Annotated in this window: 54 protein-coding genes (2 of these 54 cut by a window edge); 27 read left to right on the top strand and 27 right to left on the bottom strand. The window is 65.2% G+C overall.

All coding sequences use genetic code 11. The annotated features are described in order from the left end of the window. Window positions 1-1,121: the 3' portion of an acetate--CoA ligase family protein gene (locus JYK05_RS15045; protein ID WP_241269970.1), read on the top strand. 1,087 nt of this gene lie to the left of the window's left edge; the window shows 1,121 of its 2,208 coding nt (coding positions 1,088-2,208); its start codon lies off the left edge, out of view; it ends in the stop codon at window positions 1,119-1,121. A gap of 52 nt (window positions 1,122-1,173) precedes the next feature. Further along, complete coding sequence (locus JYK05_RS15050; RefSeq protein ID WP_206469232.1) at window positions 1,174-1,953, top strand: fumarylacetoacetate hydrolase family protein; 780 nt, start codon at window positions 1,174-1,176, stop codon at window positions 1,951-1,953. A 102-nt stretch (window positions 1,954-2,055) separates the two neighbouring features. Here the strand turns inward: JYK05_RS15050 and JYK05_RS15055 are convergent, their stop codons facing one another. The 3 genes from JYK05_RS15055 to JYK05_RS15065 form a co-directional block, all read right to left on the bottom strand. Beyond that, entirely contained in the window at window positions 2,056-2,310 is a 255-nt protein-coding gene (locus JYK05_RS15055; RefSeq protein WP_175941047.1) for a CsbD family protein, read from the bottom strand. A gap of 118 nt (window positions 2,311-2,428) precedes the next feature. Further along, on the bottom strand, window positions 2,429-2,785 hold the full coding sequence (locus tag JYK05_RS15060) for a response regulator (RefSeq protein ID WP_206469233.1): 357 nt from the start codon (window positions 2,783-2,785) through the stop codon (window positions 2,429-2,431). Continuing rightward, the gene (locus JYK05_RS15065) at window positions 2,782-4,293 is read right to left on the bottom strand and encodes an ATPase domain-containing protein (protein ID WP_175941049.1); all 1,512 of its coding nucleotides are present in this window, start codon (window positions 4,291-4,293) and stop codon (window positions 2,782-2,784) included. The genes JYK05_RS15060 and JYK05_RS15065 overlap by 4 nt, the downstream gene beginning before the upstream one ends. A 357-nt stretch (window positions 4,294-4,650) precedes the next feature. Here JYK05_RS15065 and JYK05_RS15070 point away from each other — a divergent pair, with 357 nt between their 5' ends. The 3 genes from JYK05_RS15070 (at window position 4,651) to JYK05_RS15080 (ending at window position 6,551) form a co-directional block, all read left to right on the top strand. After that, on the top strand, window positions 4,651-4,929 hold the full coding sequence (locus JYK05_RS15070) for a hypothetical protein (RefSeq protein ID WP_206469235.1): 279 nt from the start codon (window positions 4,651-4,653) through the stop codon (window positions 4,927-4,929). Between the two features lie 86 nt (window positions 4,930-5,015). Next, window positions 5,016-5,657 carry a DUF2968 domain-containing protein gene (locus tag JYK05_RS15075; protein ID WP_206469237.1) on the top strand — a complete coding sequence of 214 codons (642 nt, stop codon included), beginning with the start codon at window positions 5,016-5,018 and terminating at the stop codon, window positions 5,655-5,657. A gap of 354 nt (window positions 5,658-6,011) precedes the next feature. Further along, window positions 6,012-6,551, top strand: a complete 540-nt coding sequence (locus JYK05_RS15080) for an OmpA family protein (protein ID WP_206469239.1) — start codon at window positions 6,012-6,014, stop codon at window positions 6,549-6,551. A gap of 75 nt (window positions 6,552-6,626) precedes the next feature. Here JYK05_RS15080 and JYK05_RS15085 read toward each other — a convergent pair whose 3' ends face one another. Genes JYK05_RS15085 through JYK05_RS15095 form a run of 3 tightly spaced genes read right to left on the bottom strand, consistent with a single transcriptional unit; the run spans window position 6,627 to window position 8,185 of the window. Next, entirely contained in the window at window positions 6,627-7,145 is a 519-nt protein-coding gene (locus JYK05_RS15085; RefSeq protein ID WP_206469240.1) for a methylated-DNA--[protein]-cysteine S-methyltransferase, read from the bottom strand. Window positions 7,146-7,173: 28 nt separating this feature from the next. Continuing rightward, window positions 7,174-7,434: a hypothetical protein gene (locus JYK05_RS15090; protein ID WP_175941054.1), complete on the bottom strand. Its 261-nt coding sequence runs from the start codon at window positions 7,432-7,434 to the stop codon at window positions 7,174-7,176. Then, window positions 7,427-8,185, bottom strand: coding sequence for a DNA/RNA non-specific endonuclease (locus JYK05_RS15095; RefSeq protein WP_175941055.1), 759 nt, complete (start codon window positions 8,183-8,185; stop codon window positions 7,427-7,429). The genes JYK05_RS15090 and JYK05_RS15095 overlap by 8 nt, the downstream gene beginning before the upstream one ends. 207 nt (window positions 8,186-8,392) lie before the next feature. On the opposite strand from JYK05_RS15095, the gene JYK05_RS15100 reads away from it, so the two are divergent. Next, the gene (locus tag JYK05_RS15100; protein ID WP_241269971.1) at window positions 8,393-9,370 is read left to right on the top strand and encodes an alpha/beta fold hydrolase; all 978 of its coding nucleotides are present in this window, start codon (window positions 8,393-8,395) and stop codon (window positions 9,368-9,370) included. Window positions 9,371-9,374: 4 nt separating this feature from the next. Here JYK05_RS15100 and JYK05_RS15105 read toward each other — a convergent pair whose 3' ends face one another. Next, on the bottom strand, window positions 9,375-10,769 hold the full coding sequence (locus JYK05_RS15105) for an MATE family efflux transporter (protein WP_175941056.1): 1,395 nt from the start codon (window positions 10,767-10,769) through the stop codon (window positions 9,375-9,377). A gap of 79 nt (window positions 10,770-10,848) precedes the next feature. On the opposite strand from JYK05_RS15105, the gene JYK05_RS15110 reads away from it, so the two are divergent. Continuing rightward, entirely contained in the window at window positions 10,849-11,166 is a 318-nt protein-coding gene (locus JYK05_RS15110) for a YnfA family protein (RefSeq protein WP_175941057.1), read from the top strand. A gap of 57 nt (window positions 11,167-11,223) precedes the next feature. On the opposite strand, the gene JYK05_RS15115 is transcribed toward JYK05_RS15110, so the two are convergent. Then, complete coding sequence (locus JYK05_RS15115) at window positions 11,224-12,246, bottom strand: DUF2891 domain-containing protein (protein ID WP_206469242.1); 1,023 nt, start codon at window positions 12,244-12,246, stop codon at window positions 11,224-11,226. Between the two features lie 309 nt (window positions 12,247-12,555). Here JYK05_RS15115 and JYK05_RS15120 point away from each other — a divergent pair, with 309 nt between their 5' ends. Together JYK05_RS15120 and JYK05_RS15125 are read left to right on the top strand one after the other, a co-directional pair. Continuing rightward, window positions 12,556-13,851: an MFS family transporter gene (locus JYK05_RS15120; protein ID WP_175941059.1), complete on the top strand. Its 1,296-nt coding sequence runs from the start codon at window positions 12,556-12,558 to the stop codon at window positions 13,849-13,851. Between the two features lie 240 nt (window positions 13,852-14,091). Beyond that, on the top strand, window positions 14,092-14,766 hold the full coding sequence (locus JYK05_RS15125; protein ID WP_175941060.1) for a hypothetical protein: 675 nt from the start codon (window positions 14,092-14,094) through the stop codon (window positions 14,764-14,766). A 1-nt stretch (window position 14,767) separates the two neighbouring features. On the opposite strand, the gene JYK05_RS15130 is transcribed toward JYK05_RS15125, so the two are convergent. After that, window positions 14,768-14,929 carry a hypothetical protein gene (locus JYK05_RS15130; protein WP_175941061.1) on the bottom strand — a complete coding sequence of 54 codons (162 nt, stop codon included), beginning with the start codon at window positions 14,927-14,929 and terminating at the stop codon, window positions 14,768-14,770. Window positions 14,930-14,978: 49 nt separating this feature from the next. Beyond that, window positions 14,979-16,043, bottom strand: a complete 1,065-nt coding sequence (locus JYK05_RS15135) for an AraC family transcriptional regulator (RefSeq protein WP_206469244.1) — start codon at window positions 16,041-16,043, stop codon at window positions 14,979-14,981. A gap of 103 nt (window positions 16,044-16,146) precedes the next feature. On the opposite strand from JYK05_RS15135, the gene JYK05_RS15140 reads away from it, so the two are divergent. The 3 genes from JYK05_RS15140 (at window position 16,147) to JYK05_RS15150 (ending at window position 19,861) form a co-directional block, all read left to right on the top strand. Next, window positions 16,147-17,280, top strand: a complete 1,134-nt coding sequence (locus JYK05_RS15140; RefSeq protein ID WP_305870254.1) for an acyl-CoA dehydrogenase — start codon at window positions 16,147-16,149, stop codon at window positions 17,278-17,280. A gap of 21 nt (window positions 17,281-17,301) precedes the next feature. Further along, window positions 17,302-19,017 carry an AMP-binding protein gene (locus JYK05_RS15145; protein WP_206469249.1) on the top strand — a complete coding sequence of 572 codons (1,716 nt, stop codon included), beginning with the start codon at window positions 17,302-17,304 and terminating at the stop codon, window positions 19,015-19,017. 136 nt (window positions 19,018-19,153) lie between these two features. Then, on the top strand, window positions 19,154-19,861 hold the full coding sequence (locus tag JYK05_RS15150) for a hypothetical protein (RefSeq protein ID WP_206469250.1): 708 nt from the start codon (window positions 19,154-19,156) through the stop codon (window positions 19,859-19,861). A gap of 77 nt (window positions 19,862-19,938) precedes the next feature. Here JYK05_RS15150 and JYK05_RS15155 read toward each other — a convergent pair whose 3' ends face one another. From JYK05_RS15155 to JYK05_RS15165, 3 genes are all read right to left on the bottom strand, one after another. After that, on the bottom strand, window positions 19,939-20,499 hold the full coding sequence (locus JYK05_RS15155) for a DUF6572 domain-containing protein (protein ID WP_241269974.1): 561 nt from the start codon (window positions 20,497-20,499) through the stop codon (window positions 19,939-19,941). 184 nt (window positions 20,500-20,683) lie between these two features. Further along, window positions 20,684-21,856: an AI-2E family transporter YdiK gene (gene ydiK / locus JYK05_RS15160; RefSeq protein WP_206469252.1), complete on the bottom strand. Its 1,173-nt coding sequence runs from the start codon at window positions 21,854-21,856 to the stop codon at window positions 20,684-20,686. A gap of 146 nt (window positions 21,857-22,002) precedes the next feature. After that, window positions 22,003-22,854: a 3-hydroxybutyryl-CoA dehydrogenase gene (locus JYK05_RS15165; protein WP_175941066.1), complete on the bottom strand. Its 852-nt coding sequence runs from the start codon at window positions 22,852-22,854 to the stop codon at window positions 22,003-22,005. Between the two features lie 327 nt (window positions 22,855-23,181). On the opposite strand from JYK05_RS15165, the gene JYK05_RS15170 reads away from it, so the two are divergent. Together JYK05_RS15170 and JYK05_RS15175 are read left to right on the top strand one after the other, a co-directional pair. Continuing rightward, window positions 23,182-24,318, top strand: coding sequence for a DUF2827 domain-containing protein (locus JYK05_RS15170; protein WP_206469253.1), 1,137 nt, complete (start codon window positions 23,182-23,184; stop codon window positions 24,316-24,318). After that, complete coding sequence (locus JYK05_RS15175) at window positions 24,315-25,469, top strand: DUF2827 domain-containing protein (protein WP_175941067.1); 1,155 nt, start codon at window positions 24,315-24,317, stop codon at window positions 25,467-25,469. Before JYK05_RS15170 ends, JYK05_RS15175 begins: the two co-directional genes overlap by 4 nt. Window positions 25,470-25,485: 16 nt before the next feature. Here JYK05_RS15175 and JYK05_RS15180 read toward each other — a convergent pair whose 3' ends face one another. After that, entirely contained in the window at window positions 25,486-25,965 is a 480-nt protein-coding gene (locus JYK05_RS15180; RefSeq protein WP_175941068.1) for a 2,4'-dihydroxyacetophenone dioxygenase family protein, read from the bottom strand. Window positions 25,966-26,083: 118 nt separating this feature from the next. Here JYK05_RS15180 and JYK05_RS15185 point away from each other — a divergent pair, with 118 nt between their 5' ends. The 3 genes from JYK05_RS15185 to msrB are packed head-to-tail and all read left to right on the top strand — an operon-like array spanning window position 26,084 to window position 28,320. Further along, entirely contained in the window at window positions 26,084-27,010 is a 927-nt protein-coding gene (locus JYK05_RS15185) for an ABC transporter ATP-binding protein (protein ID WP_175941069.1), read from the top strand. Beyond that, entirely contained in the window at window positions 27,007-27,768 is a 762-nt protein-coding gene (locus JYK05_RS15190; protein ID WP_175941070.1) for an ABC transporter permease, read from the top strand. Before JYK05_RS15185 ends, JYK05_RS15190 begins: the two co-directional genes overlap by 4 nt. A gap of 45 nt (window positions 27,769-27,813) precedes the next feature. Then, on the top strand, window positions 27,814-28,320 hold the full coding sequence (gene msrB, locus JYK05_RS15195) for a peptide-methionine (R)-S-oxide reductase MsrB (protein WP_175941071.1): 507 nt from the start codon (window positions 27,814-27,816) through the stop codon (window positions 28,318-28,320). A 292-nt stretch (window positions 28,321-28,612) separates the two neighbouring features. On the opposite strand, the gene JYK05_RS15200 is transcribed toward msrB, so the two are convergent. Further along, a complete protein-coding gene (locus JYK05_RS15200; RefSeq protein ID WP_175941072.1) occupies window positions 28,613-29,773 on the bottom strand; it encodes a metallophosphoesterase in 1,161 nt (386 codons plus the stop codon). Window positions 29,774-29,838: 65 nt separating this feature from the next. Here JYK05_RS15200 and JYK05_RS15205 point away from each other — a divergent pair, with 65 nt between their 5' ends. Further along, window positions 29,839-30,054 carry a hypothetical protein gene (locus JYK05_RS15205; RefSeq protein WP_175941073.1) on the top strand — a complete coding sequence of 72 codons (216 nt, stop codon included), beginning with the start codon at window positions 29,839-29,841 and terminating at the stop codon, window positions 30,052-30,054. 25 nt (window positions 30,055-30,079) lie between these two features. Continuing rightward, window positions 30,080-30,715, top strand: coding sequence for a hypothetical protein (locus JYK05_RS15210; RefSeq protein ID WP_241269975.1), 636 nt, complete (start codon window positions 30,080-30,082; stop codon window positions 30,713-30,715). A gap of 106 nt (window positions 30,716-30,821) precedes the next feature. On the opposite strand, the gene JYK05_RS15215 is transcribed toward JYK05_RS15210, so the two are convergent. Continuing rightward, entirely contained in the window at window positions 30,822-31,037 is a 216-nt protein-coding gene (locus JYK05_RS15215) for a hypothetical protein (protein WP_206469255.1), read from the bottom strand. Window positions 31,038-31,057: 20 nt separating this feature from the next. On the opposite strand from JYK05_RS15215, the gene JYK05_RS15220 reads away from it, so the two are divergent. Then, window positions 31,058-32,257: a M20 aminoacylase family protein gene (locus JYK05_RS15220; protein ID WP_206469257.1), complete on the top strand. Its 1,200-nt coding sequence runs from the start codon at window positions 31,058-31,060 to the stop codon at window positions 32,255-32,257. Between the two features lie 20 nt (window positions 32,258-32,277). Here the strand turns inward: JYK05_RS15220 and JYK05_RS15225 are convergent, their stop codons facing one another. The 9 genes from JYK05_RS15225 to JYK05_RS15265 form a co-directional block, all read right to left on the bottom strand. Next, window positions 32,278-33,819, bottom strand: coding sequence for a methyl-accepting chemotaxis protein (locus tag JYK05_RS15225; RefSeq protein ID WP_206469571.1), 1,542 nt, complete (start codon window positions 33,817-33,819; stop codon window positions 32,278-32,280). Between the two features lie 148 nt (window positions 33,820-33,967). Further along, window positions 33,968-34,129, bottom strand: a complete 162-nt coding sequence (locus JYK05_RS15230) for a hypothetical protein (protein WP_175941075.1) — start codon at window positions 34,127-34,129, stop codon at window positions 33,968-33,970. Between the two features lie 19 nt (window positions 34,130-34,148). Continuing rightward, entirely contained in the window at window positions 34,149-34,748 is a 600-nt protein-coding gene (locus tag JYK05_RS15235) for a glycosyltransferase family 9 protein (protein WP_206469259.1), read from the bottom strand. Between the two features lie 163 nt (window positions 34,749-34,911). Next, complete coding sequence (locus tag JYK05_RS15240; RefSeq protein ID WP_206469261.1) at window positions 34,912-35,406, bottom strand: hypothetical protein; 495 nt, start codon at window positions 35,404-35,406, stop codon at window positions 34,912-34,914. Between the two features lie 117 nt (window positions 35,407-35,523). Beyond that, window positions 35,524-37,032, bottom strand: coding sequence for a UdgX family uracil-DNA binding protein (locus JYK05_RS15245; protein WP_206469263.1), 1,509 nt, complete (start codon window positions 37,030-37,032; stop codon window positions 35,524-35,526). A 127-nt stretch (window positions 37,033-37,159) separates the two neighbouring features. Continuing rightward, entirely contained in the window at window positions 37,160-37,747 is a 588-nt protein-coding gene (locus tag JYK05_RS15250; RefSeq protein WP_206469265.1) for an NTP transferase domain-containing protein, read from the bottom strand. 99 nt (window positions 37,748-37,846) lie between these two features. After that, on the bottom strand, window positions 37,847-40,066 hold the full coding sequence (locus tag JYK05_RS15255; RefSeq protein WP_206469267.1) for a xanthine dehydrogenase family protein molybdopterin-binding subunit: 2,220 nt from the start codon (window positions 40,064-40,066) through the stop codon (window positions 37,847-37,849). Then, window positions 40,063-41,064: a xanthine dehydrogenase family protein subunit M gene (locus JYK05_RS15260; RefSeq protein ID WP_206469269.1), complete on the bottom strand. Its 1,002-nt coding sequence runs from the start codon at window positions 41,062-41,064 to the stop codon at window positions 40,063-40,065. Before JYK05_RS15260 ends, JYK05_RS15255 begins: the two co-directional genes overlap by 4 nt. A 9-nt stretch (window positions 41,065-41,073) precedes the next feature. Further along, window positions 41,074-41,778: a 2Fe-2S iron-sulfur cluster-binding protein gene (locus JYK05_RS15265; RefSeq protein ID WP_206469271.1), complete on the bottom strand. Its 705-nt coding sequence runs from the start codon at window positions 41,776-41,778 to the stop codon at window positions 41,074-41,076. Between the two features lie 404 nt (window positions 41,779-42,182). Between JYK05_RS15265 and JYK05_RS15270 the strand changes: the two genes are divergently transcribed. Beyond that, entirely contained in the window at window positions 42,183-44,225 is a 2,043-nt protein-coding gene (locus tag JYK05_RS15270; RefSeq protein ID WP_241269976.1) for a tetratricopeptide repeat protein, read from the top strand. Here the strand turns inward: JYK05_RS15270 and JYK05_RS15275 are convergent. Continuing rightward, window positions 44,206-45,516, bottom strand: coding sequence for an inositol monophosphatase (locus JYK05_RS15275; protein WP_206469273.1), 1,311 nt, complete (start codon window positions 45,514-45,516; stop codon window positions 44,206-44,208). The two genes, JYK05_RS15270 and JYK05_RS15275, sit on opposite strands and share 20 nt — an antisense overlap. A gap of 112 nt (window positions 45,517-45,628) precedes the next feature. Between JYK05_RS15275 and JYK05_RS15280 the strand changes: the two genes are divergently transcribed. The 6 genes from JYK05_RS15280 (at window position 45,629) to JYK05_RS15305 (ending at window position 54,805) form a co-directional block, all read left to right on the top strand. After that, on the top strand, window positions 45,629-46,027 hold the full coding sequence (locus JYK05_RS15280; protein WP_206469275.1) for a GFA family protein: 399 nt from the start codon (window positions 45,629-45,631) through the stop codon (window positions 46,025-46,027). Between the two features lie 40 nt (window positions 46,028-46,067). Continuing rightward, the gene (locus JYK05_RS15285) at window positions 46,068-46,970 is read left to right on the top strand and encodes a DUF72 domain-containing protein (RefSeq protein WP_241269977.1); all 903 of its coding nucleotides are present in this window, start codon (window positions 46,068-46,070) and stop codon (window positions 46,968-46,970) included. 268 nt (window positions 46,971-47,238) lie between these two features. Beyond that, the gene (locus JYK05_RS15290) at window positions 47,239-48,840 is read left to right on the top strand and encodes a protease pro-enzyme activation domain-containing protein (RefSeq protein WP_206469278.1); all 1,602 of its coding nucleotides are present in this window, start codon (window positions 47,239-47,241) and stop codon (window positions 48,838-48,840) included. A 48-nt stretch (window positions 48,841-48,888) separates the two neighbouring features. Next, the gene (locus JYK05_RS15295; protein WP_241269978.1) at window positions 48,889-50,658 is read left to right on the top strand and encodes a peptidase S1; all 1,770 of its coding nucleotides are present in this window, start codon (window positions 48,889-48,891) and stop codon (window positions 50,656-50,658) included. Window positions 50,659-50,785: 127 nt separating this feature from the next. Next, the gene (locus JYK05_RS15300; protein ID WP_241269979.1) at window positions 50,786-54,169 is read left to right on the top strand and encodes an ATP-binding protein; all 3,384 of its coding nucleotides are present in this window, start codon (window positions 50,786-50,788) and stop codon (window positions 54,167-54,169) included. 108 nt (window positions 54,170-54,277) lie between these two features. Next, entirely contained in the window at window positions 54,278-54,805 is a 528-nt protein-coding gene (locus JYK05_RS15305) for a hypothetical protein (protein ID WP_206469282.1), read from the top strand. Here the strand turns inward: JYK05_RS15305 and JYK05_RS15310 are convergent. Then, a protein-coding gene (locus tag JYK05_RS15310) for a hypothetical protein (protein WP_206469284.1) crosses the window boundary here: on the bottom strand, window positions 54,793-55,651 show its 3' portion. 413 nt of this gene lie beyond the right edge of the window; 859 of the gene's 1,272 nt are visible here — the last part of the coding sequence; its start codon lies off the right edge, out of view — the gene reads right to left on this strand; it ends in the stop codon at window positions 54,793-54,795. The genes JYK05_RS15305 and JYK05_RS15310 overlap by 13 nt on opposite strands.

Genomic DNA, 55,651 nt, shown 5'->3' on the forward strand with positions numbered 1-55,651 from the left:
TGGGCGAAAAGCAGATTCCCGGCGCGGTGCTGATTCCGTCCGGCTTCGCCGAAACGGGCAATCAGGAGGGACAGGAAGAACTCGTGCGCATCGCGCGTCAGTACGATATCCGCATGATGGGCCCGAACATCTACGGCTTCTACTACACGCCGAAGAATCTGTGCGCGACGTTCTGCACGCCGTATGACGTGAAGGGCAAGGCCGCGCTCTCGTCGCAATCGGGCGGCATCGGCATGGCGATCATCGGCTTTTCGCGCTCGGCGAAGATGGGCGTGTCGGCCATCGTCGGCCTCGGCAACAAGAGCGATATCGATGAAGACGATCTGCTCACGTTCTTCGAGCAGGACGACAACACGGAAATCATCGCGCAGCACTGCGAAGATCTGAAGGACGGTCGCTCTTTCGCCGAAGCCGCGCGGCGCGTGTCGAGGAAGAAGCCGGTCGTCGTACTGAAGGCGGGCAGAACGAGCCTCGGGGCGCGCGCGGCGAGTTCGCACACGGGCGCGCTCGCGGGCAACGACAAGATCTACGAGGACGTGTTCGCGCAATGCGGCGTGATCCGCGCGCGGTCGCTGCGCGATCTGCTCGAATTCGCGCGCGGCATTCCGAAGCTGCCGACGCCGAAGGGCGAGAACACCGTCATCATCACGGGCGCGGGCGGCTCGGGCGTGCTGCTCTCGGACGCCTGCGTGGACAACGGCCTTTCGCTGATGACCATGCCCGACGATCTCGACGCCGCGTTCCGCAAGTTCATTCCGCCGTTCGGCGCGGCGGGCAATCCCGTCGATATCACGGGCGGCGAGCCGCCGACCACGTACAAGAACACGATCAAGCTCGGGCTGGAAGACGACCGCATCCATTCGATCATTCTCGGCTACTGGCACACGATCATCACGCCGCCGATGGTCTTCGCCAAGCTCGTGATCGAGGTGAAGGAGGAGATGAAGGCGCGCGGCATCGAAAAGCCGATCGTCGCGTCGCTGGCCGGCGACGTGCAGGTGGAGGAGGCCGCCGAGTATCTGTACGAACACGGCGTGCCGGCCTACGCGTATTCGACCGAGTTGCCCGTCGCGGTGCTCGGCGCGAAATACAAGTGGGCGCGCGGCGCGGGCCTGATCTGAGCCAAGAAAACGGGCGCGGGCCGCGGCTCGCGCCAATTAGAAAAGGACTCCCGTGACCACCTGGATACGTTTTCGCGATGCCGACGGGCATATCGGCTTCGGCACGCTCGACGAGCGCTCGGGCCGCGTGGTGCAGCACGACGGCGCGCTGTTCGATCAGCCGCGCCCGACCGACATCTCCTTTCCCGTGGACGACCTCACGCTGCTCGCGCCGTGCGAGCCGAGCAAGGTCATCGCGCTGTGGAACAACTACTACGCGCTCTCGCAGAAGCTCGACAAGGCGCCGCCGCAGCATCCGCTCTTTCTGATCAAGCCGCCGATGTCGGTCATCGGGCCGAACGAGTCGATTCGCCGGCCGAAGAATTATCACGGCAAGATTGCCTACGAGGGCGAGCTAGGTATCGTGATCGGCAAGGCGGTGTCGTGCGCGTCGGTGGAAGAAGCCGAGGATGCGATTTTCGGTTTTACCTGCGTGAACGACGTCACCGCCATCGAACTGCTTCAGGAAGATCCCAACTTCGCGCAGTGGTGCCGCTCGAAGGGCTTCGACACGTTCACGTGCCTTGGGCCGGGAATCGTCAGCGGTTTCGACTGGCGCAACGCGAATGTCGTGACCACGGTGGAAGGCGTCGAGCGCCAGAACTACCCGCTCGACGACATGATTTTCTCGCCCGCCGAGCAGGTCAGCCTGATCTCACACGACATGTCGCTCGCGCCAGGCGACGTGATCGCGTGCGGAACGTCCATCGGCGTCGGGTCGATCAAGGACGGCGCGCGTGTCGATGTGTCGATCGCGGGGATCGGCACCTTGTCGAATGTGCTCGCCGCGTAGCGTATAAGACCGCCAAAAACGACAAAGCCGGCGCGCGAGACGCCGGCTTTGTCGCTCAAACGCGTGCGCGCCGCCGTGACAGGCAGCGCGTCGCCCCTTCCTTTACCGATCGCGATTCCACAACGCGCCCAGCAGGAACCCGACGGCCGCGGCGATCAGAACGCCGTTGATCGGCTGATCCGAGACGGCACTGCGAACGTTGTCGAGCGTCTGCCCGTACGTCTGCTGCAGCGAGCCGAGCGCCTGACGCGCCTTGCCCTCGACCTGCGTGCCCGAATCGCCCGTCAGCGCGCCGACCGCGTCTTGCACCTTGCCGACCACGTTTTGAGCCGTGCCTTCCACTTGATCTTGCACCATGGTGCCTCCCATTCTCGTTGAAGCGGTTTGCGTTGGTATTGCCCCGTTACTGCTTCGATTCAACCGGCAGCGCCGGAACGGACGATAGAGCACGCTTCGTGCCCACCGCGCCGCTGAGTCATCTGCGATTCACCAGATCCGCCACCAGCACGAGCAAATCGTCGATGGAAAGCGGCTTTCTGCGAAACCGCGCGTCGGGATGATCGAGTTGCGGCGCGTTCGCGGCGGCGCTCATCAGAATGACCGGCACCTTGTTGAGCGTATCGCTTGCCGCGAGGCTGCGGATCAGCTCGACGCCGTCCATGTGCGGCATCATCCAGTCGGTGATGATGACGTCCGGCGCGTTCATGTTAGCGGCATCGAGCGCTGTGCGCCCGTTGGAGGCCGTCGTCACCTCGTAGCCTTCCATCTCCAGCACGAGCCGCCAGGTGGTCAGAATGTCGAATTCGTCGTCGACGACAAGGATTTTTTTCATGTGCGCGGGCCGGGATCCGTCACGGACAGCGCAGGCGAGAGCGACGGATGCCCGGACAGGATGCCTGTCGGCCCGATGAAGCTCTCCGTGATATGCAGGCCGCGCGCATCGATGGTCAGGCGGCGAATGCCGGAATCGTGCGCGCTTTCACGCTGCTTGACGACGGACACCATGCGGTAGAGCGCGGAATTCGCCTCAACGTAGCGCATGAGGACGATGTTTTCGGTCATCGCCGACGCGCGCATGGTGCTGGGCGGCGCGGATTCGCCGTAGAGCGGCAGTTCCTCCGTGACGATCGTCGTGACGCCGGCGTCGCGCAGGCGCAGCGTGAGCGCGTTCAGAAAGAGTCCGAAACGCTCCGCGCGGTTGGCCGACTGCTGAAAGCCGTCGATGCCGTCCACCACGAGCCGCGAAGCATCCGTGCGCGCGACAACGGCCATCAGTTGCGCGGCGAGTTCGTCGATGGACAGTTCGACCGCCGAATGCCACTCGATCGTGAGCCGCCCGTCGTTCACCGCGTCGGTCAGATCGATATTCACCGACCGCGCCTTCGCGATCAGCCGGTCCGGCGATTCGTACAGGCCGAAATAAACGCAACGCTCGCCCCGTTCGACGCCCGCCTGCAGAAACTTGAGCCCGAGCAGCGTCTTGCCGACGCCCGACGGCCCGACGAGCGTCGTCGTCGAGCCGCGCGCCACGCCGCCGCCCATCATGCGGTCGAATTCGGGGAAACCGAACGCCAGCTTGGAGTCGTAGTGGCGCGGCGCGTTCTGATTCGCGCGCGAAGCCTCCAGACGCGGATACGCGATGAGGCCGCTATTCGAGATGCTGAAGAAATGCTTGCCGAGCAGATGATCGCGGGCGCGCAGCTTATGCACCTCTATCTCGCGGGCGCGGCGCATGCCCGTGCTGAAGCGGTTCAGTTCGATCAGTCCGTCGACGAGCGTGTGCTCCGGATGCGGCTCGTTGCCCGAGAGCGGCGCGAGAATCAGCGTGGTGCAACGCGCCGCGCTCACGAACGCCGAAAGCTCGTGGATGAACTGCGAGAGTTCCAGCTCCGTCGAGCTAAACTCGCGCGCGCTGCGAAAGCCGTCGATCACCATGAAGCGCGGGCGGCTCGACTTGATCGTGGACGCGATCAGCGCGAGAAAGCCGGAAAGGCCGTCGCGCATGAGTTCGTGGTAGCCGCTCACAAAGAGCATGCGGCCGGAAATGGCGTTCGCGTCGTAGAAGGACAGGGCGCGCAAATGCGAGAGCAGCTTGGTGTGCGATTCCGCGATGAGCGTGATGTACAGCACCTTGTCGCCCTGCGCGACGCGATGAAAGCCGATTTGCGACGAGAGAATCGTTTTGCCCGCGCCCGCCATGCCTTCGATCATGTAGAGCCCGCCACCGACAAAGCCGCCGCCGAGTATTTCGTCCAGGCCCGGGACGCCGGTGGTAACGTTGTCGTCGTTCGCGGCGCGCTCGGGTGAAGGTTCGGAGGGGAGATTGTCGTCTTGGCTCATGAAATTTTCGTTTTTACCCGGCGGCCGGCTCGTAAGAACGCGAATTATGGCTGACTATCGGCAACGTGTCGCCGTTTGAATCGCTCGCATTCCTGCGCGGGCCTTGAGCGGGAGGCTCAGTGAAGCGTCCGCGCCGCTGCCGCGAGCGGTCTCGCCAGGGCGTTGGCGTTTCGGCCCTTGCATAATCCGAGCCTATGTCGCTCGGCTGCCGATTTGTCGCGGACAACGGCAGTTTGAGAACTGTCTCATGGGCGGCGGACTTCGTCGCTGGTCAAATACGCTCCTCGATGTCGTGGAGCCGCGCGTTCTCCGGCTCCGCTTCCCGGCGCGTCGCGCCAGCCTCTGCTTTCTCTCGCCATGAACCGTTCGCACTCGGTCTGGAGCGCCGTCGCGCTCGCCGCTTGTTTGACTTCTTATCTGATTTCCTTGGCTACACCTTCGCGAGCCGCCGAGCCGTTGCCCGACGCGCATATTCTTTCCGCCGCGCCGTTTGCGTTCAGCTCGGATCGCGGCATTTTCTCGCGGATGCCCGCCTCACCGACGGACTCGCGCATATTTTCTCCGCTCCAAACGCCGGTTGGCCGCGATGCGGTGGAATTATCGGAAGGGCGATTGAAGCATCGGAAAATCGCATAACGCCGGTTCAAAACCGGCTCGCATTAATCGCGGCGTCTCGTCATAATCCGGGCTAATCTCAATGTCGATGGCCCGGGAATATTGCAATGAAACGCATGGCTGTTTCGAAAGTGGCGCTGATCGCGGGCTTCTGCGCGCTGTCGATGAGCGTTTGCGCTGCGCCCGGCGAAGTGCAATCCGCCCGCGCGCCCGATACGCCGGGCAATGCGTCATCCTCAAACGGCGACGTCGCGGAATTAGAAGCGTTGGCCCGCGACGGCAAGATCATCATCTTGCGAAAAACCGTGAACGGCAGTTATGGCGCGAGCCTTGCGTCTTATCGCGAGCAAATGACGTATTACGCGGCGTTGTTTCAACTCGACAAATTCTGGCGCGTATTGAAGACGCAAAACGAGGCGCGCGCCGAATCGGCATATTCGGATTTCGCCAAATCATCGGTGACGCTGGCCGATGCGGAGATTCGCCGCATCAAGCTCGAAGCGGAAACGGCTTACGCCCAGCGGCAGATCGCCGCGCAACAGGAACGGGCCAATCGCTTGCAGGCTGATCTCGATGTCGCACACACGCAGCAGAGCGAAGTGGCGAGTCATCAGCAAGCGGAGCAGGACGCCATTCGCCAATTGCGCACCGAGCAGGCGGCGGCGCAGGCGCAGCTTCGCGCGCTGCAACTGCGCGTGCAGGAGTTGCAGAAGCAGGCCGACGGCGATCTTCCCGCAACGGGAAAATAAGCGCCTCAATCGCGGCATCGGAAAAGTTCGAGAAATTGGGATTTATCTCTGCGGGAGAGGCAAAACGCGTTGCTAGAATCGCAACGCTTCAAAACGCCCGCTTCCATCCAAGCCGGGAAAAATCAGGCGTCATGCCGTATTGCACGGCGTGCCTGAATCCAGATCTCGCGTTTTCCAATCGAATTAAAGATGCTTAGAAAAACCGTTGCCGCCGTTATCGCTGCCGCCGCTGTGCTCGCCGGTTGCTCCACAACATCCGGGCCCACGTTCAATGTCAATGAAATCCAGACATCGAGCGGGCAGAAGGCGTTCCGCTCCGAATGCTACGGCGTATTCCAAAACGGAAGTGCGTGCATGCAAGCCGCGCAGAAAATCTGCGGGAATCAGCCTGTGAATGTGCTGCAAAACGTCGAAGGCACGAATGCGCCGGGCAATGCGGGCGAAGTCGTCTTCACATGCGGCATGCCGCAGCAAGCACCGGTTGCGCAGACGCCCGTTCAGCAAGCCGAACCGCAGCCTGTGGTCGCCGCGACGCCGGTTATCGCGCCGGTGCGCAAGCTCACGCTCGACGAGAAGACCAACTTCGCGTTCGATAGCGCGCAACTCACGCCGAAAGCCCGCGCCATTCTCGACAAGCTCATCGCCGATGGTCGCGGCGTGACGTTCTCGTCGGTCGTGGTGCAGGGTTATACGGACTCCATCGGTTCGGCGTCGTACAACGTCGCATTGTCCCAGCGCCGCGCGCGCGCCGTGCTCGAATACCTCAAGACCCACGGCCTGCAAGCGCAGGACTTCGCGACGAAGGCTTACGGCGAGTCGCATCCCATCGCATCTAACGCGACGAGCGTCGGCCGCGCCGAGAATCGTCGCGTGGAAGTCGTGCTGACGCAATAACGCGCTTAGGCGTCGTAGTCAGAAAAAAGCTCGCGGACCGCACGGTCCGCGAGTTTTTTTTCGTCGTCGCGACGCTCAGAAGAGGGCGAGTTGCGCGCGTCCGCGGCCGCCTTCGAGCGTCAGGAGCGATCGTTTCCGGTCTACGCCGCCGGCATAGCCCGTCAGCTCGCCGTCGCCGCCGATCACGCGATGACACGGCACGATGATCGCCACCGGATTGCGCCCGTTCGCGCCGCCCACGGCCCGCGATGCGCCGGGCGGCAAGCCGAGCCGCCGCGCGAGATCGCCGTAAGTCCACGCATCGCCGAAAGGAATCTGACGCAAAAGGTCCCAGACCTGCTGCTGAAACGGCGTGCCGCGCAGCCTGACCGGCACTGAAAACGTCAGCCGCTCCCCGGCAAAATATTGGGCGATCTCATCGCATGCGGCTTCGATCACGCGCGGCGCGGGCCGGCCGTCGTGGACAATTGCGTGCGGCGGCAGCCCGGCGGGGAAGTGCTTTTGCCCGACGAAAAAGAGGCCGGTCAGACACGCGTCCTCGGCGCGATACAGGATCGGGCCGAGCGGACTCGGGCCGACGTGGCATTCGATCACGCTGCGCTCGCGAGACGCGCCGTTGCCGTCAGATGAACGGATTGTCGGCCGTGCCGGTGGGAGCGGGCGGCTCGTCCGGCAGTTTTGCCGGCAGATGCGCGTCCTTCGCGAGCGACTCGACGATTGCGCCGAGCGCGTCGTGCAGCGCCTTCGCGGCGGCGAGGCCGGCCTGGTCCCGCGCAATCGTCAGATCGCCGCTGATCGTCACGCGCGTCTTGCCGTTGACGATGTTTATGGCGTCGCCCGCGATGTTCAGGGCGTCGGTATCGTTGGCAAAGGGCTTAAACACCTCTCAATCCTCCAATTCGTTTGTCCTTGAGCGCGTCCGGAATGCCGGGAAACGCGAGACCGCTCATGGCTTCGAGTTCGCGCACGGTCTTCATCGTATAGGTATTCGTCGGCGTGTTCTCGACGACCACCGCGAACGCAATCTGGCGCTGCGGCAAATACACGACCTTGTACAACTGCGTCGGCACGAACACGCGCGACTCGCCGATCGTTTGCAACTGCCGGCCCGAGAACAGCGGCCCGGTGACGACGTACGCCTCGCCCGATTCCTCCGTGAGCCGGCGCACCGCCTGCTCGATGCGCGACCAGATGCGCCGGTTGTTCGACGGGTCCTGCGGCACGATGTTCGCGAGCGAGAACGATTCGGCCATGCCCTGCTTGCTCGCGCGGTCGCCCGCCGGGCTCATGTGGCCGCGGTCGTAACCGCTGCGCTTGTAGTCGTCGAGTTGCGCGCTGTCGCCGCGCGGCAGCCGCTTGTCGACGAAAAAGCGATTGGTGCGCGTGTTGTCCTTCGCCTCATCGACGCTCTGCGCCGTGAGATGTTCCGCCGACCACAGCGGCCCGTGCGTGACGCCCGAGTGCAGGAGCGCGAAATCCGAGTAGCAGATTTCCTGCGTGGACGCGCGCATCTTCGCGTTCGTCACGACGGGTTCGCGCCCGGACGGGCTGAACTGCGGGCAGTCGTTCGCGACCGCGCTGATGCACGCGGCGCCGAGAAGCGCGGCGACGAGTGCCTTGAACCTTGCTTGCATGCTTTGAAAATCCCGACTGATTGCGATGCCCTGAAACGCCCCCGGCTGCGCTCGATTCGACGCGCGGCCAGCGAGGGCGGCACAGTATAAGGGCTTGCCGCGCGCTAGAATCGCTCGGGCCATTCATCTCGATAAAAACAGCCCATGAAATCGATGCCTCTCTTCGCGCGGTCTTTGCTGCTTGCTTTCGCTTGCTGTGTTTCGTCGATGACTGCAGCGCCCGCATCCGCCGATGAACCCGCGTACGGTCCCGAGTTGCAGGGCTTCGACTATCCGTATCCGGTCGCCCGCTTTGCGTTTACGTCGCAGCGGCAGGTGCTGCGCATGGCGTATATGGACGTGCATCCGGCGCACCCCAACGGACGCACTGCGGTGCTGCTGCACGGCAAGAACTTCTGCGCGGCGACGTGGAAACAGACCATCGAAACGTTGTCCGATGCGGGCTATCGCGTGATTGCGCCGGATCAGATCGGCTTTTGCAAGTCGACGAAGCCCGAGCGGTATCAGTACAGCTTCCAGCAACTGGCGCGCAACACGCACGCGCTGCTCGGCGCGCTCGGCGTGAATCGCGCGACGCTGATTGCGCATTCGACGGGCGGCATGATCGCCGTTCGGTACGCGCTCATGTATCCGCAGGAGACCGAGCAACTCGCGCTCGTCAATCCGATCGGGCTGGAGGACTGGAAGGCGAAGGGCGTGCCGTCCATTTCCATCGACGACTGGTATGCGCGCGAGCTCAAGACGAGCGCCGAGGGCATTCGCAATTACGAGAAAAACACGTATTACGCGGGTCAGTGGCGCGACGACTACGAGCCGTGGGTGCAGATGCTCGCGGGCATGTATCGCGGGCCGGGGAAGGATATCGTCGCGTGGAATTCGGCGCTGCTGTACGACATGATTTATACGCAACCCGTCGTCTACGAATTCGACCACATCAAGACGCCGACGCTGCTCCTGATCGGCGACAAAGACACGACGGCCATCGGCAAGGACTTCGCGCCGCCCGAGATTCGCCCGACGCTCGGGCGTTATCCCGAATTGGCGAAACTGGCGAAGGAGCGGATTCCGAACGCAACGCTCGTCGAGTTTCCGGACGCCGGGCACGCGCCGCAGATGCAGGAGCCGGCGGTGTTTCATAAGGCGCTACTCGATGGCCTCGCGGCGCTGCATCCGAAAGCCGAATGACGCTTCAGCGCGAATCGCCCGCGCACGACGCCCGCTCGATCGACGGCAGCTGAACCAGCAGCGTGACGCCTCGCGCGACCATGAAAACGGTGAGCGCGAGCCATAGCCCGTGATTGCCGAGCGCCCCCGTGAAGAGCCAAGCAGCGAGCAGAAAGATCGCGGCCGATGCGGCCATCGCGCGCATCAGTTCCCGCGTGCCGGTCGCGCCGATGAACACGCCGTCGAGCTGAAAGCCGGCGACGGACACGAGCGGCAGTATCGCCGCCCACGGCAGGAAGCGCAGCGCCGCCGCGCGCACGGCGGCCTGATCCGTCAGCCGTCCGATGATCCATTCGCCGCCCAACCAATAGACGACGGAAAAGCCCGCCGCGCCGATGGCAGACCACAACATCGTCACCTTGACGGCCTGACGGAACGCGTGACGGTCGCGTGCACCGGCGGCCGCGCCGACCAGCGCTTCGGCGGCGTGCGCGAAGCCGTCGAGCCCGAATGCCATGAACGTTTGGAAATTCAGCAGAAGCGCGTTCGCGGCCAGAATCGTGTCGCCCTGACGCGCGCCGACGTGCGCGAACCAGCCGAACGCGCCGAGCAGACACAGCGTGCGCACGAAAATATCGCGATTGAGGGCAACGAGGCGCCTGATCGCGCGTGCATCGATCAAACTGTGGAACGCGAGTGGCGGCAAGCCTCGTTCGCGCAGACGCCAGAGAATCGCGAGGCCGAACGCGAAGCCGCAGAAGTCTGCGAAGGCGGTTGCCGCGCCGATGCCCGCGATGCCCCAGCCGAACCGATACACGAAGAGCAGCACCGCGACGATGTTCACCGCGTTGATGAACACCTGCGTCGCGAGCGCGAGCCGCACGCGCTGGCAGCCCAGCAGATAGCCGAGCACCGCGTAGTTGCCGAGCGCGAACGGCGCGGCCCAGATGCGCGCATGGCAATACGCGCTCGCCGTCTGTTGCACGGCGGCGCTGCCGCCGAGCGCGGCGAGCGCGTAGCGGATGATCGGCGCTTGCAGCGCGAGCACGGCCACGCCGATCGCGACCGCCAGCATCAGCGCGCGCAGCACGTGCGCGCGCAGCGCGGCGGCATCGCGCGCGCCGAACGCCTGCGCCACGAGCCCGGTCGTGCCCATGCGCAGGAAACCGAAGCCCCAGAACACGAAGCTGAAGACGAGCCCGCCCAGCGCCACGCCGCCCAGATACTGCGGACCGTCGAGATGGCCGGCGACGGCGGTATCGACCGCGCCGAGAATCGGCTGCGTCAGATTCGCGAGGACGATGGGAAAGGCGAGCGTCAGGACGCGGCGATGCCAGTGCGTGGGCAGGGCGGCGCGTTGCGAGGAATCGTCGGGAGCGGTCAAATCGGGTTCGAAGGGCGTCGGTGGGAAACGCGACATTGTCGTCAGCGCGCGGCGACGGCGCAACGGTCGCGCACGCAGCCGATAATGGGAATCCAGTCAGCGCCTTCGCCCTTCGATGAGAACATTCCTGCTGTATGTCGCGACCGCCGTAGCCGAAATCGCGGGCTGCTATTTCCCGTATCGATGGCTCAAAGGCGGCGGCTCGCCGTGGCTGATCGTGCCCGGCGCGCTGTCGCTCGCGCTTTTCGCGTGGCTCTTGACCTTGCACGATGCCGCCGCCGGACGCGTCTACGCGGCGTATGGCGGCGTCTATATCGGCGTGGCGATTGCGTGGCTGTGGGCGGTCGAGCGCATCCGGCCGAGCGCGTGGGATGTGGCAGGCGCGGCGATCGCGCTCGTCGGCATGTGCCTGATCGCGTTTCAGCCGCGTTGACGCGTCACGTTCGCATTACGCATAACGCATAACGCATTACGCATTACGCATAACGCATCACGCTTCGAGCGCGAGCAGCGCGAAGGTCGCGAGCCAGTGCTCGCCCATGTAATCCCCCGCGACGTGTTCGATGCCGGACGCGAGATGCTCGGCGGCGCTCGCCTCGAGCACGGCGACGCGCGCATCGCCGGGCGGCAGCGCCCGCGCGATCGTGCGCTGGCACCACGCGCGGCTCAAATTCAGGCCGTCGAGGTGCGCGAGCTTGCCGTCGCTGCGGTCCGTGACGGTGGCGGGCACGAAGAGCGTCGCCGGTTCCCGGTCGGCGAGACGCGGCAGGAAGGCATCGAGCCAGCCGGCGAAGCGTGCGTCGGGCAGAACGTGGCGCATGAGCACCGCTTCCATCAGCGAAGGCGACAGAAACTCGTCGCCCGCCGGCTCCCACGCCTGACACCCCGCGTCGTTCTCGAACCACCGCCTCGCGGTTTCCACGAGCAGCCCTTCGAACGACGCATTGCCAACCGTGCGCGCGTAGCCGAGCGAGAGCGTCAGCGCGAACGCCATGTTGAAATGCGTGCCCGCGCGCAGCGGATACGTCGACTTCGGCAGGAACTCCGTGAAACGATCGACGAACGCATCCGCGAGCGGTTGCAGCGTGCGCGCCCAGCGCGCGCCGTCGTCCGATTGCATCGCGTGCAACTGGCCCGCGAGCGCCAGCAGCCACGCCCAGCCGTACGGCCGCTCGAAACCACGCGACGCGGGGCGCTGCAGATAAGCGGCTTCGGCGGCGACATTCGCCTCGGTGAAATGCTCGTCGATGACCGCGCGAATGCGCCCGGCTTCGGCCAGGCCGGGAAAGCGATCGAAGAGGCGCGCGATCAGCCAGTAACCGTGCACGCACGAATGCCAGTCGAAGCTGCCATAGAAGATCGGATGCAGCGCGCGCGGGCTTTGCGCGTCGGCATCGCTCGCCAAGACGTGATCGAGCTTGTTGGGGTACTCGCGCGTCAAATGGCCGAGCGCCACTTGCGCGAATTTCGACGCGAGCGCGGCGTCGAGCGTGACCGGTTTCTGCTTGTCCATGCAAACCTCGCGTTTCCGTTATCCGATGCGGCCTGAACCGAGACTTTATCGATAAATGCTTGATAAAGTCTCGCATTGGGGAAATCACCTAGCCGTGTGCGAGAAGAACGCCGCTCGTCCGCCGCCCGCCGTGCCTACACTCGTTGCAAGCTGCAAGAAAGGGCTTCGCGCCGATCCCACGACACGCGCTTTCGCGCGCCGACGCGCCGACGCGTCGTTTAAACTTGCGCCCGAACGCCGAAAGAGCGTTCGGTCCCGGACCTAAGCGCCGGACTTGCCATCCGACAGAGACAAAAGAGTTCAGCACACATGACCGATCTTCCCCAATACACCGCAGAGGACACCCGGCGACGCGTTTTCGCCATCGTCGGCGCATCGTCGGGCAATCTCGTCGAATGGTTCGACTTTTATATCTATTCGTTCCTTGCGCTGTACTTCTCGGCCGCGTTCTTCCCCGGAAGCAATCCGACCGTGCAATTGCTCAACACGGCGGGCGTGTTCGCGGCGGGCTTTCTGATGCGACCGATCGGCGGCTGGCTGTTCGGCCGCATCGCCGACAAGCACGGCCGCCGCAACGCAATGATGATCTCCGTGCTGATGATGTGCGGCGGCTCGCTCGTCATCACCTTTCTGCCGACTTACGCGAGCATCGGCGCATGGGCGCCGCTCCTGCTTCTGATCGCGCGGCTGTTTCAGGGCTTGTCGGTGGGCGGCGAATACGGCACCAGCGCCACGTATATGAGCGAAGTGGCGCTGCGCGGCCGGCGCGGATTCTTCGCGTCCTTCCAGTACGTCACGCTGATCGGCGGGCAGCTCGCCGCGCTGCTCGTGCTCGTCATCCTCCAGTTTTTTCTGTCGACGGAAGAACTGAAGGCGTGGGGCTGGCGCATTCCGTTTTTCGTCGGCGCGTGCGCGGCGCTCGTGTCGCTGTATCTGCGCCGATCGCTCAATGAAACCACGACCGCCGAAATCCGCGAGCGCAAGGAAGCCGGCACGCTCGCCGGGCTGATGCAGCACAAGGGCGCCTTCATGACCGTGGTCGGCTTCACGGCGGGCGGCTCGCTCATCTTCTACACGTTCACCACGTACATGCAGAAGTATCTGGTCAATACGGCGGGCATGCACGCGAAGACCGCGAGCAACGTGATGACGGTCGCGCTCCTCGTCTATATGCTGTTGCAACCGGTGTTCGGCGCGCTGTCGGACCGCATCGGCCGCCGCCAGTCGATGCTGTGGTTCGGCGCGCTCGCCACGCTGTGCACCGTGCCGCTGCTGCACGCGCTGCGCGACGTGACGAGCCCGGTCATGGCGTTCGTGCTCGTCGTCGCGGCGCTCGCCATCGTGAGCTTCTATACGTCGATCAGCGGTCTCATCAAGGCCGAGATGTTTCCGCCGGAAGTGCGCGCGCTGGGCGTAGGGCTTTCGTATGCGGTGGCAAACGCGGTGTTCGGCGGATCGGCGGAATACGTCGCGCTCAAGTTCAAGACGGAGGGCATGGAGTCCGGCTTTTACTGGTATGTGACGGTGATGTGCGCTATCTCGCTCCTGGTCTCGTGGAGAATGATGGACCCGAGCAAGGAAGGCTACCTGCGCAACGAACCGTAAGCTTTCTGCCGCGTCCGGACCGGCGCGGCATTCTCAATCCGGCGCGCCCGGCGCGGATATCGAAGTCCGCCCGGCTTGCCGATGTCGGTAGTATGGTGTTTTATGCGGTATGTATCGGTAGACGACGCGCCGGGCCCGGCGCGCGGTGGCAATTGGAAACAGGATAAGCATGCGCGCGGCCGGATCGCGCGCTACAGCGAGGCGCGGCGTGCTGCGTCCCGGTCTGCAGGGAGCCTGTCCATGGAAGATTTCGACGAAACGTTGTTTGTCGTCTGGCGATCGAACCTGAACGTTCTGGTCGGTTCGCCGGGCGGCGCGGCGCGTCTGGCGCGCATGATGAACTTCTCGCCGTCATTCATGAAGCTCATCGTCGCGGGTCAACGGGACTTCAACGAGGAGTTCGTGCGCGGCATCGAACTCGTGTCCGGCCTGCCGCCGCACTGGATGGACGAGCGCCGCAGCGCCGCCGACGTGCCCGCCGAAGTCAAGCGCGCGCTCGACGAAGAGAGGCCCTTCGCCGTCTTTCGCGGCACGGCGCACCCCGCGCCGAAGCGGTCCGTGCTGCGCGGCCCGGAGCCGCTTCTCTCGCAGACGGAAGCTACGCGGCGCGTCGCCGATCTCGCGATGCAACAGGCGGAAGTCAACCGGCGCGATCTGCTTTTCAGGAAGAATCGCGAACTGCTGTCACAGGATTTGCGCCGGCTGGAGCGCCAGCTCGGACTGTTGCAAGTGGAACCGATGCTGCCGCGAGCCGACGAACTCATCGCCTCGGACCGCATGAGCGAAGCGGCAAAGGCCGATCTGTCCGGACGGCTCGAACAGATCGACAAACACGTGAAGCTGTTGCATCAACACGTCGAGAAACTGGTCGCGCTGCTTTCGACGCCGGACGAGCCGGGTCCGAACGACAGCTGATTTACTTCTTCCCTCGCTTGTCTTCGGCTTGCGATTCCGGCTCAGGATGCACCGCGATCGGATCGCTGGCCGGGAACGTCTCTTCGAGGGCTTCGTCGAGCAAGTCCTCCTCGTTCGCCGGGTTCTGCTCTTTCGTCGCTTCGGTCTGGCGTGGCTGGGTCATGGCGCGCTCCGCGATGTGAATCGGACGTCTCAATATAGCAGTCGCGCCATCAGCGCGCCCACCGGTAGTCCGCCGGGCGCACGCCTGTCCATTTGCGAAACGCGCGCCGGAACGCGCTCGGTTCCGAGAAGCCGAGCGCGGCGGCGATCTCCGGAATGGTCTCGTTGGTGTCCGCGAGGCGCGAGATGGCGAGGTCGCGGCGCAGCGCATCCTTGATCGCCTGAAGCGTCAGCCCTTCCTGTTTCAGACGCCGCCGCAGCGTGGCTTCGGCCATATTCAGCGATACCGCCATGCAATCGGCGTCCGGCCAGTCCGCTGGCGCAGTCTCGCGCAGGCGCTTGCGGATGCGCGCCGCGAGCGACTCGGGATTGCGATACTTCACGATGAAGTTCGCGGGCGCGTCGCGCAGAAACGTCTTCAGTGTCGATGCCGTCTGCACCACGGCAAGCGCCGCGCACTCGGGCGCGAGATCGACATAGCTTTGCGGCTGATCGAAGCGCATCGCGTCGCAGAACATCAGGCGGTACTCGTCGCTGTCGTCCGGCTCGGCGCAGCGAAGGTTCGCGGCAAGCACCGGAATACGCCGCCCGACGAGCCAGCACAGCAAGCCATACACGAGGATGAAGCCCGTCGCGTACGCGAACATCGTCTTCGGCGCGTGCGCGTCGCGCAGCATGATCCGCACGCGTTTCTCGTCGACGTGCGGCTCGAACGTCAACTCGTCGAGCACGAGCCGCATGAAGGTTGCGATGCGTCCGAGCGCCTGCGCGCCGTCGCGCGCGCCGAGCGCCGCCTGCGACATCAGCACGAAGCTGCCGCGCCGCATCGGGTGCGGGTCCTGGCCGAAGAATTCGTCGTCGAGCGCGTCGGCTATCGCGTGCCACAGCCGGCCGTACTGCGCGGGCGAAACGCGGGCGCGCGGCGAATCCAGCATCGCGGGCGCGATGCCCGCTGCATCGAGCAGCGTCGCGCGCGCCACGCCGCGCGCTTCGGCGCACCGCAGCGCCGCATCGACGAGACTGACGGCGATCGAATCGCGCTCGAATTCTCTTCTGCGGATTGGGGTTGTCACTAGGTGGCGAAAGCGTTCAGTTAGCGTGATCGTTCTGGTCATCGGCCGGGCGCGGACGATTGCCTAGACTGGCGAAGCGCCCGCCGCTGACCGGCGAGCCAGTGTATCCGAACGACTGACGAGGCCATTTGCGAGTTCAACCATGATCGACAGTTTTCTCACCGAAGAGCAGCGCATGATCCGCGATGCGGCGCGCCAGTTTTCGGCTGAAGTGCTCGCGCCGAACGCGGGCCAGTGGGACAAAGACGGCGCGATTCCCGACGCCGTCGTGCGGCAGTTGGGCGAACTCGGCCTGCTCGGCATGATCGTGCCGGCGGAACTCGGCGGCACCTACAGCGACTACACCGCCTACGCGCTCGCGATGGAGGAAATCGCTGCCGGCTGCGCCTCGTGCGCGACGATGATGAGCGTGCACAACTCCGTCGGCTGCGGGCCGATTCTCGCGTACGGCACCGACGCGCAAAAGGCCGAATGGCTGCCGAAGCTCGCGAGCGGCGAAGTGATCGGCGCGTTCTGCCTGACCGAGCCGCAAGCCGGCTCCGAGGCGAACAACCTGCGCGTGCGCGCGGTCGAGCGCGACGGGCAGTGGATCATCTCGGGCAGCAAGCAGTTCGTGACAAACGGTCGGCGCGCGGGCGTGGCCATCGTGTTTGCCGTGACGGACCCGGAAGCGGGCAAGCGCGGCATTTCGGCGTTCATCGTGCCGAAGAACACGCCGGGCTTCAATGTCGGACCGCCCGAGCACAAGCTCGGCATCCGCGCATCCGATACCTGTCCGATCACCTTCGACGACTGCGCGATTCCCGCCGCGAATCTGCTCGGCGCGCGCGGCGAGGGGCTCAAGATCGCGCTGTCGAATCTGGAAGGCGGACGCATCGGAATTGCGGCGCAGGCGCTCGGCATCGCGCGCGCGGCCTTCGACACAGCCCGCGCCTACTCACGCGATCGCGTGCAGTTCGGCAAGCCGATCCGCGAGCATCAGTCGGTCGCCAACATGCTCGCCGACATGCAGACGCAGATCAACGCCGCGCGGCTTCTGGTGCTGCACGCGGCGCGCATGCGCACGGAGGGCGTGCCGTGTCTGTCGGAGGCGTCGCAGGCGAAGCTGTTCGCATCCGAGATGGCCGAGCGCGTGTGCTCGGACGCGATCCAGATTCACGGCGGCTACGGCTATCTTCAGGACTACCCGGTGGAGCGGCATTATCGCGATGCGCGCATCACACAGATTTACGAAGGCACGAGCGAAGTCCAGCGCATGGTGATTGCGCGCAATGTCTAGCGGCATATAAAAGGAGACGCCATGAATCGAGCCCGGCCGTTCATCGAAGCGAGAGACTTTCTGCTGCGTCACCGTACCGACTACGACACCGCGTACCGCGAGTTCAAGTGGCCCGTGCTCGACCGCTTCAACTGGGCGCTCGATTATTTCGATCCGATGGCGCGCGGCAACGACGCGCCTGCGCTTCGCATCGTGGACGAAAGCGGCGATGAAACGCGCCTCAGCTTCCCGGAGATAAGCGAGCGGTCGGCGCGCGTCGCGAATCACCTGCGCGCAATCGGCGTGAAGCGCGGCGAGCGCATTCTGCTGATGCTGCCCAATCGCGTCGAGTTGTGGGAAACGATGCTCGCCGCGATGAAGCTGGGCGCAGTCGTGCTGCCCGCAACGACGCAACTCGCGAGCGCCGACCTGCGCGATCGCATCGCGCTCGGGCGCGTGGATCACGTCATCGTGGATGCGAACGACACGCACAAGTTCGACGGCATCGACTTGCGCGGACTGCGGATGTCCGTCGGCGGCGCGCGCGACGGCTGGCTCGGCTACGACGCGGGGTACGATGCATCGCCCGAATTCCACGCGGACGGCGAAACCAAGGCGAGCGATCCGTATCTCCTGTACTTCACATCGGGCACCACGTCGAAGCCGAAGCTCGTCGCGCATACGCACGAAAGCTATCCGGTCGGCCACCTTTCGACGATGTACTGGATCGGCCTGCAACCCGGCGACGTGCACTGGAACATCAGCTCGCCCGGCTGGGCGAAGCACGCGTGGAGCTGCTTCTTCGCGCCGTGGAATGCGCAGGCGTGCGTGTTCATCTACAACTTCAGCCGCTTCGACGCCGCGCGCACGCTGAACGTGCTGGTGACGCACGACGTCACCACGCTCTGCGCGCCGCCGACCGTGTGGCGCATGCTCGTGCAGGAACCGCTGGCGTCGTACAAGGTGAAGCTGCGCGAGATCGTCGGGGCGGGCGAGCCGTTGAATCCCGAGGTCGTCGAGCGCGTGCAAGCGGCGTGGGGCGTGCCGATCCGCGATGGCTACGGGCAGACGGAGACCACCGCGCAGATCGCCAACTCGCCGGGCCAGCGGCTCGTGCCCGGGTCGATGGGGCGTCCGCTGCCGGGGTATCGCGTGGTGCTGCTCGATCCGGAGGGCAATCGCGCCGACGAAGGCGAGATTGCGCTTTCGCTCGATCCGCCGCCGCTCGGTCTGATGACCGGTTACGCGGACAACCCCGCCGCCACCGAGAACGCGATGCGCGGCGGCTTCTATCGCACGTCGGACGTCGCGGCACGCGGCCCGGACGGCTATTTCACGTATGTCGGCCGCGCCGACGACGTGTTCAAGTCTTCCGATTACCGTCTGAGCCCGTTCGAACTGGAGAGCGTGCTGATCGAACACGAAGCGATTGCCGAGGCCGCCGTCGTGCCGAGTCCCGATCCGCTGCGGCTTTCGGTGCCGAAAGCGTTCGTCACGCTGCGACACGGCTTCACGATGGGCCCGGACCTCGCGCGCAGCGTCTTCGCGTTCTCGCGCGAGCGGCTGGCGCCGTACAAGCGCATCCGGCGCATCGAATTCGCCGAATTGCCGAAGACGATTTCCGGCAAGATCCGGCGCGTCGATTTGCGGCGACAGGAAGCGGCCCGCGCGCAGGACGGCACGCGCGGCCCATTCGAATTCTGGGAGGACGATTTCCCCGAACTGCGACAGTCGGGCGTGCCCGATGCCGCGAAATGATCGGGCGGGGCGTTGCATCCTCGGTCGGAGGAATTGGCAAGCAAATGTAACGCGGGGCAGCGCGCCGCGAACCGTCGGGAAGGCCGCTGGTCGAAACGGCTCATTCACGTCGGAACATTGAAGGAGGAACCCGATCATGTCGAATCGGTCGCTACGGATCGCGCTTTTTGCAACGGCTCTCGCAGGCGCGCTCGCGACGCCGGCCGCGTCTTACGCACAAATCAATCTCCAGCAGTTCGGCTTCGGCAACAAGACGGAGTCGTCGGGACAGGCCGGCGATAGCGGGGCGCAGCCGTCCGCGCTCGGCTCGGTTGTGCAGAACTATCTCGGCGCGAATCAGCAAGTGCTGAGCGGGCAGTCGAGCCTCGCATCGGCGATGGGCATGGCGAGCGTCGCGAGTCAGGCGCAGTCGGCGGCCGGCATGTTGTCGAGCGCGACGAGTGGTGGCGCGCCGAGCACCAGCATGTTGTCGCAGCTCGGCGGCACGCAGCAGAGAGTGTCGCAATCGCTGATGCAGGCGTTCGCGAACAAGTCGGCAACGCCGCCGACCGCTGCGAGCAAGCAGACGTTCACGGACGGACTGGCGTCGCTCGGCCAGGGCGTGAAGCAGTATGCGGGTCTTCAGTCGGACCTGGGCGCGGTGAAGGACACGATGAATGTGTCGTCGCTACTGCAGGCGGGATCGAACCCGGCGACGGCGCAGGCGGCCAGTTACATCGCGCAGTCGGCGCCGGGGCAACTGCAATCGCTCGTGCAAACGTTGACGCAGGCGGTGCAGTACGCCAAGACGAACGGCATCTCGGTGCCGTCCATTGCGAGTTCCGCGCTCGGCATGGGCAAATAAGCGGCGGTATCGCGAACGAAAAAAGGCGAGGCACGGGGCCTCGCCTTTTCATTTCTTTAGTTCGCTGTTTTCGATGACTACATCGAAGCCGAACGCCGCAGCGACAAGCGGGTGAGAATCGGCAGCGTATGCGCGCGACGCTGCTGCGATACCAGCGGCGGCAAAAAAGCGATTTCGGCGCTTTCCGCCAGATGCATGCGCGGCTCCGGGTCGAGGACTTCCAGCGCAGGCGGCTCGACGAGTTCTTCGACCTCTTCTGCCACCACGACTTGCGCCGGTTCCTCGGCTTTGAGCCCGAGCGAACGGCGCACATCGACGCCACGCGTGCGGACGGCGAAGCCCGCGCTGCGAATAAGGCTCTCGCGCGTTCTCCAGAACGCGGCGGCGGACGGGGGCATGGCGTGCATCGAAACGTATTCGATCACGATTTCATAACCCCGGACTTTCGGATAATTCAGTAGTAATTTACCCGACCGGATATATCGGGTGTAGCGGTCGATTTTCTTCGTCAGTAAATCCTGATGCAGTTCTTCGTCTTGCCAGTCGAGTTCGTCGAAAAGGCCAACATATACCTGCTTGAACAGAATATTGATTCCGATGTAATCGATGGCGTCCACGTCGCGCAAAGACATGGTCATTCCCCTACGCCCTTCAGCGGGCAAGTATCAAAGACCCGCATTGTAACGGATGTGTGCCGTCGATTCCGCGCGAAACGCCGTGTGCTGTAAGGCGCAACAGCGTTTTTAGTCACACTCCTAAGACACATTTGGAATTAATCCGATACTTCTGTCTGATTCTGTAAAAAGACATGTTTTGAGATAATCACGGGCGCGGCCGCGACGCGTCCGGCAAACCCTTTTCCGGCGCGGCGCGGGCGATATCTTCGTTGGCGATTGCGTCGACTTGAGGCATGGACGGCTGTTCGTTAATCCACGCATTCAAAATGGTGGACGTCACCGCAAGAATAACGGGCCCGATGAATAATCCGACTATTCCGAATGCGAACATGCCGCCCAGTACGCCGGACAGAATGAGCAGCATCGACAGATTGACGCCGCGCTGAATCAGCAGCGGACGCAGGAAGTTGTCGAGCATCGCGATCATGAGCGACCACACCAGTAACAAAGCCGCCGCGACGTGCGAGCCGTGCCAGAAAAGCCATGCGACGCCGCCGAGCAGCGGCAGAAGCGGGCCGATTTGCGCGAGACAGAGCATGAGCATGACCGCCGTGATCACGCCGGCGGCCGGCACCCCGGCGATCCACAGACCGATTCCGCCGAGCGCCGACTGCGTGACCGCCGTCACCACAATGCCGAGTGCCACCGCCCGCACGGCGAGCCCCGCGAGCTTGACGGCCTCGGCGCCGCGCTGCGCCGCGACGCGCGTCGCTAAGCGCACCACGAAGCTGCCCGCCGCCTCGCCGCGCGTGTACAGAATCCCGGCGATGATGATGGTGATGACCATGTGCATGACGAACACGCCGACGACCGCCGCGTGCGAGAGCATCCAGCGCGCCGCGATGGTCACGTAAGGCTCGAGCTTCGCGAGCATGCCGCCGGGGCCGGCGTCGGAAAGCGATTGCCATTCGGTCGAGACGCGCTGCCCGACGAGCGGAACGTCGTGGACCCAGGCGGGCGGCGGCGGCAGCGCGTACGTCGGCAGGCTCTTGATCGCGGACATGATCTCGCCGCCATGCAGCGCGAGCGTGCTGATCGCCTGATAGAGCGGCAGCACGATCACGATCAGCAGCCCGAGCAGCATGACCGTGGTCGCAATCCAGCGGCGATTGCCGCAGCGACGCTGCACCGCGAGCATCAGCGGCCACGTGGCGACGACGATCGTGGTCGCCCAGATGAGACCCGGCAGAAACGGACGCAGAATGAAAAGGCTGCCGGCCGCGAGCGCCGAAAGAATAGCGATCACGAGCAGAATGCGGGCGATGTCGACCGGCTGTCGCGGATTCAGGTTCGGCTGCCCGTTGGGAGAGATTTGCATGATGCGTAGGTGTCGGGACGATTCGAGAGCGCGGGATTGGCGCATCCGCTAAGGAATAAGCCAAAGCGGTGGCGCAAGCAAGCGCCTTGCAGCGGAAGACCGCGATCATACGGTATCCGATGCATGGCGCGCCGCCGCCCGACCGCTCAGTCGTAGCGGTACACGCCGCGCTTGGTCTTGCGTCCGAGATGCCCCGCGGCGACGAGTTCGCGCAGCAACGGGCACGCGCGGTACTTGGAATCGCCGAAGTCTTTCAGGAAGACGTCCATCACGGAGAGGCACACGTCGAGGCCGATCAAATCCGCGAGCGCGAGCGGGCCGATCGGGTGATTCGCGCCGAGTTTCATGCCGGTGTCGATCTCCTCGGCCGTTGCCACGCCTTCGTACAGCACGAAAAACGCCTCGTTGATCATCGGCACGAGCACGCGATTGACGACGAAGCCGGGCGAATTACGCACGCCGATCGGCGACTTGTCGAGCTTCTCGGTGAGTTCGCGCACGGCGGCCACCGTTTCGTCGCTCGTCTGCACGCCGCGGATCACTTCCACCAGTTGCAGGAGCGGCACCGGATTAAAGAAGTGCATGCCGATGAAGCGCTCCGGATGCGCGAGCGTCGCGGCGAGCGCGGTAATCGAAATGGACGACGTGTTCGATGCGATGATCGCGTCCGGGCGCGCCGCCGCCTCGATTTGTCCGAGAATGCGATGCTTGAGCTCGACGTTCTCGGTCGCTGCTTCGATCACGATGTCCGCTTTAGAAAGCCGCGCATAGTCCGTGGACGTCTCGATGCGCGCGATGGCCGCGTCGCGCGTGGCGGCGTCGAGCTTGTCCTTCGCGACGAGGCGTTCGAGGCTCGCGGTCAGCGTGGCGACGCCCTTGGCGAGCGCCGCGTCGGTGACGTCGATCATCACGACGTCGAAGCCCGCGACGGCCGCGACCTGCGCGATGCCGTTGCCCATCGTTCCTGCCCCGACGATACCGACGGTCTGAATGTTCATCCTGCATTTCTCCTGTTCGTGATGCGTTGGGATAGTTGATTCGTGCGCCCACGCTGATTCTAAACAGCAGCGTCGAGCCACGCCTTGACCATGCGATATTTCCTAATCTTTGACCTACACTCAGTTCATCAAACGACGGCCGCGGAGCAGTTGATAGAATGCGCGGCCCTTGATTCGCCCCGTCGCGTCGCTTCGATTTTTTCCGCGTTTCGGTCATTGTCCTGAATCAACTTTCGAAGCCGCGCCGGTCTTGCGCAACGGCGCTGTGTCGTGCTTGCCTCGCCGGACGTCCGGCAGCGTCTTTTCGGAGTCTTGAAAGTGGTGTCAATGAGAATCGGCATTTCGATGGCGAGTTACGAAGGACAAAGCATTTGGTCCAACGGGATGGGCCAGAACATCGTCTTTCTCGCGGAACTGTTTCAGCGTCTGCCGTTCGTTTCGTCCGTCGTCCTGATCGATGTCGGCGCGCTGTCGGCCATGCCGCAGGACGTCGACGTGGCCGGCAAGAAGCTGCGCGTGATCGGCACTCGCGAGGCCACCGATGCCGTCGATGTTGTGATCGAGCTGGGCGGCGCGCTCGATGTCGGCTGGCTCGACCTGATGCGCGCGCGCGGGCGCAAGGTCGTGTTTTATGTGGTGGGTCAGCCGTATCTCGGACTCGTCGAACCCGCCGTGTTCGAGAAGCCGAGCCACATGTCGCGCCCCGACCGCTGCGACGAAGTCTGGCTGCTGTCGAAGGACGCGCCGTCCGCGCCGATCATGCGCACGGTGCATCGCTGCGACGTGTTCGAGGTGCCCTATATCTGGCATCCGCAGTTCTTGCAGGCGCGCATCGCGCATGTCGCGCAACACGGCTACGACTACGGTTACCGCACGCGGGCGGAGGCGGGCGCGCAGGGGCTGCGCGTCGGAATCCTCGAACCGAACATCTCGGTGCAGAAAGCCTCGGCCATTCCCATGCTGATCTGCGAAGAGGCGTATCGCGCCGAGAGCGGTAGTGTCGCGTCCATGATCGCGCTCAACACCGTCCACATGAAGGAACACCCGACGCTTCTGCACATGGCGAATTCGCTCGACCTCGTGCGGGATCATCGCGCGCTTTTCGAGGGCCGGCACGATGTCGTGAGCTTCATGGCGATGCACGGCGACGCGATCGTGTCGCATCAATGGGCCAACGACCAGAATTATCTTTACCTCGATGCGCTGTACGGCGGCTATCCGCTGATCCACAACTCGCCGTGGCTTGCAGACGCGGGCTACTACTATCCCGACTTCGACGTTCAGGAAGGCGCGCGTCAGTTGTTGCGCGCGCTGCGCGAGCACGACGCCGCGCTCGACGAATACCGGGCGCGCGCGAATCGCGTGATCGACGCCGTGAATCCGTTCAATCCGGCCAATCTCGACGCTTACGCGCATCGTCTGATGCATCTTTGGAACCGACCGAACCGGAGCGGCGCGCGATGAGCTCCATCAACACCGCCAGCAAAAAAACGCCGCGCCGCCTGCGCGTAGGCGTGTCCGTGTATGTCCGCGCAGGCGGACAGTCCATGTTCGAGAGCGGCATCGCGCAGAACGCGCTGTTCCTCATTCAACTGCTGGCACGCTCGCCGCGCGTGGACGCGGTGTACATCGTCGCGAGCGGGGACGGCACGCGCGAGGACGCGAAACGCTTCATGGCCGATGCGCCCGCGCCGATCATCGAGCCGGAATCGGCGCTCGGTCGTCTCGATGTCATGATCGAGCTGCACGCGCAGCTTCAGCGCGACTGGGTGCTCAGGTTTCGCGAGCGCGGCGGGAAGATCGTGTCGATGCGCGTCGGCAATGACTACGTGCTCGATATCGAGCGCATGATCTTCTCGTTGCCGCCAGCGGGACTCGTGCCGCAAGTGCCCTACGATGCCGTGTGGACGCTGCCCGAGTACGAGAAGTCGTGCAAACCGTACTTTCAGGCGCTCGGCCGCGCGCCGGTCACCATCGTGCCGCACATCTGGAGCCCGATGCTTCTCGAACAGGACGCGCGCAATCTGCCCGATGGCCTCGCGTTCGGTTATCAGCCGGGCAAGCGGCGCTGGCGCATCGGCATCTTCGAACCGAATGTCTCGATGGTGAAGACGAGCTACGTGCCGCTGCTCAGTTGCGAGTGCGCACATCGCGCCGATCCGAACGTAATCGACGCCGTGCGCGTCTACGGCACCGCGAAGCTGAAAGAGCAGCCGACGTTCGTCGAGTTCGCGCGCAGTCTCGACGTGGTCAGGCATAACCTCGCTTCATTCGAAGCGCGCTTTCCGTTTGCGCAGATCGTGCCGCGTGAAGTCGATGCGGTGGTCAGTCATCACTGGGAGAACGCGCAGAATTATCTGTATTACGAGGCGCTTCACGGCGGCTATCCGCTGATTCACAACTCGCATCTCATCGGGGCGTGCGGCTACCGCTATCACGGTTTCGACTGCGAAGACGGCGGCCGCGCGTTGCGCACGGCGTTCGAGCAACACGACGCGAATCTCGATGCTTACCGCGCGACCGCGCAGGCGTTTCTGCGGACGCTCGACCCGCTGCACGAAGCCAACGTGCGCGCCTATTCGGACGCGCTCGACGCGCTCTTCGCGAAGCCTTGATGCAACGGCCCGCGCGCTAGCCGAACGCCGTCAAATCTTTCGGCGTCAGGCCATGCGCGCGGCAATAGCCCACGTATCGATCCCAGCCGCTGCGCCAGTTCTCCGTGGCGAGCGCGCGCCCGTTCTCGTCGACGAACACGAGTTCGCCGTGAATGATGTTCAGCGTGATGATGTCCGGCGCGCCCGGCTGCGGCGCGACGGCTTCCGGCGTGTGACTCGATCCGGCGGTTTCATACACGATGCTGCCTGTCTCGGCGACCCAGTCGTGCTCGCGATACTTCCAGCGTCCTTGCACCGTATAGACGATGACCGTGCCGGTATGCCGGTGGCGCGGCATCTCGCCTTTGGCCGGCGCTTTCAATAGCGCGATGGTCTCGCCGCGAATCGCGTCCAGCTTGAAGTACTTCACCATCACATGCTCGCTGTAGGGCGTGAACGGCACCCACGGCACGTCCGCGTCGTTGAGGCAGGCGGTCTCAATCTGTTCGAAAAACATGTCGGCTCCCTGGCTTTGGCGGACACATTGTAGGCATCGCCCGGCGCGCCGAACATCGGCCATTCGGACGACCCCTTGGTTCATGCCGAATCGCGCGGTATCTGCTATCGTCCACGCCATGCCGAACATCATCACTATTTCCAATCTCTCCAAGACCTACGCGTCGGGATTTTCTGCGCTCAAGGACGTGAACCTGGAGATCCGGCGCGGCGAAATTTTTGCGCTGCTCGGTCCGAACGGGGCAGGCAAGACGACGCTCATCTCCACCGTCTGCGGCATTGTGAGAGCGAGCCAGGGGCAGGTCACCGTCGCGGGTCACGATATCGTCACCGACTACCGCGCCGCCCGCGCGATGATCGGGCTCGTGCCGCAAGAACTCACGACCGACGCGTTCGAGACCGTGTGGGCCACCGTATCGTTCAGCCGAGGACTGTTCGGGCGCGCGCCGAATCCCGCGCACATCGAGCGTGTCTTGAAGTCACTGTCGCTGTGGAGCAAGAAGGACAACAAGATCATGACGCTCTCCGGCGGCATGAAACGGCGCGTGCTGATTGCCAAGGCGCTCTCGCACGAGCCGGACATTCTCTTTCTCGACGAGCCGACAGCCGGCGTGGACGTCGAACTGCGCCGCGATATGTGGAATCTCGTGCGGGCGCTGAAGGAGAAGGGCGTCACCATCATTCTGACGACGCATTACATCGAGGAAGCGGAGGAGATGGCCGACCGCATCGGCGTCATCAATCGCGGCGAGATCGTGCTCGTCGAAGAAAAAGCCGAACTGATGCGCAAGCTCGGGCAGAAGAATCTCACGCTGCAACTGGAGCAACCGCTCGCCGCCGTTCCCGCGCCGCTCGCGCCGTACGGTCTCACGCTGTCGGCGAGCGGCACGGAACTCACTTATACGTATGACGCGCACGACGAGCCGGGGCGCATTATCGCGCTCTTGCGCCATGTCGACGAAGCCGGCGTGCGCTTCAGGGATCTGCAAACGACGCAAAGCTCGCTGGAAGATATCTTCGTGAGCCTCGTCAGGGACGCCAAATGAATCTACACGCAGTTCGTGCAATCTACCGCTTCGAGATGGCGCGCGCCGGACGCACGTTGATGCAAAGCATCGTGTCGCCGGTCATCTCCACATCGCTTTACTTCGTCGTGTTCGGCGCTGCCATCGGCACTCGCATTCCGGAAGTGGACGGCATCAGCTACGGCGCGTTCATCGTGCCGGGGCTCGTCATGTTGTCGCTGCTCACGCAGAGCATCGCGAATGCGTCGTTCGGCATCTACTTTCCGCGCTTTACCGGCACCATCTACGAACTGCTGTCCGCGCCGGTGTCGTATATGGAGCTGGTCATCAGCTACGTCGGCGCGGCGGCCACGAAGTCGATCATTCTCGGCCTCATCATTCTTGCCACGGCTCGGCTTTTCGTGCCGCTGCGCATCGATCATCCAATATGGATGATTTTGTTCCTGTTGCTGACCTCGGTGACTTTCAGCCTGCTCGGTTTCATCATCGGAATATGGGCCGACGGCTTCGAGAAACTACAGATCATTCCACTTCTGATCGTGACGCCGCTCACGTTTCTCGGCGGCAGCTTCTATTCGATCAATATCCTTCCGCCGTTCTGGAAGACGGTCGCGCTGTTCAATCCCGTCGTCTATCTCATCAGCGGATTCCGCTGGAGCTTCTATGGCCTCGCGGACGTGCAAGTCGGCACAAGCCTTGCGATGACGCTCGTGTTCCTGGCAATCTTCATCGCCATCGTCGCGTGGATCTTCAAGACCGGGTATCGACTGAAGGCGTAGCAAAGAGCGGCGCCACGCGACGGGAAAGGAGGAGGCGTTCATTCGATGAAAATCATCAGACGCACGAAACGAAATTTCCTTGGCGCGATGGCCGCGACGCTGGCGGGCGGCATTGCGCCGTGGCGGCAGGGGATGGCCGCCACGCGGGCCAGCGGCATTCCTGAGTTCGAGGTCGAGCACAGCCGCACGCACTGGCGCCGGCGCTTGTCCGCGCGGCAGTATCGCGTGTTGCGGCGTGGGGCGACCGAGCCGCCGTTTTCGAGTCCGCTTCTCGAAGAAAGCCGCAGGGGAACGTTCGCGTGCGCGGGCTGCGGATTGCCGCTCTTTTCGTCTGAGACGAAATTCGAAAGCGGAACCGGCTGGCCGAGCTTCTGGGTGCCGCTGGACGGCGCGGTGGCGACGCATGCGAGCACCGCGTCGATACCGTTGCCGAACGAAGTGCATTGCCGGCGTTGCGGCGGTCACCTGGGCCATGTGTTCGACGACGGCCCGAATCCAACAGGCTTGCGCTATTGCATCAACGGCGCGGCGCTCGTCTTTCAGGCGACGTGAGATGTTGTCGGCGGCAATCGCGAGGCGTGTCTTGTTGTGCCTATGCGTTGCTTCGCCACCCGGGGCAAAAAAAGTTCGCACTCCCTGACAATCGACAAGAGCCGCCGCGCGCCGGTCGGCATATTAAGAAATATCGAGTGGCCGATGATCCGGCACTTCTTTACGTTGTCGCTACTTCGTCGGCAGGGATCCCGCTCGCCGACGGAGGGCGTCCGTTCGTTCCCGTGTCCGGACGTCGCGCTTTCCCTGAGCGCCGGACGCGCGACATCGACGCGCGTCCACTTCCTCCCATCTACGCGGTCGCGGGCACCAGCCGCACGCGCGTGATCTCGGACGGCGCGCCGAGCCGTTTCGGCGGGCCCCAGTATCCCGTCCCGCGACTCGTATAGACCCAGAGCCCGTTGAACTTCACGAGTCCAGCGACGAACGGTTGCTGGAGGCGCACGAAGAAGTTCCACGGCAGGAACTGGCCGCCGTGCGTGTGTCCCGAAAGCTGCAACGTGAAGCCCGCTTCCGCCGCCGCCGGCGCGGTACGCGGCTGGTGCGCGAGCAAGACGCGCACGAGCGCATCGGCCGGTGCGCCGTCGAGTGCCTTCGCCGGATCGCTGCGGTGCGCCGGGTCGAAGCTGCCCGCGCTGTAATCGGTGACGCCCGCGATTACGGCCTGCGCGCCATCATGATCCACCACCACATGCTGATTCAGCAGCACCTTCAGCCCGAGCCGACGAAACTCCGCGATCCACTTGTCCGCGCCCGAGTAATACTCGTGGTTGCCCGTCACGAGAAATGCGCCGTGCCGCGCGCTCAAGCCGGCGAGCGGGCGCGTGTGATCCGCGAGATGCGCCACGGCGCCGTCGACGACATCGCCCGTCACCGCGATAACGTCCGGCGCGAGGCCGTTCACCGCTGCGACGATGCGCTCCACGTAAGGCCGCTTGATCGTCGGGCCGACGTGGATGTCGCTGATCTGCACGATGGTGAAGCCGTCGAGCGCGGCGGGCAGATTGGCGATCGGCACGTCGACGGTGACGATCGGCGCGCGCTTGCGGGCGTTGTAGAAGCCGATCGCGGATAGCAGGATGGCCAGAATCGGCACGGCGAGCGCGCTCTCGGCGACGAGCGAGGGCGAACCGATGGGCGCGCCGCGCAACCAGTCGGCGAGATGAACGCACAAGAGCAGGACATCGCGTGCGAACGTCAACAACAGCAGCGACGAGAAGAAGCCCATCGCGGTGAGGCCGCACCACGCGAGACGGTCGGAAAGCGGCTGCGCCTCGATGTTGCGCGCCATCATCCCGAGCGGAATCAGAATCAGCGACGCGACAAGCCACGCAGCCGCGAGCACCTTGACCGGCATGCCGACGGGCGCTGCCGGAATGAGCCGCCAGCCGACATAGACGTGAAACAGAACACCGACACCGATGAACCGGATGAAGAATGCGGAACGTCGCATAGCGCCCCTGTCGGGCCGGGTCGGCGCTCGTTGCGCTGCGCTCCGCCCCATGAAAGAAGGTTGGTGTGGATTCACAAGACGCGACGCAGACGGTCGCCATCAGGCAGCCGATTCTACCGGTTCGCCGGGAAATCCGCCTTGAGGGGTCGAAGTCGGTGCAGATGATCGTCGAATCGACGATGTTTGACATTCGATTAGACGATTCTTTGGTGCCGCCGCAACGCATAGAGCGATTCGATTTCAGCCGCCCGAGCAACGTGATATTGAATGGCAGGCACTGAACCCTTCGGCAAGGAGCCTACGCACATGAAGACGAAACGGCGCGTGTTTCCATTTCTCGCGACGATGGCCTCGGCCTCGTTCGCAATCATCGTCGCAACGCCCGGCGCGGTATTCGCGCAAGCCGACGACGCGTTGAGCAAGGAGGCGCAGGAAGTCATCGCTTCTGCGCAGCCGGTCCACATTCAGGCGACGATCACCGGCATCGATCCCGCAAGCCGCATGGTGACGGTTCACGGTCCGCGTGGCGATGCTTCGTTCATCGTCAGCAAGGAGGTGACGAATTTCGACCAGCTCCACGTCGGCGACAAGGTGGACGTGCTCTATAAGAACGCTCTTCTCGTGACGGCCGAGAAAGTGAACGGACGGGGCAAGGGCGTGCGCACGCGCGTCGACACGCAGTCGATCGCGCCCGCGTCCGGGCCGGGCGGCGCGAGCGGTTTTGAGTCGTCGAGGCGGGTGGAGATTCTCGCGACCGTCGAACATATCGATAACAAACGGCACACGATTACGCTGCGCGGCCCGTGGCGCACGGAGACGCTGGACATCTCGCCGGCGCTCGAAGAGCAGAAGCTGAGAAAGGGCGATACGGTTCACGCCGTGTTCGTATCGGCGGCGGCGGTGAAGGTGACGCCTGCCAGCGCGACCAGCGCCGGGCAGTAGACGCAGCGGCGCGAAGCGCCAGACTTCTACGCGAAGCGCGTTCCGGCGTGGATGCGACCGTGCCGTGTCTCAGCATTTCCGCCACGCGGCAGACGCTCGTGCGGCCTCATATCCGCATCGCGCGGAATTGCGGCTTCGATTCCAAACGTTTCGCCAGCCTCTGAGAAAGCCAGTCCGCGCCGCCCACGCGCAGCCACCGTGCAAAAAACGCACAGCGCGTCACGCGAAACTGGCAAGCATCGGCCGACTGGAGGAAGATGTGCGCCTTTCTGCTTTCGCGGCTGCGCGGCTTCAGCGCTTTGCGGCGCGCCGCCAGACTCATCTTTAGCAAGGGCTTCTTCCATGACGACCGTTTCGTCCCACCACCGCTACACCGAAATCGCCGATCTCGCCGACGACGCGCTCTCGCTGCGCGAGATTCGCCACGACATCCACCGGCATCCGGAGTTGTCGTACGAAGAGACGCGCACCGCCGCGCTCGTCGCCGCGAAGCTGGAAGAGTGGGGCTGGCAGGTGACGCGCGGCATCGGCGGCACGGGCGTCGTCGGCACGCTGAAGGCGGGCGACGGGACGAAGAGCATCGGTTTGCGCGCGGACATGGACGCGCTGCCGATTCTCGAGCAATCCGGCAAACCGTACGCGAGCGAAACGCCCGGCAAAATGCACGCGTGCGGTCACGACGGCCACACGACCATGCTGCTCGGCGCGGCGCGCCATCTGGCGCGCACGCGGCGCTTCAACGGCACGGTGCACCTGTATTTTCAGCCGGCGGAAGAGCATGGCGTGCCGAGCGGCGCGCAAAAGATGATCGAGGAGGGCCTCTTCGACCGCTTTCATTGCGACGCCGTGTTCGGCGTGCACAACCATCCGGGCGCGCAGCCGGGCACGTTCCTCTTCCGCAAGGGGCCGTTCATGGCGGCGGGCGATCAGGTGTCGATCGTGATCGAAGGCGTCGGCGGTCATGCGGCGCGGCCGCATCTGTCGGTCGATCCGGTGGTCGTCGCGGCGAGCATCGTCATGGCGCTTCAGACGATCGTCGCGCGCAACGTCGACCCGGCGCAGCCCGCCGTCGTGACGGTCGGCTCCATGCACGCGGGGACGGTCAACAACGTGATTCCGAACCGCGCGACGCTCGAACTGTCGGTGCGCTCGTTCAGCCCGGAAGTGCGCGCGCTGCTCAAGCGCCGCATTCAGGAACTGGTGGAGTCGCAGGCGGCGAGCTACGGCGCAAAAGCGACGGTGAAGTATCTCGAAGGCTATCCGGTCGTCGTCAATTCGGACGCGCAGACCGAGTTCGCGACGCAAGTGGCGCGCGAACTGGTCGGCGAGGAAAACGTCGTCGCGCACGCGGATCTGCTAATGGGCAGCGAGGATTTCGCATTCATGTTGCAGGAGCGGCCGGGCACGTTCCTGCGCATCGGCAACGGTGCGGGCGAGGACGGCTGCATGGTCCACAACCCGCATTACGACTTCAACGACAAGAATCTGCCGGTCGGCGCGGCGTACTGGGCGCGGCTCGTCGAGCGATTTCTGGAAGCGTGAGCCGCCCGGCTGTGTGACAGCTACGCGGGCAGCTTGAAACTGCCGATCGCCTCGCGCAGCACATCCACCTGATCCTTCAGCGAATGCGCGGCGGCCGCGGCTTGCTCGACGAGCGCCGCGTTCTGCTGCGTCACCTGGTCCATTTCGACGACCGCGCGATTCACCTGTTCGATGCCCGCGCTCTGCTCGCGCGAGGCATCGCTGATTTCGTCGAGAATCTCGTTCACGCGGCGCACCGACTGCACGATTTCGCCCATCGTCGCGCCCGCGTTCGAAACGAGCGACGCGCCTTGCTGCACCGTCTGCGTCGACGTCTCGATCAGCGCCTTGATCTCCTTGGCCGCCGTTGCGGAGCGTTGCGCGAGGCTGCGCACTTCCGCCGCGACCACCGCGAAGCCGCGGCCCTGTTCGCCCGCGCGCGCCGCTTCCACCGCGGCGTTCAGCGCCAGAATGTTCGTCTGGAACGCGATGCCGTCGATCACGCCGATGATGTCGCCGATCTGCTGCGAACTCGCGGTGATGCGCGTCATCGTGTCGATGACTTCGCTGACCACGCCGCTGCCGCGCGTCGCCACGTCTGCCGCCTGCCCCGCGAGCTGCGCCGCCTGCGCTGCGCTTTGCGCGTTGTTCTTCACATTGGCGGTCATCTCGTCCATGCTCGACGCCGTCTGTACGAGCGCGGCCGCCTGTTCTTCGGTGCGCTGCGAAAGGTCGGTGTTGCCCGCGGCGATTTCGGAGGCGCCCACGTTGATGTTCTCGGTTCCGTTGCGCACGCGCGAAACGGTCTCGACGAGTCCGCGCTGCATCGTCGAAAGGGCGTGGAGCAGGCTCGTCGTGTCGTCCGGATGCACGGTCACGGCGGTCGTCAGGTCGCCCTCCGCCATGCGGTGCGCGGCGCCCACTGCCAATTCCAGTTCGCCGCCGAGATTGCGCTTGATGCTGCGCACGACGACGAGCATCGCCGCGGTCGCCGCCGCGCCCAGAAGCACCGTGACGAGCAGCCAGCGCAGGGCGCTCGCATAGAACGCGCTTTGCACGTCGTCCATGTACATGCCGGTCACGATGTACCAGTCCCACGGCGCAAACCGTTGCGAATACGAGAGCTTGGCGACCGGCTTGTCGTTGCCCGGCTTCGACCAGAGATAGTTGACGAAGCCGCCGCCCGGCTGGTCGCCTGCCTTGACGATATCGACAAAGAGCCGCGTGCCCGCCGGATCGGTGTAATTCGACATGTCCTGGCCGATCATCGCGGGCTTGATCGGATGCATGACCATGGTCGGGTGCGAGTCGTTGATCGACAGATAGCCGTCCTTGCCGTAACGGATCGCGGCGACAACCGACAGCGCCTGTTTCTTGGCTTCGTCGTCGGTCAGGGTCTTGTTGGCGGCGAGCGCGGCGTAGTGCGACACGATCGCATGCGCCTCGCCGACGAGCGACTTCAGCTGCTCCTTGCGGTCATCGATCATCGACGCGCGGTTCTGCCACGCGCCGATCACGCCGATGGCGATCAGCCCGATCCACAGCACGGCGATCAGCGAGCCGAGCTTCTTGTTCAACGTCATTTTGTTCATAGGTGCGCCCGCGATGTCTTCGTTGGATTAACGTGTCTTCCACGAAGCGACGGCGCGCGCCGCCGCTCGTCTGCTTTACGGCAGGCGATGCGGCGGTTGAAGGGCGGGGATACCCGTAAAGCGAGGCTCGCGCGGCGGCTCAGAAGCGCCGGATCGGGTCCTTGTCGGGCGGCGCGTCCGGATGCTGCGGCTCTTCCGGGCGATGCCCCGGCGAGGGCGGCGTGAGCGGATCGGCTTCCGGATCACGGTTCGGGTCCGCAATCGGGTCCGGAACGGGACTGGTCTGCAAGTCGAATTTCATGATGGTCCCCGAAAGAAGGTCACGAGGCATCGTACACGGCTGGCATGTGCAGCGTGAACGGACGGCCCGGATGCGCGTGCTCGACATCGGATAGTTCGGCGCGCGCGCGTCGCGTGATCGTATCGCTGCCGACGGCGCGCGGCTGCTCGGCGAGCACGATATGCGGCGTGCCGAGCGCGCGCGCGACCGCGACGGGCGAGGGCGCGGCGGCGTCGTCGGAGAGGAGAAGCTGTGCATCCGCGATCAGGCGCGGCAGCGTGCGCGGCCCGACCGCGCCCGCCAGAAAGAGCGCCGCCGTCTGCATCGCGCCGAGCACGCCGGCGGTGCGCTCGGGCTCGGGCGCGTCGCCGACAATCGCGATCTGCCAGCCATCGGCGGCGAGCTGATCGGCGACATCGGCGTATTGCTCGGCGCTCCACGCGGGCGTGGACATATGGCTGCCCGGATGAATCAGCACCAGCCGCTCGCGTTCGATGCCGTGAAACGCGACGAGTTCGTCGTATTCCGCGTCCGACATGTCGCCCGACGGCGCGCGCGGTCCGGCGCTCGGCGCATCGGGAACGAGCGCGAGATCCGGTGAGAGCACGTCGGTCAGTTCGGAAAAGGGATGGGCTCGCATTCTGACTCCTGCAAAGGGCGTGGCCGCGTAAGCGGACTGCGGGAGTAGTTCCAGCACGTCGCATGCCCAGCTGACCGTGCGGTAAGGCGCAAAGCCAAAGTAAAACCGCCGCTTCGCGTTAAGCGAGAGCGGCGGTTTTCGTTGCCGGAGGATGCCAGAAGGCTCAAGTCTCGGTAGGACCGTCCTCGGCGGGCAAGGTTTGCGGCGTGAAGGCGTCGGCGCGGCGGCGGATGCCGTCGATTTCGCCGGTCACGAAGGTGCGGTTGTCGGCGGCGAGCGCCTGCTGATAGGACGCGCCTTCCGGCACGCGATGCAAGAGCGCGCGCAATTCGCCCTGCGTCGTCTGCTCGACGGGCTCGTAATCGTAGAGGCCGAGCATGAGTTCGGCGCGCTCGTGAAGCAGGAACAGGCACGACGCGAACGCCGCGACGCCCAGCACTTCCTGCACGCCGAAGCGGATTTCGCGCGGCAGCGGCGAAAACGGCAGCCACGCGACGAGCGCCGCGCCTACGACCGCCAGCGCGATGGTCGCATTGAGCAGCCAGCCGGCGCGGGCGACGATGCGCTCGCGTTCGGTGTGCAACTGTCTCGCCGACTTCGGCACGAGCGCGGTCACGGAGATTTGCTGCTGCAAGGCGTCGAGCGGAAGAGCGGCCATAAAAGTGTCTTGAAGAAAGCGCCCAAGCGGCGCGACACCGGTATAACGCTTTGCTTACACGACCGTTGACGATGCTTTCGTCTTGTTGCGCTCTGTTTCCGGTTGTTGCAATTGACGTCAGCGCGTCGGGTCCTTGACCGGCGTGCGCACGGTAGCGGTGCCGTCGGCGATTTGCTGCGCGAACACGAGCGCTTCGACAATGGTTCCGAACACTTCCGCGCGGATTGTGTCGTCGGTCAGGCGCAGCAGATACGACGGATGATAGGTCGGCACGACAATGCGCCCCTTGTGCTCGATCGTCTTGCCGAGATACTCGGAAAGCGCCGTGCGATGCCCGGTCAGCGCCTTGAGCGCCGTGGCCCCGAGCGCGACGACCACCTTCGGCCCGATGCGCGTCAGTTCTTCGTCGAGCCAGTGGCGGCAGGCTTCGCGCTCGCGTTGCGACGGCGTGACGTGCAGCCGCTCGTTGTCCTTTCCGTGCGCGTCCCACTTGAAATGCTTCACCGCGTTGGTCATATAAAGCGATTCGCGTTCGAGCTGCGCCTCGCGGATGGCCTCGTCGAGCAGTTTCCCCGCCGGACCGACGAACGGCTTGCCCTCGCGGTCTTCGTGATCGCCCGGCTGCTCGCCGACCAGCATGACGCGCGCACCCGCCGGACCCGCGCCCGGCACGGCCTGCGTCGCGTTGCGCCAGAGCGAGCAGCGTTTGCACGCGTCAAGCGAGGGCGGCTCCTTCAGCGACGTGCCGTTGAGCGGCTCGAGATCCGTATTCAGCGCGACTTCCATGTCCGCCGGCACGTTGCACGGATGGCGGTCGCGCCGCGTGTAAGGATCGGCGCGGGCGATCAGCGCGGGATCGGCGCGCTTGTTGTCCGAGTTCTTCCAGTAGCGCACCGGCATGTGCGACGCCATTTCGGCGGCATTTTCCTGCGCCGGCGTGAAGGTGCTCTCGTAATACGCGAGCCACAATGCCTCGATGGCATCGCCGCTCACGGCCTCGCCGCTCATGGCGTCCGGGCCCACGCCGAAGTCCATGGGCTTTTCCTCCGGCTCGCTCGTGCGGTCCACGCGCAGCAGGGCGCCGTCCCAGAACGCCGCGCCGTGCGGCGTGGCGATCATCCACGTGGCGCTGCCCATGCGCGTGGCGAAATACATGGCGGCGTGCTCCAGCAGGTCGTGCACCGGCTCGCACCAACTGATGAACTCCGGCGGCCCGAGCGACGAATCCCGGTGCCTGAAGCGCAGCGTCTTGCGCATTCTGGTTTCTTCCGCCTCCACGATTTCGATCATTCGAAGGAGCCGCTGCCCGTCCTCGTCTTCCGGCGATGCCACCGCGCGATCGCCCTGCGTCCAGCGCCACAGCACCTTGTACAGAAACGGCCAGCGGTCCGGCGCGCGGTAACACGCCGCCGTTTCCAGCATGGCGAGAAATTCGCGGGCGATTTTCACGGGCTTCGGCGCATTCGGGTTCGCCGGGCCGCACGCCGCACCGACGGTGCCGAACACGGTGGCCGATGCGCTCGATTCCCGCCACAGCACGTCTTCCGGCGGCACGCCCTCCATGACGAGCGAGCGCGCGACGGTGCGCCATGCAGCGAACGAGGGATCAAGAGTGACGCTTTTCATCGGAAACCGGAACCAGAAAAAGCCGAAAAGTACTGTATATCCATACAGTAATTCTAGCGACGGCTCCGGCCGGTAGGCAACCTTTTTAAGATGGTCGTGCCCTTTTGACGCTGCGGACCGCGTGCAGTTAGCCTTGCGGCAAATCGCCCGGCTGATCGACGTCGCGCAACACGTTCGGATCGTCGACTTCCACCAGAAGCGGCGCCGCTGTCGCGAAAATGGCCCGCGCTCCGGCGTCGCCGTCCAAGGCGGCGAGCGTCGCGCGGTGCGCCAGGCCGAAGCCGACCGGATGCCCGCGCTGCCCGCGATACATCGGCGCGACGAGCGCCGCGCCCGCATCCAGCGGCCGCGCGACGGCTTCGATCGTCGCGGGCTCGATCCACGGCATGTCGCCGAGCGCGACGATCCATCCTTCCGCTTCGGACGTCGCGCGCACGGCGGCGGCGAGCGTCGCGCCCATGCCGCGCGCGGCGTCCGCGCTGAAGATCACGTCGCAGCCGGCTTCGTTCAGCACGTCCGCGAGCTTCTCGGCGCCCGGCCGCACGACCGCGATCACCTCGGACGCAACGGAAAGCAGCCGCCGCGCGGACTGGAACACGACCGGCGTGCCGCCGGGCAACGTCGCGAGGAGCTTGTTTTGCAGGCCGGAAGGATCGAAGCGGGTGCCGAGGCCCGCCGCCAGCAGGATGCCGGTCGCAGTGGACGAGTAGGTCATCGCGCGGCTCGAAGGACAAGGAAAGCCGATTGTGCAGTGCGACGAGAGGCGGGGCAAGCGCGAAGAAATGCCGCGCCTGACCCCGCCGTGATGCGCCGTTCAGGCGGTGCGTGGCATCACTTTGTCGAGCGTGATCGGCAGATCCCGCACGCGCACGCCGGTCGCGTGATACACCGCATTGCCGATCGCCCCGGCTACGCCCGTGATGCCGATCTCGCCGATTCCCCGCACGCCCAGCGGATTGATGAACGGATCGGGCTTGCCGACGAACGCGATGTCGATCTGTCCGATATCCGCGTTCACCGGCACGTGGTACTCCGCGAGATTGGCGTTGGTGTAGCGGCCATAGCGCGGATCGAGATCGCTCTTTTCCATCAGCGCCGAGCCGACGCCCCACACGATGCCGCCCATCAACTGGCTATGCGCAGTCTTTTCGTTGAGCAGATTGCCGACGTCGTACACGCCGACGATGCGCGGCACGCGAATCGTGCCCAACTCCGCATCGACGTGCACTTCCGCGAACACCGCGCCGAACGAGTGGAACGCGTACTCCTTCTTCTCGTCGCCGGGCTTCGTCGTCGCGATGGCTTCGATCGGCTTGCCGCCGTTGCGCGCGATCACGGCCGCCGCCGGATCGCGCTTGTCCGGGTTCGAGCGGCTCACGACCCAGCCGTTGGCCACGGTCACGTCGTCGCGCGACAGTCCCGCGACGGGCGAGCCGCGGTCGGCAAGCGCCATCGCGATGAGCTGATCGCGCGCCTGTCTGGAGGCCGCCTGCACCGCCGGCGACACGCTCGCGACCGACTGCGAGCCGCCCGAGCCGGGCGCCTTCGGCAGCGACGAATCGCCGAGCGCGAAATTGACGTAGGCGGGCGGAAAGCCGAGCGCGTCCGCCGCCACTTGCGTCATCACCGTGTACGTGCCGGTGCCGAGATCCTGCGTGCCGGCGGCGACCATCGCGGTGCCGTCGGGCAGAATGCGCGCGATCGCGGACGATTCGCTGCGATTGGCCGGATACGTCGCCGTCGCCACGCCCCAGCCGATGAGCGTATTGCCTTCGCGCATCGACCGCGGCGCGGCGCGGCGCTTCGACCAGCCGAACTTCTGCGCGCCTTCCTGATAGCACTCCATCAGCGCCTTGCTGGACCACGGCTTCTTTTCCTGCGGCTCCATGTTCGCGTAGTTCTTGATGCGCAGCGCGAGCGGGTCCATCGCGAGCTGGTACGCCATTTCGTCCATCGCCGTTTCCAGCGCGAACGACCCGCTCATTTCGCCCGGCGCGCGCATGAAGGTCGGCGTGCCGACATCCAGCTTCACGAGCTTGTGCGACGTGGAAAGATTCGGCACCGCGTACGACATGCGCGTGACGATCGCCGAGCTTTCGGTCCAGTCCTCGAATGTCGATGTCGTCGAAATGACGTCGTGGCGCATGCCGGTCATCGTGCCGTCCTCGCGCGCGCTGACCGCGATGCGCTGCTCGGTGAACGGCCGGTTGCCGACCATGCCGAACATCTGCGTGCGATCGAGCACGAGCTTGACCGGCCGCCCCGTCTGCTTCGCGGCCATTGCCGCCAGCACGACATGCGACCACACCGAGCCCTTGCAGCCGAAGCCGCCGCCGACGAACGGGCAGATCACGCGCACGTCGTCCTCCGGAATGCCGAAGAACTTCGCCACCGAACTGCGCGCGCCGGAGACGCCTTGCGTCGTGTCGTAGAGCGTGAGCTTCGGGCCGTCCCAGCGCGCGAGCGTCGCGTGCGGCTCCATCGGATTGTGATGCTCGATAGGCGTCGTGTAGACCGTGTTCAGCCGCGTCGGACCCTGACGCAGGCCGGCGTCCACGTCGCCGCGCTGCGTCGTGATCGCGCGGCCCATCATCTTTTGCGGCTGATACGCCGTGGGCCTCGCGCGGTCGAAATCGGCGTTCGGCGTGGCGGCGTCATAGCGAATATCGACGAAACGCGCCGCGCCCTGCGCATGTTCGAGCGTATCCGCGACGACGACGGCCACCGGCTCGTTGCTGTAGCGCACGTCGTTGGTTTGCAGAAGCGACAGGCCGCGAATTGCGGGCGGCTGCGCGTCGGGCTTGCCGCTGTGCGGCAGGCGCATCGCGTTGCGGTACGTCATCACGAAGAGCACGCCGGGCATGGACTGCGCGCGGCTCGCGTCGATCGACGCAATGCGGCCTTTCGCCACCGTGCTCGTGATGAGCACCGCGTGCGCGAGCTTGGCCTCGCTGTTGTCGCCGCTGTAGCGCGCCTGACCCGTGACCTTCAGCACGCCGTCCGTGCGATCCATCGGTTGACCGATGACACTCATGCGACACCTCCTGCGACGTTTCCTGCTTGTTGAACGGCGCGTACGATCGCCCGCTGCGCGAGCGTCACCTTGAACGCGTTGTCGCGTCGCGGTTGCGCGCCCTGCACCGCAAGCGCGGCGGCGCTTTGCAGCGTGGCGGCCTCGAGCGTCTTGCCGACGAGCGCCGCCTCGGTCTCGCTCGCGCGCCACGGCTTGTGCGCGACGCCGCCGAGCGCGATGCGCGCGGTCCTGACCGTGTTGCCGTCCATCTGCAACGCGGCCGCCACCGAGACGAGCGCAAACGCGTAGCTCGCCCGATCGCGGATCTTCAGATACTTCGAGTGGTCGGCGAAGAGCGGCGGCGGCAGATCGACGGCGGTGATCAGCTCGCCCGGTGTCAGCGTCGTATCGAGGTCGGGCCGGTCGCCCGGCAGCCGATGAAACTCCGCGAACGGAATGACTCGCTCGCCGTTCGGGCCGGTCACGCGCACGGCGGCATCGAGCGCGGCGAGCGCCACGCTCATGTCCGACGGATTCGTCGCGATGCACTGATTGCTCGCGCCGAGAATCGCGTGAATGCGCGTGTTGCCGTCGAGCGCGGCGCATCCGCTGCCCGGCGCGCGCTTGTTGCACTGGGGAAAGCCGGTGTCGTAGAAGTAATAGCAGCGCGTGCGCTGCATCAGATTGCCGCCGACGGTCGCCATGTTGCGCAGTTGCGCCGACGCGCCCGCGAGCAGCGCCTGCGACAGCAGCGGATACCGCTCGCGCACCCACGTGTGATTGGCGGCGTCGCTGTTGCGCACGAGCGCGCCGATGCGCAGGCCGCCGTCCGGCAACGGCGTCACGCCGCCGAGGCCGTCGATATGCGTGATATCGACGAGCCGCGCCGGGCGCGCGACGCCGTTTTTCATGAGATCGAGCAGGTTCGTGCCGCCGCCGATGAACACCGTACCCGGCTGGCCGCCCGCCTTCACCGCCGAGCCGATGTCGGCGGCGCGCTGATAGGAGATCGCGTCCATGTCGTCTCCTTAACTGCGCGTCGAAGCGACGGTCTTCACCGCCGCGACGATGTTCGGGTACGCGCCGCAGCGGCAGATGTTGCCGCTCATGCGCTCGCGGATTTCGTCGTCCGAGAGTTGCGGCGGGCGAAAGCGCACGTCGGCGGTGGCGGCGCTCGCGTCGCCATTGCGGTATTCGTCGATCAGCGCCGTCGCCGAACACAACTGACCCGGCGTGCAGTAGCCGCACTGGAAGGCGTCTTTTTCGATGAACGCCTGTTGCAGCGGACTCAGGCTGTCGGCGGCGGGCGCAAGGCCTTCGACGGTCGTCACGCTTTCGCCCTCGTGCATGACGGCGAGCGTGAGACACGAATTGATCCGCCTGCCGCCGACGATGACCGTGCACGCGCCGCACTGTCCGCGGTCGCAGCCTTTCTTCGTGCCGGTGAGGCCCGCGTATTCACGCAACGCGTCGAGCAGCGTGGTGCGCGCTTCGACTTGCAATTCGTACGGATGACCGTTGATGGTCAGCTTGACCGGCATGACCGGCGCGGCGGATGGCGGCATCGGCGTGGTTGCCTGCGCGTCCGCTTGCTGCGAGCCGGCTTGCTGCGCGTGCGCAAGCGGCGTCGCGGTCACGGCCGCTGCCGCCGCGGCCGATTGAAGAAAACGCCTGCGCGACGGCTTTTGCACCGCGTCGTCGACGGGAGGTGAAGCTTTATTGACTGGAGACATGGCGAAAGAAGGCTCCTCGCTCGTTCGGAAGGGCGTCGTCCGGCTCGGGTCTTCGTAGGCTGATCGCTCGCGGCCGACGCGACTTTCGGCCGATGAGCGCCGGTGCCCGGGTCCGCGCGGCGCAAGGTGTCTGCGAGCCGATGCGCAGTCGACTGTAAGGCGACCGAACGTTCGGCAATTCGCGACCGCATGGTTATGCAAGTCGGGTGCCACGGCTTGTCGCGCGGGCGTTCTGTCGTGGATTGGTCCGAGCGCCGCGCGTAAATCCTGCATCGGCGAGTAAATCCGCGTTCGCCTCGCGCTTGCCATCGTTTCGGTATTTGTCAGGAACGAGGCCGCACTTTGTGACGTTTTCTCGGCTGCGCACGTCGCACAATCGCGTGAAGTCCGCTCCGAATTCGTCCATGACAGCCGACGCCGATCGCTATCACGCCGCCTTTTCCCACTATTCGAACGCCCGCTTCGACGACGCGCTCGCGCTGCTCGCGTCGATGCTTGCGCGCTGTCCCGCGACGAGCGAAGTGCTGAACCTCGCGGCGATGTGCGCGTTCCGTGCCGATCGTCATGAACTCGCCGATGCTTATTGGCAACGTGCGATGGAGGAGCACCCGAACGACGCGGGTTCGTACAGCAACTTCGCGAGCGCGCTGACGGCGCGCGGCCGCCTGAGCGACGCGCAGGCGCTCTATCGCCGGGCGATCGAACTGCGGCCGGATTTCGTCGAAGCGCATTACAACCTCGCGAACGTGTCGCAGAAACTCGGCCATAACGACGAAGCCGAAGCGTCCTTCCGAGAGGCGCTGCGCCTGAAACCGGAGTTCGCGGAAGCGCATCTGAACCTCGCGGTGCTACTCGCGCACGCGCGCCGCCTGCCCGAAGCGGAGGCGGCGTATCGGCAGGCGCTGGCCGCGCGGCCCGGCTACGCGGAAGCGCACAACAACCTCGGCAATCTGCTGAAAGACGCCGGCCGGTTCGATGAAGCCGTGGCGCACCTTCGGCAGGCCGTCGCCGCTCGTCCGGACTGGGCGGACGCGCATTTCAATCTCGGCAACGCGCACAACGCGCAAGGATCGCTCGGCGATGCCCGCAGCGCCTACCGGAACGCCCTCGCGCTGCGTCCGGATTTCGCCGCCGCGTTGAACAATCTCGGCGGCGTGCTGGACGCGCTCGGCTGCCTGAAGGACGCCGAAGCGGCGTATCGGCGGGTGCTTGCCATCGAGCCGGATTCGGCGGACGCGCACTGCAATCTGGCGAACGTGATTTATCGCGATGTCGCGCTCGGCCGTCGCGAGCGATTGGCGGAAGCCGAAGCGTCGTATCGCCGCGCGCTGGCGCTTCGGCCGGGCTTTGGCGCCGCGTTGATCAATCTCGGCAATCTGCTGCGCGAGGACAACGCGCGTTCGGCGGAGGCGCAGGCCGTGTTCCGCGAGGCCCTGCGCGTCGATCCCGAATCGGCCGATGCGCGGCTCAATCTCGCGACGACGCTCCTGCGCGCGGGAGACTTCGAGCAAGGATGGGCTTGCTTCGAAGCCCGCTACGACGCGCGTCTCTCGCAGCGTTCGGTTCATCCGCCGGACGTTCCGTATCCGCGATGGCGCGGCGAACCACTCGCGGGCAAATCGCTGCTCGTGGTCACAGAGCAGGGTTTCGGCGACAGCATCCAGTTCATTCGCTATCTGCCGATGCTTAAGGCGCAAGGCGCGGCAAAGCTGACGGTCGTGTGCCCGCCGACGCTCGCGGCGCTGCTCGAATCCGCCGATGGCGTCGTGCAATGCGTAACCCCCGATGCGCTCGCCGCGCTGCCGCCGCACGACTACTGGTGCTTTCTGATGAGCCTGCCCGCGCGCGCCGGCACGACGCTGGACACGATTCCCCGCGCGACGCCGTATCTGCACGCGAGCGCATCGCGCATCGAGTATTGGAAGCGCCGCTTGCCGGATATGCCGAAGATCGGCATCGCATGGTCGGGCGAGCCCCGCCCGTGGATGCCGGACTCGTTCGGCGCGCTCAGCCGCCGCTGGCTCGACGCGCGCCTGTGCGAGCCGCTTTTCGGCACGCCCGGCGTGACGTTCGTGAGCCTGCAAAAAGGGCCGACCGCGCGCGCCCAGCTTGCCGCGCTGCCCGGCCCGCTGCGCCCGCTCGATCTGATGAACGATGTCGCCGATTTCGCCGATACGGCCGCGATCATCGCGTCACTGGACCTCGTGATTTCCGTGGATACGGCGGTCGCGCATCTGGCCGGCGCGCTCGGCAAGCCGGTGTGGATACTGCTCAACGCGAACGCTTGCTGGCGCTGGCTCGAGGACCGCGCCGACTCGCCGTGGTACCCAACCGCGCGGCTTTTCCGCCAGCGCGCGCCGGGTCAGTGGATCGAGGTGATCGAGCGCGTCGCCGATGCAATCGCCGAATGGCGGCGCCCGGAAGGCGTCACGCCTCGCTCTCCATGATCCGGTCAATCCACCGCGCGTTCTCGCCCGCCGATCCGATGCCCGCGTGCTTGGCCATCGGCACGAAGAAATGCGTGGCGATCGGCAGCTTCGACGTTTCGAGCCAGCTCGTCAGATGCGCTTCCAGCCGCCGCGCGGGCGCCCGCAGTTCCTCGCGCAGCACCGGCGGCAGCTTCTCGAAGTGGCGCATGTCCGTTTGATACGGCTCGGGCGCGACGCACAGCGCGTTCGGGCGGCCCTCGACATCGGCGGGAAGGCGCTCCAGCGCCTGATGCAACAGCGCGACCCCGAGCCCTTCGCCACGCCACGGCTTACGCACTTCCCACTTGCTGATGTAGATCACGCGGTGCGTGCTGTAGATTTCGCAGAGCCGCTCGTGCCCGAGCGCTTCCGTCGATGCCAGCGCGAGCGAGAGCATTTCGCCCGAATAGGTGTCGAGCGTGTAGACGAGGTCGGCGCTCTTCGTGAGCGGCGGCACCTTCACGAGCTTCAGTTCGACCGCGGCCGCGACGATATCGCTGCCCGCTTCGTGAAAGACGGCGAACGCGGTGCCGAGCCGCTCGTCGTCGACTTGCGGATACTCGTGGCGATACGTCATCGTGAAGAGCAGCGGGCCGATTTTCTCGCGATACGCGAGCGGGCGGTCCACGTCGTAGTCGTCGGTGCCTTGCAGGCCGTACGGGTCGTAGTCCCGCTTTTCGCGGCGCTCGCCGCTTTCCAGCGATGACGCGAGCGCGGCGAGCGGCCGGCGCGATTCCGGCACGAGATCTTCCGGCAGCCCTTCCCACGAAAGGCGCAGGAATTCGCGTCCGCCACGGTAATGCGCCTCGAACAGCGACGCCACCGGCTGGCTCGCGACCGGATCGAGGATGCGCTGGGCGCATTCGAGCGCGCGGTCGAGCAACTGATCGGCTTCGGCGGGATCGGGCGCGAGCGGCGGTTCGTCGGCTTGCGGCGTGGCGGGCAATCCTTGCGCGACGCGCGCCTTGTGCGCCAGTTCGAGCCACTCGTCCGCGGCGCGCTCGGCGATGAAGCCCGCCGCGATCCGGTAGCCCGTCAGCACGACCGACTGTCCGGTATCGCCGAGCGGGAACACGTACTCGTCCGACATCGCTTCGTCCACGGTGACGGAGACGAAGGTCTCGCGCGGCAGCGGCGCGTTGGCCGCCGGGTCGAAACGGGTGTGGGACAGGACATGCGCGGCGAGGTCGGACGCGGCGGGACCGAATTCCGAACCCGGCCCGGGAAGCAGCTTCAGAAGAGGTAAGTCGATGATGCCCGATGTGCTCATGAGTGCCGTCTCCGATCGTGAACGGCTATCGTAACAAACCGTGCCACTTCAGGAGAGCGGGCGCAGGACGTGCTTCTCGCTCGACACTTCGACTCGGTGGTGGAGAAACGCGATGAACAGCGAGATTCACGAAGGCGGTTGCGCGTGCGGCGCGTTTCGCTTTCGCGCGAAGGGCACGCCGCGGCGCGTCGCGCTGTGTCACTGCATGACCTGCCGGCGCGTGCACGGCTCGGCGTTCGGCGCCTACGCGATCTTTCCTCGCGATCGAGTGGAGATGAGCGGCGCGCTCAAAACGTGGGAAAGCTCGGAAGACGGGCGGCGGCATTTCTGTCCGGTCTGCGGATCGGTGGCGTATATGGAGTTCGTGAGCCGCCCGGAGGTGGATCTGCCGCTCGGCGCATTCGATGAAACCGGCCTCTTCGAGCCGAGCTACGAGCTTTGGTGCGTGCACCGCGAGCCGTGGCTGCCGAGTGGCGCGCGCTCGGAATACGCCGAGGAACGGACGGCATGATCGCGCGCCGCCGCTGCTTGCGTCCCGAAAGGTGAGCGCCATGCCCGGACGCGAGGGACACATTCGCATCGGCATTTCGGGCTGGCGTTATGCCGGCTGGCGCGGCGTGTTCTACCCGAAGAAGCTCGCGCAGGCGCGCGAACTCGAATTCGCGTCGCGCGCGGTGCAGACGGTCGAGATCAACGGATCGCATTATTCGCTGCAAAGTCTCTCCAGCTGGCGCGCCTGGCATGAAGCCACGCCGGACGGCTTCGTTTTCAGCGTGAAAGGACCGCGCTATCTGACCCACATGCTGCGCTTTCGCGATGAAACGGCCATTCCCGCCATCGCCAATTTCTTCGCTTCGGGCGTGCTCGCGCTCGACGAGAAACTCGGGCCTTTCCTGTGGCAGTTTCCGCCGAACTTCAGTTTCAAGCCCGAATCGTTCGAACGGTTTCTCGAACTCTTGCCGAAGGACACGCAAGCCGCCGCCGCGCTCGCCCAGCAGCACGACACGCGCGTGAAAGAGCCGTGGTTCGAGGCGCGGCGCAAGCGGGCGCTGCGCCATGCCATCGAAATCCGCCATCCGAGCTTCTGCACCGATGCCTTCGTGCGGCTCCTGCGCAAGCATGGCGCGGCGCTCGTCGTATCGGACTCGGTGGCGGACTGGCCGTATGCCGAAGACCTCACGTCCGACTTCATGTATCTGCGGCTGCACGGCACGGAAACGCTGTACGGCGGCGCCTATTCCGACGACGCGCTCGACGGCTGGACGCGGCGCATCCAGCGATGGGCGGCGGGCGGGCAGGTCGAGGACGCGCGGCTCATTTCGACGGCGGCGGCGCGCCGCCGCGCATCGCGCGACGTGTACTGCTACTTCGACAACGACCAGAAAGTGCAAGCGCCTTTCGATGCCCGTCGCTTGATGGAACGTCTCGGCGTGAAACCGGAAAGCGGCGGCTGAAGCGAACTGTAAGCCGGCCGCATCGGGCTATTTCGTGTCCGAATCGAACGGGACACGGATTGTCCCGCCGGAACTGCATTCTTCACTCAACGGTCCGACCCACTGCATCGATTGCATTCGCGTCAGGAAAATAAGACGATAAGCGGCGGGCTTCGCGCGGAAGAAAAAGCGTTGAAAAAGCGATGAGCGAAGCACGCGCGCCGGATGCGCGACAAGCGGCAGGATCGAGAACCTTTGACCTTCAAAGCCTACGAGGAGCATCGATACCATGGCGAAGCAACCGGTTAGCGGCAGCGACAAAACCCATCCCGAGGGCGCGAAGTGCGTCGGCGCGTGCGACCTCGGCGAGCAGATCGAAGTCATCGTCATGCTGCGGCGCAAGGACGAAGCGGGCTTTCGCCAGATGATGGCGCGCATCGACTCGGGCGATGCCCCCGCGCAGTCCGTCACGCGAGACGAATTCGACAAGCGCTTCGGCGCATCCCAGGACGATGTCGAAAAAATCAAGAAGTTTGCCGCAGAGAACGGCCTGACCGTCGTGCGCGCCGAGCGGAGCACGCGCAGCGTCGTGCTCAAGGGCAGCATCGAGCAGTTCCAGAAGGCGTTCGACGTGAAGCTCGAACGCTTCCAGCATCACAACATCGGCGAGTATCGCGGGCGCAGCGGCCCGGTGAACGTGCCGGACGATATCCACGACGCCGTCACCGCCGTGCTCGGCCTCGACAGCCGGCCGCAGGCGCGCCCGCATTTCCGCTTCCGGCCGCCGTTCAAGCCGGCGCGCGGCGTCACGCCGGCATCGTTTTCGCCCGTCGATCTCGCCGCTCTTTACGACTTCCCCGAAGGCGACGGCGCGGGCCAGTGCATTGCGATCATCGAACTCGGCGGCGGCTATCGCGACACGGATCTTTCGGCGTACTTCTCGAAGCTCGGCGTGAAGTCGCCGAAAGTCGTGTCGGTGAGCGTCGACAACGCGAAGAACGCGCCGACCGGCAATCCGAACGGGCCGGACGGCGAAGTGACGCTCGATATCGAGATCGCGGGAGCCATCGCGCCCGGCGCGCGCATCGCGGTGTACTTCGCGCCGAACAGCGACGCCGGTTTCGTCGATGCCGTCAACCGCGCGATCCACGACAACACGAACAAGCCGTCCGTCGTGTCGATCAGCTGGGGCGGGCCGGAGGCCAACTGGACTTCGCAATCCATCAACGCGTTCAACGACGTGCTGCAAAGCGCCGCCGCGCTCGGCGTGACAGTGTGCGCGGCCGCGGGCGACAGCGGATCGTCGGACGGCGTGGGCGACGGCTCGAATCACGTCGATTTCCCGGCGTCCAGCCCGTATGTGCTCGGCTGCGGCGGCACGAGCCTCGCGGCGTCGGCGCAGTCCATCACGCATGAAGTGGTGTGGAACGACGGCGATCAGGGCGGCTCGGGCGGCGGCGGCGTCAGCGCGGTCTTCGCGCTACCCGTGTGGCAGAAGGGCCTGAGCGTCGCGCACACGGGCGGCAAGCACACGCCGCTCTCGAAGCGCGGCGTGCCCGACGTGGCCGGCGACGCATCGCCGCAAACCGGCTACGAAGTCGTGATCGACGGCGAGGAAACCGTCGTCGGCGGCACGAGCGCGGTGGCGCCGCTGTGGGCCGCGCTGATCGCGCGGATCAACGCCATCAATGGCGCGCCGTGCGGCTTCGTCAATCCGAAGCTGTACAAGGCGAAGACCGCGTTTCGCGATATCACGCAGGGCAACAACGGCAGCTTTGCGGCATCGGCGGGATGGGATGCATGCACGGGTTTAGGCAGCCCCAACGGCGGCAAGATCGCCGCCGCGCTCACGCCCGCGAGCGGTCAGACACGGCAGTCGAGCAAGAGTTGAGGGACAACAGTGAACAACAACCACGACGACGATTCTGGAGCGACCACGATGAACTCCGATCCACTGACAACGAAGACGATTCACGGCCACACCGGCACGGGCGTCGCGCCCGATGCGGGCGCCATCGCGCCCCGGCCGGACGAGGCGAGCGAGCCCGCGGCGCAGGAGCACGCGGCGAAGGCGCCCGCCAAAGCGCCCGCCAAGAGCGCGGGCAAGAAGGACCAGCCGTATTTCGATCCGGTCGCCTACGGCAACGGCCCCGACGATTCGGTGGAAGCTACCGAAGCCGACGAAAACGCCGCGATCACGCATCACACGGTGACCATCGGCGGCGAGAAGATCGCGTACACCGCGACCGTCGGCCATCTGGTGACGGTGGACCCGAGCAGCTCGAAGCCGGACGCGAAGATGTTCTACGTCGCGTTCACGAAGGACGGTGCGAAGGAGGAAGAGCGCCCGCTTACGTTCTTCTATAACGGCGGGCCGGGCTCGTCGTCGGTGTTCGTGCTGCTCGGCTCGTTCGGGCCGCGCCGCATCAAGACGGCCATGCCGAGCTTCACGCCGCCCGCGCCGTACGAGATGGAGGACAACCCGGACAGCCTGCTCGACAAGAGCGACCTGATCTTCATCAACCCGGTCGGCACCGGCTATTCCGCGGCGATCGCGCCGAACAAGAACCGCGACTTCTGGGGCGTCGATCAGGACGCCGATTCGATCAAGCAGTTCATCAAGCGTTATCTGACGAAGAACAACCGCTGGAATTCGCCGAAGTTTCTGTTCGGCGAATCGTACGGCACGGCGCGCAGTTGCGTGCTCGCGTACCGGCTGCACGAAGACGGCGTCGATCTGAACGGCATCACGCTGCAATCGTCGATTCTCGACTATCGGCAGGCGGGCAATCCGGTGGGCGCGTTGCCGACGGCCGCCGCCGATGCGTGGTATCACAAGAAGCTCGGCGTCCATCCGACACCGACGAACCTGCTCAACTTCACGGAGGAAGTGGCCGAATTCGCGCGCACGGACTACCTGAACGCGCTGCGCAAGTTCCCGCAGACGGACGACGAAGTGGTCGAAAAGCTCGCGGAATACACGGGCATCGACAAGGTGACGCTACTCGCGTGGAGCCTCGACATCGCCGCTTACGACAGCCGCGGCAACTCGCTGTTCCTGACGACGCTGCTCAAGTCGAAAGGCGAGTCGCTCGGCTCTTACGATGGCCGCGTGACGGCGGTATCGACGGGCATCGCGGGCAAGATCGATCCGAACAGCGGCGGCAACGACCCGACCATGACGGCGGTGAGCGGCGTGTACACGGCGATGTGGAACAGTTACCTGAACGAGCAGTTGAAGTTCACGTCCACGTCTTCGTTCACGGACCTCAACGATCAGGCGTTCATCAACTGGGACTTCAAGCACACCGATCCGACCGGCGAGGAAAAGGGCGTCGACGCGAAGGGCAACGTCGTGCTGTACACGGCGGGTGATCTGGCTGCGGTGATGGCGCTGAACGTGGATCTGAAGGTGCTGGCAGCAAACGGCATGTACGACTTCGTGACGCCGTTCTACCAGACCATCCTCGATCTTCAGCAGATGCCGCTCATCGACAAGACCGTGCGGCAGAACCTCTCGGCGACGTTCTATCCGTCCGGACACATGGTCTATCTGGACGGCGGATCACGCACGCAGCTGAAGGCGGATCTCGCGAAGATGTACAGCGAAGCGACGTCGAACCATGCGGCGATGAGCCGGATCATCGCGCTGCAGAAGGTCACGGCGGACAAGGCGGGCAAGGCGCTTTCGCCGGAGAACGCGCAGTAAGGCGGCGCGTGCCGTTTCGGGTATCGCAACGGCACGCGCGAACGTGTCAAAGGCTCGTTAGCTGTCCGATTGGCGCGTCCTGCGCTTTCTGACACACTAGCTGCACCGCTCGGATTGGGGGTGCAGCGTGTCTCATTCTTCGAGGCCGCAACGCGCGTTGCGCTTTCTGCTCGCTGTCGCATGGCTCCTCGCGGCGCTGACGGCGGGCGCTTCCCATGCCGCCGCGCGGCTCGTGATCGGCGCAGTGCCGGGCATGGTTCCTCCGCTCGATGTCGCCGCAGGCCCGGACGTGGACGCAGACGCCGCGCCGCGCGGCGTCTCCGTCGAGTTCGCGCAGGCGGTGGCCGAATCGCTCGGCATGACGCCGCAATGGCGGCGCTATCCGAATCGCGCCGCGCTCATCGAGGCGCTCTCGCGCGGCGAAATCGACATGGCCACCGGCGCGACCGGCGGCGACCTCGGCGGCCCGCTGCTGCTGTCGCGCCCTTATCTGCCGATCAAGACGGTGATCGTCGAGCCGCTCGCGAAGCACGCGGCGACGCATCGCATGGCGTACGTGGAGACGCAGACATCGCCTGCGCGGCTTGCGGCCGCGTATCCGTCGATGACGCCCGCAGCTTACCCCGACACCGTTTCGGCATTGCTCGCGGTTTCGCTCGGTCAGGCCGATGCGTTCGCCGGCGACGTGACCGCCGCTGCGTACTGCATCGGACACCTCGATTTGCCCGGTCTCGCGGTCACGGGCTTCGCGCCCTTCGACGAGAGCGGCTACAGCTTCGCGTTCGCAGCCGGCCGACCGGACGCACAGGCGCTGGCGCAGCGGGTCGATGCCGCGCTGGCGCGCCTGCCGCCGCGCTTTATGATCGTGGCCCGCGCTCGTTGGGAAGTGGCGATGACCGCAGTTTCGGCAGAGGGCACGCTCGAACTTACGCCCGAGCAGAAGGCGTGGATCGCGGCGCATCCGGTCGTCTATTACTCGATGCTCTCGCACGCGCCGCCGCTCATGTTCCGCGACGCGCGCGGTCAGCCCGCCGGTCTCGCGCCGGACCTGCTCGCGGCCGTCTCGCGCATGACAGGGCTGCGCTTCGAGGCACGCCAGCGTCGCGATATCGCGCGGATCGAACGCGACGTGAAGACGGGCGAATCCGCATTCCTGCCGATCAGCGTGCCGCGCGATCCCGACGACCCGGACTTCGTCGCGTCCGTGCCGTTCGGGGAAGGGCTCGTTGCTATCGTCACGCGGTCGGGCGCGCCGCAGCTCGCCGATGCCGCCGCGCTCGCCGGCAAGCGCGTCGCGCTGCCGTCCGGATACCCGGCGGGGCCGTCGTTGCGCGAACAAGCGCCGGCGGCGCGCATCGTCGATGCCAGTCCGGGCGACGGCCAGCTCGCCGCCGTCGCGAACGGCAAGGCCGACGCGACCGTCCTCGATATGAAGCTCGCCAATTACGCGATCGGCAATCCGTATCGCGGCAGGCTCGCGATCACCGGCGTGTTGTCGTCGAAACCGTCGCCGCACGTGTTTCTCGTCGCGCGCAATCAGCCGGTGTTGCTCGACATTCTGAATCGCGCGATCGCGGCATTGCCGCCGCACGAACTCGAAGCCATTCGCGCGCGCTGGCAGCTTACTGAGCATCCCGAAACGTTGTGGGAGCAAAGGCGTCCGCGCGTGGAACTGGGCGCGGCGCTCGGCGGGGCGCTCGTGCTCGTGCTGGCCGCGTGGGCGGTGTCGCTGCGCGCGCAGATCGTGCGACGCATCGCCGCCGAGAACGCGATGCGGGCCGCCAAGGAGGAAGCCGAGACCGCGAACCGCGCGAAGTCCACCTTCCTCGCGACGATGAGCCACGAAATCCGCACGCCGATGAATGCGGTGCTCGGCCTCATCGAACTGGAACTGCGCGCGCCCGGCAACCGCGACGCAACCGAGCGGTCGCTGCGCACGGCGCATCATGCGGCGCGCGATCTGCTCGGCATGATCGACGATCTGCTCGATGTCGCGAAGATCGAAGCCGAGCGGCTGGTGCTGGCGCCTGCGCCTGTCGAGCTATTTGCGTGGATCGCGAGCGTCGCGGCCATCTACGAGCCGGCGGCGCGGGCGAAGGGCATCGCGCTCGTCGTCGAGCGGCACGGCGAGCGCGACGGCCCGGCGTGGATCGTGGCCGACGCGCAGCGGCTGCGGCAGATCGTCGGCAACCTGCTGTCCAACGCGATCAAGTTCACCGATGCCGGCGCGGTCACGCTGGCCTGCGATGTCGCGCCGCCGCGCGACGGCAAGCGCGCGGTCACGCTGGTCGTGTCCGATACGGGCGTCGGCATTGCGCCGGAGCGGCAGGCGTCGCTCTTCACGCCGTTCGTGCAGGCCCACGACGGCGGCGCGCGGCGCTTCGGCGGCACGGGCCTCGGACTCACCATCTGCAAGCGGCTCGTGTCGATGATGGGCGGCAGCATCGCGTTTGCCAGCACGCCCGGACAGGGAACCCGCTTTACGGTGCGCGCCGCGTTTCCCGAAGCGCAGGAGACGGCGCAGCCACAGGCATCCGAAACGCGCGATTCGGCGCCCGAGGCCGCGTGCGCGCTCAGGGGCTTGCGCGTGCTCGTCGTGGACGATCATCCGGCAAACCGCATGGTGCTCGACGGACAGATCCGGCTGCTCGGCGGTTCGACCGAGCTGGCGGTGGACGGCCGCAGCGCGTTCGCGCGCTGGCGCGACCATCCGGGCGCGTTCGACGTGATTCTCACCGACTGCTCGATGCCCGAGATGAGCGGCGAGGAACTGGCCGAAGCCATCCGCGCCGACGAGGCGACGCACGCGTTCGGCGCACGCGCGACGCCGATTGTCGGACTGACGGCGAATGCGCAGCCCGAAGCGGCCCGGCGGGCAGTGGCGGCGGGCATGACGATGTGCCTCGTGAAGCCGATCGGGCTGGATGCGCTGCGCGATGCGCTGGCGGCTGCGACGGGGATGCATGCGGCGGCGGCCGCGGGAAGCGCGGCCGAGCAGGAAGCTGGATTTGGGCAGACAGGACATATCGCTGAAAGCGAGCGAGGTGGGGTCAGGCCGACCGCGCCCGTGATGTTCGAGCCCACACAAGCCACGACAACGCAGCCGACGCCCCCGCAACCGACCCGCGATGCCACAGGCAACACCGACACCACGCCGCCTTTCGATTCCGCCACGCTCGCCACCTTCGGCGATCAGGCCGCGACGCTGCTCGAAACGCTCCGATCGGCCAACGCGCAGGATCTCGAAGAGGCTCATGCGGCGCGAAACGCGTGCGACCATGAACGCCTGCGCGAGATCGCGCATCGGATGAAGGGCGCGGCGGCGGTCATCGGCGCGGCGCGGTTCAAAGAGACGTGCGTCGCGCTTCAGCGGGACTGCGATCGCGCCATCGACGAAGATCGCAACGGCGAGGACGATGCCTCCATCGATGCATCGTTCGCCGCCTTCGAGCATGCCGCCCTGACGCTCGATGCCGCCCTCGACGCCGCCGTCGCGCGGCCTTCGGTGTGACGATGCGCTTGGCGCGCCGCTTGTCGGTCGTGTGTTCTAATTGAGCCTCCGTTCATCTCGAATTAGCGGCCATGCGTTGGCCGCACGATCAGCTTGCGCGAACGAGGCATGAATCGAAGGGATACATATGCAATCCGTCGTCGTTCGCGCTGCATGGTGCGGGCGGCGGCCTTCGTGCTTCTCGCGCTCATCGCCACGTCCGCGATGTTTCGCACCGATGCGGCGCGCGCGCAGCAGCCGAACTGGCTCGACCCGCACGTCACGCAGGCCACCATCGTCGATACCATCTGCGTGCCCGGTTATGTCGATCGCGTGTTGCCGTCCTTCGAGACGCAGATGCGCCAGAAGGAACGGCTCTTAAAGCAGCGAAGCATCGACGCTTCCTTCGCGTCGGAGTATGCGCTCGATCATCGGATGCCGGTTCTGCTCGGCGGCTCGCCGAATTCGCCCGCCAATCTGGATGTGCGCCGGTGGGAAGGGCGCGACGGCCAGCGTCGCAAGGAGCGGCTCGCGGTTTATCTCAAGCGTTGCGTGTGTACCGGCGATATGACGCTCAAGGCCGCGCAGTCGGCTATGGCGGGGGATTGGGCGAATCTCTTTCCGAATCTTTCTAGTATGTCGTGTCAGGGGTTTTGACGAGGTAGGAGGAGCGCGGGGCGCGCAGAGCGCGGAACGCAGGACACAGGACACAGGACGCTGAAGGCCGGACGCGGAAACGCCAAACGCCAAACGCCAAACGCCAAAGGCCAAACGCCAAAGGCCAAACCAAAGGCCAAAGGCCAAAGGCCAAAGGCCAAAGGCCAAAGGCGGAAGGCCGAAGGGCCAAACGTCGACTGCCGACTTCCGCCTTCCGCCTTCCGACTGCCGACTGCCGACTGCCGACTGCGACTGCCGACTGCCGACTGCCGACTGCCGAACGCGAAAGGAGCACGCCAAACGCCAAACGCCAAACGCCAAACGCCAAACGCCAAACGCCAAACGCCAAACGCCAAACGCCAAACGCCAAACGCCAAACGCCAAACGCCAAACGCAAAACGCAAAACGCCAAACGCCAAACGCCAAACGCCAAACGCCAAACGCCAAACGCCAAACGCAAAACGCAAAACGCAAAACGCCAAACGCCAAACGCCAAACGCCAAACGCCAAACGCCAAACGCTGAACGCTGAACGCCAAACGCCAAACGCTGAACGCTGAACGCTGAACGCTGAACGCTGAACGCTGAACGCTGAACGCTGAACGCTGAACGCAAAACGCTGAACGCAAAACGCTGAACGCAAAACGCTGAACGCAAAACGCTGAACGCAAAACGCTGAACGCAAAGCGCTGAACGCAAAACGCTGAACGCAAACGCAAACGCAAAACGCAAAACGCAAAACGCAAAACGCAAAACGCAAAAGGCAAAAGGCAAAAAAAGGCAAAAGGCAAAAGGCAAAAGGCAAAAGGCAAAAGGCAAAAGGCAAAAGGCAAAAGGCAAAAGGCAA

This window comes from Caballeronia sp. M1242 (assembly GCF_017220215.1).
Classification (GTDB): Bacteria; Pseudomonadota; Gammaproteobacteria; order Burkholderiales; family Burkholderiaceae; genus Caballeronia.

Coding starts and splice junctions, on each gene's coding strand:
- JYK05_RS15055 (WP_175941047.1), bottom strand. CDS start 2,310: ATGGTGCAAGATCAAGTGGAAGGCACGGCTCAAAACGTGGTCGGCAAG.
- JYK05_RS15060 (WP_206469233.1), bottom strand. CDS start 2,785: ATGAAAAAAATCCTTGTCGTCGACGACGAATTCGACATTCTGACCACC.
- JYK05_RS15065 (WP_175941049.1), bottom strand. CDS start 4,293: ATGAGCCAAGACGACAATCTCCCCTCCGAACCTTCACCCGAGCGCGCC.
- JYK05_RS15070 (WP_206469235.1), top strand. CDS start 4,651: ATGAACCGTTCGCACTCGGTCTGGAGCGCCGTCGCGCTCGCCGCTTGT.
- JYK05_RS15075 (WP_206469237.1), top strand. CDS start 5,016: ATGAAACGCATGGCTGTTTCGAAAGTGGCGCTGATCGCGGGCTTCTGC.
- JYK05_RS15080 (WP_206469239.1), top strand. CDS start 6,012: ATGCAAGCCGCGCAGAAAATCTGCGGGAATCAGCCTGTGAATGTGCTG.
- JYK05_RS15095 (WP_175941055.1), bottom strand. CDS start 8,185: ATGCAAGCAAGGTTCAAGGCACTCGTCGCCGCGCTTCTCGGCGCCGCG.
- JYK05_RS15100 (WP_241269971.1), top strand. CDS start 8,393: ATGACTGCAGCGCCCGCATCCGCCGATGAACCCGCGTACGGTCCCGAG.
- JYK05_RS15105 (WP_175941056.1), bottom strand. CDS start 10,769: ATGTCGCGTTTCCCACCGACGCCCTTCGAACCCGATTTGACCGCTCCC.
- JYK05_RS15110 (WP_175941057.1), top strand. CDS start 10,849: ATGAGAACATTCCTGCTGTATGTCGCGACCGCCGTAGCCGAAATCGCG.
- JYK05_RS15115 (WP_206469242.1), bottom strand. CDS start 12,246: ATGGACAAGCAGAAACCGGTCACGCTCGACGCCGCGCTCGCGTCGAAA.
- JYK05_RS15120 (WP_175941059.1), top strand. CDS start 12,556: ATGACCGATCTTCCCCAATACACCGCAGAGGACACCCGGCGACGCGTT.
- JYK05_RS15125 (WP_175941060.1), top strand. CDS start 14,092: ATGGAAGATTTCGACGAAACGTTGTTTGTCGTCTGGCGATCGAACCTG.
- JYK05_RS15130 (WP_175941061.1), bottom strand. CDS start 14,929: ATGACCCAGCCACGCCAGACCGAAGCGACGAAAGAGCAGAACCCGGCG.
- JYK05_RS15135 (WP_206469244.1), bottom strand. CDS start 16,043: ATGACCAGAACGATCACGCTAACTGAACGCTTTCGCCACCTAGTGACA.
- JYK05_RS15145 (WP_206469249.1), top strand. CDS start 17,302: ATGAATCGAGCCCGGCCGTTCATCGAAGCGAGAGACTTTCTGCTGCGT.
- JYK05_RS15150 (WP_206469250.1), top strand. CDS start 19,154: ATGTCGAATCGGTCGCTACGGATCGCGCTTTTTGCAACGGCTCTCGCA.
- JYK05_RS15155 (WP_241269974.1), bottom strand. CDS start 20,499: ATGACCATGTCTTTGCGCGACGTGGACGCCATCGATTACATCGGAATC.
- ydiK (WP_206469252.1), bottom strand. CDS start 21,856: ATGCAAATCTCTCCCAACGGGCAGCCGAACCTGAATCCGCGACAGCCG.
- JYK05_RS15165 (WP_175941066.1), bottom strand. CDS start 22,854: ATGAACATTCAGACCGTCGGTATCGTCGGGGCAGGAACGATGGGCAAC.
- JYK05_RS15170 (WP_206469253.1), top strand. CDS start 23,182: ATGAGAATCGGCATTTCGATGGCGAGTTACGAAGGACAAAGCATTTGG.
- JYK05_RS15175 (WP_175941067.1), top strand. CDS start 24,315: ATGAGCTCCATCAACACCGCCAGCAAAAAAACGCCGCGCCGCCTGCGC.
- JYK05_RS15180 (WP_175941068.1), bottom strand. CDS start 25,965: ATGTTTTTCGAACAGATTGAGACCGCCTGCCTCAACGACGCGGACGTG.
- JYK05_RS15185 (WP_175941069.1), top strand. CDS start 26,084: ATGCCGAACATCATCACTATTTCCAATCTCTCCAAGACCTACGCGTCG.
- JYK05_RS15190 (WP_175941070.1), top strand. CDS start 27,007: ATGAATCTACACGCAGTTCGTGCAATCTACCGCTTCGAGATGGCGCGC.
- msrB (WP_175941071.1), top strand. CDS start 27,814: ATGAAAATCATCAGACGCACGAAACGAAATTTCCTTGGCGCGATGGCC.
- JYK05_RS15200 (WP_175941072.1), bottom strand. CDS start 29,773: ATGCGACGTTCCGCATTCTTCATCCGGTTCATCGGTGTCGGTGTTCTG.
- JYK05_RS15210 (WP_241269975.1), top strand. CDS start 30,080: ATGAAGACGAAACGGCGCGTGTTTCCATTTCTCGCGACGATGGCCTCG.
- JYK05_RS15215 (WP_206469255.1), bottom strand. CDS start 31,037: ATGAGTCTGGCGGCGCGCCGCAAAGCGCTGAAGCCGCGCAGCCGCGAA.
- JYK05_RS15220 (WP_206469257.1), top strand. CDS start 31,058: ATGACGACCGTTTCGTCCCACCACCGCTACACCGAAATCGCCGATCTC.
- JYK05_RS15225 (WP_206469571.1), bottom strand. CDS start 33,819: ATGACGTTGAACAAGAAGCTCGGCTCGCTGATCGCCGTGCTGTGGATC.
- JYK05_RS15230 (WP_175941075.1), bottom strand. CDS start 34,129: ATGAAATTCGACTTGCAGACCAGTCCCGTTCCGGACCCGATTGCGGAC.
- JYK05_RS15235 (WP_206469259.1), bottom strand. CDS start 34,748: ATGCGAGCCCATCCCTTTTCCGAACTGACCGACGTGCTCTCACCGGAT.
- JYK05_RS15240 (WP_206469261.1), bottom strand. CDS start 35,406: ATGGCCGCTCTTCCGCTCGACGCCTTGCAGCAGCAAATCTCCGTGACC.
- JYK05_RS15245 (WP_206469263.1), bottom strand. CDS start 37,032: ATGAAAAGCGTCACTCTTGATCCCTCGTTCGCTGCATGGCGCACCGTC.
- JYK05_RS15250 (WP_206469265.1), bottom strand. CDS start 37,747: ATGACCTACTCGTCCACTGCGACCGGCATCCTGCTGGCGGCGGGCCTC.
- JYK05_RS15255 (WP_206469267.1), bottom strand. CDS start 40,066: ATGAGTGTCATCGGTCAACCGATGGATCGCACGGACGGCGTGCTGAAG.
- JYK05_RS15260 (WP_206469269.1), bottom strand. CDS start 41,064: ATGGACGCGATCTCCTATCAGCGCGCCGCCGACATCGGCTCGGCGGTG.
- JYK05_RS15265 (WP_206469271.1), bottom strand. CDS start 41,778: ATGTCTCCAGTCAATAAAGCTTCACCTCCCGTCGACGACGCGGTGCAA.
- JYK05_RS15270 (WP_241269976.1), top strand. CDS start 42,183: ATGACAGCCGACGCCGATCGCTATCACGCCGCCTTTTCCCACTATTCG.
- JYK05_RS15275 (WP_206469273.1), bottom strand. CDS start 45,516: ATGAGCACATCGGGCATCATCGACTTACCTCTTCTGAAGCTGCTTCCC.
- JYK05_RS15280 (WP_206469275.1), top strand. CDS start 45,629: ATGAACAGCGAGATTCACGAAGGCGGTTGCGCGTGCGGCGCGTTTCGC.
- JYK05_RS15285 (WP_241269977.1), top strand. CDS start 46,068: ATGCCCGGACGCGAGGGACACATTCGCATCGGCATTTCGGGCTGGCGT.
- JYK05_RS15290 (WP_206469278.1), top strand. CDS start 47,239: ATGGCGAAGCAACCGGTTAGCGGCAGCGACAAAACCCATCCCGAGGGC.
- JYK05_RS15295 (WP_241269978.1), top strand. CDS start 48,889: ATGAACTCCGATCCACTGACAACGAAGACGATTCACGGCCACACCGGC.
- JYK05_RS15305 (WP_206469282.1), top strand. CDS start 54,278: ATGAATCGAAGGGATACATATGCAATCCGTCGTCGTTCGCGCTGCATG.